General features: G+C 72.6%; 57 protein-coding genes and 3 pseudogenes (2 of these 60 running past the window's edge). 29 read left to right on the forward strand and 31 right to left on the reverse strand.

Annotated features, from left to right (window positions below; genetic code table 11):
- The 3 genes from AB0H12_RS34625 to AB0H12_RS34635 form a co-directional block, all read left to right on the forward strand.
- Nucleotides 1-154 carry the 3' end of an SLC13 family permease gene (locus tag AB0H12_RS34625; RefSeq protein ID WP_499628617.1) on the forward strand. The gene continues 1,451 nt to the left of window position 1, outside the view, so the window shows 154 of its 1,605 coding nt (coding positions 1,452-1,605); its start codon lies off the left edge, out of view; it ends in the stop codon at nt 152-154.
- A 219-nt stretch (nt 155-373) separates the two neighbouring features.
- Nucleotides 374-901, forward strand: coding sequence for a GNAT family N-acetyltransferase (locus AB0H12_RS34630; RefSeq protein ID WP_499628618.1), 528 nt, complete (start codon nt 374-376; stop codon nt 899-901).
- A 112-nt stretch (nt 902-1,013) separates the two neighbouring features.
- Nucleotides 1,014-3,344, forward strand: a complete 2,331-nt coding sequence (locus tag AB0H12_RS34635) for an Orn/Lys/Arg family decarboxylase (RefSeq protein WP_499628619.1) — start codon at nt 1,014-1,016, stop codon at nt 3,342-3,344.
- A gap of 121 nt (nt 3,345-3,465) precedes the next feature.
- Here the strand turns inward: AB0H12_RS34635 and AB0H12_RS34640 are convergent, their stop codons facing one another.
- From AB0H12_RS34640 to AB0H12_RS34665, 6 genes are all read right to left on the reverse strand, one after another.
- Nucleotides 3,466-3,930: a GreA/GreB family elongation factor gene (locus AB0H12_RS34640; RefSeq protein WP_499628620.1), complete on the reverse strand. Its 465-nt coding sequence runs from the start codon at nt 3,928-3,930 to the stop codon at nt 3,466-3,468.
- Nucleotides 3,931-4,061: 131 nt separating this feature from the next.
- Entirely contained in the window at nt 4,062-4,226 is a 165-nt protein-coding gene (locus tag AB0H12_RS34645; RefSeq protein WP_499628621.1) for a hypothetical protein, read from the reverse strand.
- Between the two features lie 8 nt (nt 4,227-4,234).
- Entirely contained in the window at nt 4,235-5,494 is a 1,260-nt protein-coding gene (locus tag AB0H12_RS34650; RefSeq protein WP_499628622.1) for an NAD(P)/FAD-dependent oxidoreductase, read from the reverse strand.
- A gap of 115 nt (nt 5,495-5,609) precedes the next feature.
- Nucleotides 5,610-7,133 (reverse strand): PucR family transcriptional regulator, encoded by a 1,524-nt coding sequence (locus AB0H12_RS34655; RefSeq protein ID WP_499628623.1) that lies wholly within the window; start codon nt 7,131-7,133, stop codon nt 5,610-5,612.
- Nucleotides 7,134-7,182: 49 nt separating this feature from the next.
- A complete protein-coding gene (locus AB0H12_RS34660) occupies nt 7,183-7,614 on the reverse strand; it encodes a group III truncated hemoglobin (protein ID WP_499628624.1) in 432 nt (143 codons plus the stop codon).
- Nucleotides 7,611-8,054, reverse strand: a complete 444-nt coding sequence (locus AB0H12_RS34665; RefSeq protein ID WP_499628625.1) for an RrF2 family transcriptional regulator — start codon at nt 8,052-8,054, stop codon at nt 7,611-7,613. The genes AB0H12_RS34660 and AB0H12_RS34665 overlap by 4 nt, the downstream gene beginning before the upstream one ends.
- A 70-nt stretch (nt 8,055-8,124) precedes the next feature.
- Here AB0H12_RS34665 and AB0H12_RS34670 point away from each other — a divergent pair, with 70 nt between their 5' ends.
- The 3 genes from AB0H12_RS34670 to AB0H12_RS34680 all read left to right on the forward strand — a co-directional run bounded on the left by AB0H12_RS34670 (nt 8,125) and on the right by AB0H12_RS34680 (nt 10,519).
- A complete protein-coding gene (locus tag AB0H12_RS34670; protein WP_499628626.1) occupies nt 8,125-8,283 on the forward strand; it encodes a hypothetical protein in 159 nt (52 codons plus the stop codon).
- Between the two features lie 330 nt (nt 8,284-8,613).
- Nucleotides 8,614-9,963: a pectate lyase gene (locus tag AB0H12_RS34675; protein WP_499628627.1), complete on the forward strand. Its 1,350-nt coding sequence runs from the start codon at nt 8,614-8,616 to the stop codon at nt 9,961-9,963.
- 163 nt (nt 9,964-10,126) lie between these two features.
- Nucleotides 10,127-10,519 (forward strand): hypothetical protein, encoded by a 393-nt coding sequence (locus AB0H12_RS34680; RefSeq protein ID WP_499628628.1) that lies wholly within the window; start codon nt 10,127-10,129, stop codon nt 10,517-10,519.
- A gap of 13 nt (nt 10,520-10,532) precedes the next feature.
- Here the strand turns inward: AB0H12_RS34680 and AB0H12_RS34685 are convergent, their stop codons facing one another.
- A complete protein-coding gene (locus AB0H12_RS34685; protein WP_499628629.1) occupies nt 10,533-11,072 on the reverse strand; it encodes a nuclear transport factor 2 family protein in 540 nt (179 codons plus the stop codon).
- A 156-nt stretch (nt 11,073-11,228) separates the two neighbouring features.
- On the opposite strand from AB0H12_RS34685, the gene AB0H12_RS34690 reads away from it, so the two are divergent.
- Nucleotides 11,229-11,474, forward strand: coding sequence for a three-helix bundle dimerization domain-containing protein (locus tag AB0H12_RS34690; protein ID WP_499628630.1), 246 nt, complete (start codon nt 11,229-11,231; stop codon nt 11,472-11,474).
- A 2-nt stretch (nt 11,475-11,476) separates the two neighbouring features.
- On the opposite strand, the gene AB0H12_RS34695 is transcribed toward AB0H12_RS34690, so the two are convergent.
- The gene (locus tag AB0H12_RS34695) at nt 11,477-11,881 is read right to left on the reverse strand and encodes an ATP-binding protein (protein WP_499628631.1); all 405 of its coding nucleotides are present in this window, start codon (nt 11,879-11,881) and stop codon (nt 11,477-11,479) included.
- A 154-nt stretch (nt 11,882-12,035) separates the two neighbouring features.
- Here AB0H12_RS34695 and AB0H12_RS34700 point away from each other — a divergent pair, with 154 nt between their 5' ends.
- Entirely contained in the window at nt 12,036-12,380 is a 345-nt protein-coding gene (locus tag AB0H12_RS34700) for a hypothetical protein (RefSeq protein WP_499628632.1), read from the forward strand.
- Here AB0H12_RS34700 and AB0H12_RS34705 read toward each other — a convergent pair whose 3' ends face one another.
- The 4 genes from AB0H12_RS34705 to AB0H12_RS34720 form a co-directional block, all read right to left on the reverse strand.
- On the reverse strand, nt 12,381-13,523 hold the full coding sequence (locus AB0H12_RS34705) for a carboxylate-amine ligase (protein WP_499628633.1): 1,143 nt from the start codon (nt 13,521-13,523) through the stop codon (nt 12,381-12,383).
- A gap of 238 nt (nt 13,524-13,761) precedes the next feature.
- Nucleotides 13,762-14,184, reverse strand: coding sequence for a hypothetical protein (locus AB0H12_RS34710; protein ID WP_499628634.1), 423 nt, complete (start codon nt 14,182-14,184; stop codon nt 13,762-13,764).
- 276 nt (nt 14,185-14,460) lie between these two features.
- Nucleotides 14,461-15,144 (reverse strand): hypothetical protein, encoded by a 684-nt coding sequence (locus tag AB0H12_RS34715; RefSeq protein ID WP_499628635.1) that lies wholly within the window; start codon nt 15,142-15,144, stop codon nt 14,461-14,463.
- 62 nt (nt 15,145-15,206) lie between these two features.
- Nucleotides 15,207-16,049 (reverse strand): class I SAM-dependent methyltransferase, encoded by an 843-nt coding sequence (locus AB0H12_RS34720; RefSeq protein WP_499628636.1) that lies wholly within the window; start codon nt 16,047-16,049, stop codon nt 15,207-15,209.
- 143 nt (nt 16,050-16,192) lie between these two features.
- Here AB0H12_RS34720 and AB0H12_RS34725 point away from each other — a divergent pair.
- Nucleotides 16,193-16,420, forward strand: a pseudogene (locus AB0H12_RS34725) (IS982 family transposase); the annotation flags it as partial.
- A 19-nt stretch (nt 16,421-16,439) separates the two neighbouring features.
- Here the strand turns inward: AB0H12_RS34725 and AB0H12_RS34730 are convergent.
- The 4 genes from AB0H12_RS34730 to AB0H12_RS34745 all read right to left on the reverse strand — a co-directional run bounded on the left by AB0H12_RS34730 (nt 16,440) and on the right by AB0H12_RS34745 (nt 20,125).
- On the reverse strand, nt 16,440-17,273 hold the full coding sequence (locus AB0H12_RS34730; protein ID WP_499628637.1) for an esterase-like activity of phytase family protein: 834 nt from the start codon (nt 17,271-17,273) through the stop codon (nt 16,440-16,442).
- Nucleotides 17,274-17,276: 3 nt separating this feature from the next.
- The gene (locus AB0H12_RS34735; RefSeq protein WP_499628673.1) at nt 17,277-18,590 is read right to left on the reverse strand and encodes a choice-of-anchor I domain-containing protein; all 1,314 of its coding nucleotides are present in this window, start codon (nt 18,588-18,590) and stop codon (nt 17,277-17,279) included.
- 157 nt (nt 18,591-18,747) lie between these two features.
- Nucleotides 18,748-19,011 (reverse strand): hypothetical protein, encoded by a 264-nt coding sequence (locus AB0H12_RS34740; protein ID WP_499628638.1) that lies wholly within the window; start codon nt 19,009-19,011, stop codon nt 18,748-18,750.
- Between the two features lie 61 nt (nt 19,012-19,072).
- On the reverse strand, nt 19,073-20,125 hold the full coding sequence (locus tag AB0H12_RS34745; RefSeq protein ID WP_499628674.1) for a magnesium and cobalt transport protein CorA: 1,053 nt from the start codon (nt 20,123-20,125) through the stop codon (nt 19,073-19,075).
- A gap of 123 nt (nt 20,126-20,248) precedes the next feature.
- On the opposite strand from AB0H12_RS34745, the gene AB0H12_RS34750 reads away from it, so the two are divergent.
- From AB0H12_RS34750 to AB0H12_RS34785, 8 genes are all read left to right on the forward strand, one after another.
- Nucleotides 20,249-20,401 carry a hypothetical protein gene (locus tag AB0H12_RS34750; RefSeq protein WP_499628639.1) on the forward strand — a complete coding sequence of 51 codons (153 nt, stop codon included), beginning with the start codon at nt 20,249-20,251 and terminating at the stop codon, nt 20,399-20,401.
- Complete coding sequence (gene kdpF, locus AB0H12_RS34755; RefSeq protein WP_499628640.1) at nt 20,398-20,499, forward strand: K(+)-transporting ATPase subunit F; 102 nt, start codon at nt 20,398-20,400, stop codon at nt 20,497-20,499. The genes AB0H12_RS34750 and kdpF overlap by 4 nt, the downstream gene beginning before the upstream one ends.
- The gene (gene kdpA / locus AB0H12_RS34760; protein ID WP_499628641.1) at nt 20,499-22,121 is read left to right on the forward strand and encodes a potassium-transporting ATPase subunit KdpA; all 1,623 of its coding nucleotides are present in this window, start codon (nt 20,499-20,501) and stop codon (nt 22,119-22,121) included. Before kdpF ends, kdpA begins: the two co-directional genes overlap by 1 nt.
- Nucleotides 22,118-24,106, forward strand: coding sequence for a potassium-transporting ATPase subunit KdpB (gene kdpB / locus AB0H12_RS34765; protein WP_499628642.1), 1,989 nt, complete (start codon nt 22,118-22,120; stop codon nt 24,104-24,106). Before kdpA ends, kdpB begins: the two co-directional genes overlap by 4 nt.
- 7 nt (nt 24,107-24,113) lie before the next feature.
- Entirely contained in the window at nt 24,114-24,641 is a 528-nt protein-coding gene (locus tag AB0H12_RS34770) for a potassium-transporting ATPase subunit C (protein WP_499628675.1), read from the forward strand.
- Between the two features lie 148 nt (nt 24,642-24,789).
- Nucleotides 24,790-25,485: an MFS transporter gene (locus AB0H12_RS34775; protein WP_499628643.1), complete on the forward strand. Its 696-nt coding sequence runs from the start codon at nt 24,790-24,792 to the stop codon at nt 25,483-25,485.
- Nucleotides 25,486-25,502: 17 nt separating this feature from the next.
- A complete protein-coding gene (locus tag AB0H12_RS34780) occupies nt 25,503-25,991 on the forward strand; it encodes a hypothetical protein (protein ID WP_499628676.1) in 489 nt (162 codons plus the stop codon).
- A 51-nt stretch (nt 25,992-26,042) separates the two neighbouring features.
- Nucleotides 26,043-26,864, forward strand: a complete 822-nt coding sequence (locus AB0H12_RS34785) for a hypothetical protein (protein ID WP_499628644.1) — start codon at nt 26,043-26,045, stop codon at nt 26,862-26,864.
- 2 nt (nt 26,865-26,866) lie between these two features.
- Here AB0H12_RS34785 and AB0H12_RS34790 read toward each other — a convergent pair whose 3' ends face one another.
- From AB0H12_RS34790 to AB0H12_RS34800, 3 genes are all read right to left on the reverse strand, one after another.
- Complete coding sequence (locus AB0H12_RS34790) at nt 26,867-27,754, reverse strand: DUF2268 domain-containing putative Zn-dependent protease (protein ID WP_499628645.1); 888 nt, start codon at nt 27,752-27,754, stop codon at nt 26,867-26,869.
- A 286-nt stretch (nt 27,755-28,040) separates the two neighbouring features.
- Complete coding sequence (locus AB0H12_RS34795; protein ID WP_499628646.1) at nt 28,041-29,861, reverse strand: ABC transporter ATP-binding protein; 1,821 nt, start codon at nt 29,859-29,861, stop codon at nt 28,041-28,043.
- A 214-nt stretch (nt 29,862-30,075) separates the two neighbouring features.
- Nucleotides 30,076-31,671, reverse strand: coding sequence for a tannase/feruloyl esterase family alpha/beta hydrolase (locus tag AB0H12_RS34800; protein ID WP_499628647.1), 1,596 nt, complete (start codon nt 31,669-31,671; stop codon nt 30,076-30,078).
- A gap of 197 nt (nt 31,672-31,868) precedes the next feature.
- Between AB0H12_RS34800 and AB0H12_RS34805 the strand changes: the two genes are divergently transcribed.
- The 3 genes from AB0H12_RS34805 (at nt 31,869) to AB0H12_RS34815 (ending at nt 36,329) form a co-directional block, all read left to right on the forward strand.
- The gene (locus AB0H12_RS34805) at nt 31,869-32,444 is read left to right on the forward strand and encodes a CGNR zinc finger domain-containing protein (RefSeq protein ID WP_499628648.1); all 576 of its coding nucleotides are present in this window, start codon (nt 31,869-31,871) and stop codon (nt 32,442-32,444) included.
- Complete coding sequence (locus tag AB0H12_RS34810) at nt 32,444-35,227, forward strand: ATP-binding protein (protein WP_499628649.1); 2,784 nt, start codon at nt 32,444-32,446, stop codon at nt 35,225-35,227. The genes AB0H12_RS34805 and AB0H12_RS34810 overlap by 1 nt, the downstream gene beginning before the upstream one ends.
- Before the next feature lie 94 nt (nt 35,228-35,321).
- Complete coding sequence (locus AB0H12_RS34815) at nt 35,322-36,329, forward strand: alpha/beta fold hydrolase (RefSeq protein ID WP_499628650.1); 1,008 nt, start codon at nt 35,322-35,324, stop codon at nt 36,327-36,329.
- A 49-nt stretch (nt 36,330-36,378) separates the two neighbouring features.
- Here AB0H12_RS34815 and AB0H12_RS34820 read toward each other — a convergent pair whose 3' ends face one another.
- Complete coding sequence (locus tag AB0H12_RS34820) at nt 36,379-36,810, reverse strand: organic hydroperoxide resistance protein (RefSeq protein ID WP_499628651.1); 432 nt, start codon at nt 36,808-36,810, stop codon at nt 36,379-36,381.
- A 183-nt stretch (nt 36,811-36,993) separates the two neighbouring features.
- Between AB0H12_RS34820 and AB0H12_RS34825 the strand changes: the two genes are divergently transcribed.
- The gene (locus tag AB0H12_RS34825) at nt 36,994-38,085 is read left to right on the forward strand and encodes an aldo/keto reductase (RefSeq protein ID WP_499628652.1); all 1,092 of its coding nucleotides are present in this window, start codon (nt 36,994-36,996) and stop codon (nt 38,083-38,085) included.
- Here the strand turns inward: AB0H12_RS34825 and AB0H12_RS34830 are convergent.
- Together AB0H12_RS34830 and AB0H12_RS34835 are read right to left on the reverse strand one after the other, a co-directional pair.
- Nucleotides 38,076-38,663: a TetR/AcrR family transcriptional regulator gene (locus AB0H12_RS34830; protein ID WP_499628653.1), complete on the reverse strand. Its 588-nt coding sequence runs from the start codon at nt 38,661-38,663 to the stop codon at nt 38,076-38,078. The genes AB0H12_RS34825 and AB0H12_RS34830 overlap by 10 nt on opposite strands.
- A 47-nt stretch (nt 38,664-38,710) precedes the next feature.
- Nucleotides 38,711-39,655 (reverse strand): LysR family transcriptional regulator, encoded by a 945-nt coding sequence (locus AB0H12_RS34835; protein WP_499628654.1) that lies wholly within the window; start codon nt 39,653-39,655, stop codon nt 38,711-38,713.
- Here AB0H12_RS34835 and AB0H12_RS34840 point away from each other — a divergent pair.
- The gene (locus tag AB0H12_RS34840) at nt 39,654-40,250 is read left to right on the forward strand and encodes a short chain dehydrogenase (protein ID WP_230571019.1); all 597 of its coding nucleotides are present in this window, start codon (nt 39,654-39,656) and stop codon (nt 40,248-40,250) included. The genes AB0H12_RS34835 and AB0H12_RS34840 overlap by 2 nt on opposite strands.
- A 39-nt stretch (nt 40,251-40,289) precedes the next feature.
- Nucleotides 40,290-40,637 carry an ArsR/SmtB family transcription factor gene (locus AB0H12_RS34845; RefSeq protein ID WP_230571018.1) on the forward strand — a complete coding sequence of 116 codons (348 nt, stop codon included), beginning with the start codon at nt 40,290-40,292 and terminating at the stop codon, nt 40,635-40,637.
- Between the two features lie 152 nt (nt 40,638-40,789).
- Here the strand turns inward: AB0H12_RS34845 and AB0H12_RS34850 are convergent.
- Nucleotides 40,790-41,339: pseudogene (locus AB0H12_RS34850) on the reverse strand (MmyB family transcriptional regulator).
- Here AB0H12_RS34850 and AB0H12_RS34855 point away from each other — a divergent pair.
- Nucleotides 41,242-41,631, forward strand: a complete 390-nt coding sequence (locus tag AB0H12_RS34855) for a hypothetical protein (RefSeq protein ID WP_499628678.1) — start codon at nt 41,242-41,244, stop codon at nt 41,629-41,631. The pseudogene AB0H12_RS34850 and the gene AB0H12_RS34855 overlap by 98 nt on opposite strands.
- 88 nt (nt 41,632-41,719) lie before the next feature.
- A pseudogene (locus AB0H12_RS34860) lies at nt 41,720-42,334 on the forward strand (alcohol dehydrogenase catalytic domain-containing protein); the annotation flags it as partial.
- Between the two features lie 33 nt (nt 42,335-42,367).
- On the opposite strand, the gene AB0H12_RS34865 reads toward AB0H12_RS34860, so the two are convergent.
- From AB0H12_RS34865 to AB0H12_RS34890, 6 genes are all read right to left on the reverse strand, one after another.
- Nucleotides 42,368-43,720 (reverse strand): mannitol dehydrogenase family protein, encoded by a 1,353-nt coding sequence (locus AB0H12_RS34865; RefSeq protein WP_499628655.1) that lies wholly within the window; start codon nt 43,718-43,720, stop codon nt 42,368-42,370.
- Entirely contained in the window at nt 43,717-45,072 is a 1,356-nt protein-coding gene (locus AB0H12_RS34870) for an MFS transporter (RefSeq protein ID WP_499628656.1), read from the reverse strand. The genes AB0H12_RS34865 and AB0H12_RS34870 overlap by 4 nt, the downstream gene beginning before the upstream one ends.
- On the reverse strand, nt 45,069-46,088 hold the full coding sequence (locus AB0H12_RS34875; protein ID WP_499628657.1) for an Ldh family oxidoreductase: 1,020 nt from the start codon (nt 46,086-46,088) through the stop codon (nt 45,069-45,071). The genes AB0H12_RS34870 and AB0H12_RS34875 overlap by 4 nt, the downstream gene beginning before the upstream one ends.
- A 92-nt stretch (nt 46,089-46,180) precedes the next feature.
- Nucleotides 46,181-46,927, reverse strand: coding sequence for an IclR family transcriptional regulator (locus tag AB0H12_RS34880; protein ID WP_499628658.1), 747 nt, complete (start codon nt 46,925-46,927; stop codon nt 46,181-46,183).
- Between the two features lie 47 nt (nt 46,928-46,974).
- Nucleotides 46,975-47,859 (reverse strand): GntR family transcriptional regulator, encoded by an 885-nt coding sequence (locus AB0H12_RS34885; protein WP_499628659.1) that lies wholly within the window; start codon nt 47,857-47,859, stop codon nt 46,975-46,977.
- 19 nt (nt 47,860-47,878) lie between these two features.
- Nucleotides 47,879-49,138 (reverse strand): carotenoid oxygenase family protein, encoded by a 1,260-nt coding sequence (locus AB0H12_RS34890; RefSeq protein WP_499628660.1) that lies wholly within the window; start codon nt 49,136-49,138, stop codon nt 47,879-47,881.
- A gap of 499 nt (nt 49,139-49,637) precedes the next feature.
- Between AB0H12_RS34890 and AB0H12_RS34895 the strand changes: the two genes are divergently transcribed.
- Both AB0H12_RS34895 and AB0H12_RS34900 read left to right on the forward strand, forming a co-directional pair.
- On the forward strand, nt 49,638-50,729 hold the full coding sequence (locus AB0H12_RS34895) for a cytochrome P450 (protein ID WP_499628661.1): 1,092 nt from the start codon (nt 49,638-49,640) through the stop codon (nt 50,727-50,729).
- A 92-nt stretch (nt 50,730-50,821) separates the two neighbouring features.
- The gene (locus AB0H12_RS34900; protein WP_499628662.1) at nt 50,822-51,802 is read left to right on the forward strand and encodes a helix-turn-helix domain-containing protein; all 981 of its coding nucleotides are present in this window, start codon (nt 50,822-50,824) and stop codon (nt 51,800-51,802) included.
- Nucleotides 51,803-51,841: 39 nt separating this feature from the next.
- Here AB0H12_RS34900 and AB0H12_RS34905 read toward each other — a convergent pair whose 3' ends face one another.
- Nucleotides 51,842-52,429 (reverse strand): LURP-one-related family protein, encoded by a 588-nt coding sequence (locus AB0H12_RS34905; RefSeq protein WP_499628663.1) that lies wholly within the window; start codon nt 52,427-52,429, stop codon nt 51,842-51,844.
- 111 nt (nt 52,430-52,540) lie between these two features.
- On the reverse strand, nt 52,541-53,434 hold the full coding sequence (locus AB0H12_RS34910; RefSeq protein WP_499628664.1) for a trypsin-like serine peptidase: 894 nt from the start codon (nt 53,432-53,434) through the stop codon (nt 52,541-52,543).
- A 168-nt stretch (nt 53,435-53,602) separates the two neighbouring features.
- On the opposite strand from AB0H12_RS34910, the gene AB0H12_RS34915 reads away from it, so the two are divergent.
- Nucleotides 53,603-54,049 carry a DUF5946 family protein gene (locus AB0H12_RS34915; protein WP_499628665.1) on the forward strand — a complete coding sequence of 149 codons (447 nt, stop codon included), beginning with the start codon at nt 53,603-53,605 and terminating at the stop codon, nt 54,047-54,049.
- 79 nt (nt 54,050-54,128) lie between these two features.
- Nucleotides 54,129-55,155: the 5' portion of a serine/threonine-protein kinase gene (locus AB0H12_RS34920; protein ID WP_499628666.1), read on the forward strand. 113 nt of this gene lie beyond the right edge of the window; the window shows 1,027 of its 1,140 coding nt (coding positions 1-1,027); its start codon is at nt 54,129-54,131; its stop codon lies off the right edge, out of view.

Below are 55,155 nucleotides of genomic sequence, written 5' to 3' on the forward strand. Positions count from 1 at the left end.
GGTGTCGACACCGCAGAACGCGGTCGTCTACGGCTCCGGCGTGGTGCCGATCACCAAGATGATCAGGTCCGGCATCTCGTTCGACGTGCTCGGCGCCGTGCTGATCCTGCTCGGCCTGCCGGTCATGGTGGCGTTGCTCGGGATCGGCGGCTGATGACCGCGATGCACCGGATCGCGGTCATCAAGGGCGACGTCATCGGCCCGGAGCTGATCGGGGCCGCCGGGAGGTGCTCGACGCCGCGGCCGGCTCACCTCCGCCACCAAGTCCGACGGCATCGTGCACCGCTGCTCGCGCACCTGACCTGAACCCCGGCCGTCGACGGGTGGGATGATCGTCCCCGACGGTGGGAGGGAACGCGTGGGGGATTCGCCTGTGCAGCGCGCTGCGGTGCGGTCGGACGTGCCGGGGATCGCCGCGCTCATGCGCCGGTCGGTGCTGGAGCTGTTCCCGCACTTCCACGACGAGCGCGAGACCGCCAGTGCGGCCCGCTACCTCACCGAACCCGACGTGGTGCTGATCGACGACGGCACCTACTACGTGCACGAGGTGGCGGGGGAGGTCGTGGCCTGCGGCGGGTGGAGCAAGCGGGACAAGCTCTACACCGGGTCGGGCGACCGGCCCGACGACGGCCGCCTGCTCGACCCGGCCACCGAGCCCGCCCGCGTGCGGGCGATGTTCGTCCGCGCCGACTGGACCCGCCGGGGTCTGGGCCGCGCGACCCTCGCCGCGTGCGCGCGGGACGCCCGTGCCGCGGGCTTCCGGTCGCTGGTGCTGATGGCCACGCTGCCCGGCGTGCCGCTGTACCGGTCGTTCGGGTTCCGAGAGGTGAAGCACACTCGGGTTCCGCTCCCCGACGGTGTGACGTTGGCCGGGGTCGAGATGGACTACCCGCTCGACTGAGCGAAGCGCTTCTCCCACGGTCGGGTGAGGCTGGACCACGTTCCGGTGATGCGGCCGCCGCCTCGCCCCGCCGCTTCTACGCTCGGCACATCCACCCGCGCGTAGAGAGCTGATGATCCTCATGACCGGGTCCACCATCCTCATCGCCACGGAACGGGCGGTAGAGGACAACACCGTGCCGGCGGCGAAGGTCGAGCAGGTCTGCGCGCACCTGCGCGAGTGCGGGCACGACGTGATGGTCGTGCACTCCGCGACCGACGCCGCCTCGGCGATCACCGCGCAGGCCGACCTCGCCGCCGCCGTCGTGAGCTGGGAGCTGGCCGGCGGCGCGATCCGGACACCCGACGCGGGCCAGGCCGTCGAGGGCGGCGTGCTGCGCATGCTGCTGGACCGGTTCTCCTCCCGGCTGCCCGTGTTCCTGCTGACCACCGGCGACTACAGCGACGAGACGCCGCTGTGGGTCTCCGAGGTGATCAACGGCTGGATCTGGCTGCTGGAGGACACCCCGGACTTCATCGCGGGCCGGATCGACTTCGCCGCGCGCACCTACCTCGACCACATCCTGCCGCCGTTCTTCCGCGAGCTGTGCCGGTTCGACGACACGCACCCGTACTCGTGGCACACGCCGGCGCACGCGGGCGGCATCGCGTTCCTCAAGTCGCCGATCGGGCGGGCGTTCTTCGACTACTTCGGCGAACGGCTGTTCCGCACCGACATCTCGGTGTCCGTCGGCGAACTGGGCTCGCTGTTCGAGCACACCGGCCCGGTCGGCGACGCCGAGCGCAACGCCGCCCGCATCTTCGGCGCCGACGAGACCTACTTCGTGCTGCACGGCACGTCCACGTCGAACCGGATGATCATCCACAGCGCGGTGGCCAACGACGAGATCACCCTGCTGGACCGCAACTGCCACAAGGCGATCAACCACGGCGTCACGCTCACCGGCGCGCGCCCGGTCTACCTCGTGCCCACGCGCAACGGCTACGGGATCACCGGACCGATCCCGCCGGAGCGGCTGACGGCCGAGGCGGTGCGCGCGCAGATCGAGCGCACGCCGATCGCCGAGGGCGCGGTGAGCCGGGACGCGGCGTACGCGGTCGTCACGAACTCCACCTACGACGGGCTCTGCTACGACACCGTGCGGGTGAACGAGCTGCTCGGCGCGTCGACCCGGACGCTGCACTTCGACGAGGCGTGGTTCGCCTACGGCCGGTTCAACCCGCTCTACGCGCGCCGGTACGGGATGGCGGTCGACGGCGACGGGCTGCCGGACGCGCAGCGACCCACCGTGTTCGCCACGCACTCCTCGCACAAGCTGCTGGCCGCGCTGTCCCAGTCGGCGATGATCCACGTGAAGTCCGGCGACAAGGCGCCGTTCGACCGGTCCCGGTTCAACGAGACGTACATGATGCACGGCACCACGTCGCCGCTGTACCCGATGATCGCGTCCTGCGACGTCGCGGCGGGCATGATGGACGGTCCGGCCGGGAACTGGCTGACCAACGAGGCGATCACCGAGGCGGTCCGGTTCCGGCAGGCCATGATCCGGCTCGGCAGGCGGCTGGCCGACGCGGGCGACCGGCCGCCGTGGTTCTTCGGCGTCTGGCAGCCGGCCGAGGTCGCCGACCCGGCCACCGGCGAGCGGGTGCCGTTCGAGCAGGCGCCGCTCGACCTGCTGCGCACCGAACCGGGCTGCTGGACGTTGGAGCCCGACGCCGCGTGGCACGGCTTCCGCGACCTCGAGCCCGGCTTCTGCCTGCTCGACCCGGTCAAGGTGACGATCACCTGCCCCGGCGTGGACGCGCTGGGCGACGTGTCGGCGTTCGGCATCCCGGCCCGGGTCGTCACGGCGTACCTGGAGACGCGCCGGATCGTGGTGGAGAAGACCGACGTCTACACGTTCCTCGTGCTGTTCTCCATGGGCATCACCAAGGGCAAGTGGGGCACGTTGCTCGACGCGCTCACCGACTTCAAGCAGCTGCACGACGAGCACGCGCCGCTGGGCGAGGTGCTGCCGGACCTGGTGAAGGCGCACCCCGAGCGGTACGGGCGGCTGACGTTGCCGCAGCTGTGCGACGAGATGCACCACAGCCTCGCCGACACCAAGGTCGTGCAGCTGCTGAACGAGGCGTTCACCAGTCCCACGCCGCCCACGGCGGTGATGACGCCGGCCGAGGCCTACCAGCGCTTCATCCGCGGCGAGACCGAGCTCGTCGGCCTGGACGACCTGGCCGACCGCGTGGTGGCCACCCAGGTCACCACCACGCCGCCCGGGATCCCGGTGCTGGCGCCCGGCGAGCGCGTCGGCTCGCCCGACGGCCCGCTGCCCCGGTACCTGCGCCTGCTGGAGGCGTTCGACCAGCGGTTCCCGGGTTTCGCCAGCGAGACGCACGGCGTGCACCACGAGGGCGGCAAGTACTGGATCTCGTGCGTCACCGAGTAACGGCGCCGGTCCGACGTGAGCCGGGGGCGTCACCTGGACGGTCGATTCGGGCCGATGCGCACGTGAAGTGCCGCGCCGGCGGTAACCGGGGGTGGGGGTGGCGGCACGAGGTCGTCGATCGCTAGTCGGTCCTCGCGGTGCCGAGGTGGTGTCCGTACGGCACGGCGTCGAGCAGGGTGACGCCGATCGTGCTGCCGTCCGGGACGCGGTAGGTGCGCCGTTCGCCGCGACGTGCGCCGGTAAGCGCCGTGCCCAGGGGCGAGTCGGGGGAGTAGACCTCGACGTCGCCGTGCTCGGCCGCACGTGCGCCCAGCAGGAACGTCTCGGGCTCGTCGGCGTCGTCGTACCGGACGGTGAGCACCATGCCGGGTTCGGCGATGCCGTCGTCGGGCGGGTCCTCGCCGACGACCGCGGCGGCGAGCAGGTGCTGGATCTCGCGGATGCGGTCGTGCCGCAGTCGGCGGATCGTGGCGCGGTCGTCCTGGTCGGTCGACTCGTCGTCCGCCCGGCGGCTCAGCTCGGCCAGTTCGGTCCGGAGTCGCTCGTGGGCGTGCGGTGTCAGCCAGATGGGTCGGGCGTTGGTCATGGTGGCCTTCGTGAGGTGGGTGCCGTCAGGGCGGCCGGCGGGAGGGTGGGCCGCCCTGACGGCGGGGTGTCCGCGGTGCCGGGTGGTGCAGCGGCGCCGGCTCCCCGGACGGGGTGGTTGGCTCGTGGCGATCAGCGGTGCGCGCGCAGGCGGAGGATCGCGTCGACGTCGTGGGCGTAGCCGGTGGCGATGTGCGTCAGGATGTCGAGTTGCACGCGCAGCAAGGTGTTCTCGGCGCGCAGCCAGTGCAGCTCGGCGCGTTCGTCGCGGGCGAGGGGGTCGCGGGTGCCGTCCACGCGGGCTCTCAGCGCAGCGGGTCGAACGGGCGCAGGGCTTCCGGCTGCTTGCCGGTGGTGATCTGGTCGGCGAGCAGCCTGCCGGTGATCGGGCCGTGCGCCAGTCCCCACATGCCGTGGCCGCCGGCGACGTACACACCGCGGGCCGGCACCTCGCCGATCAGCGGACGACCGTCGGGTGTGATCGGGCGCGGGCCGACCCACACGTCACGGCGCTCCGCCCAGCGCACGCCGTCGAGCAGCGGGCGGACCGAGGCGGTGATCGCCTCCAGCCGTGCCACGACACCGGGCGCGTCCGGGTCGCGGAACTCCATCGTGCCCGCGACCCGGAGCGCTCCCTGGTAGGGCGTGCACGCCACCCGTGCGGCGGGCAGGTAGACGGGGCCGGGCACCGGGCGGTCGACGGGCACGGTGAACGAGTAGCCGCGGCCCGCGCGCACCGGGACGCGCACACCCCACTTGGCCACGAGCCGGGACAGCCACGCGCCGGTGGCGACTACCGCGACGTCGGCGGTCAGCGCCTCGCCGCCACGGGTGCGCACGGTGACCCCCATGCCGGTGGAGTGGACGTCGACGGTCTCCAGCACCCGGAACGTGGCGCCGCGCGCCTCGACCGACCGCGCGAGCGCGTGCACGAAACCACCGGGGTCGAGGTGTCGCTGGCCGTCGATCCGCACGCCCGTGGTCAGGGCTCCCGACGCCAGCGGCACGAGTTCGCGCAGCTGGTCCCGGTCGAGGGCGGTGTGCTCGACCGGCTGGCCCGCGTCGGCCATCCGCCGCAGCTCGTGCAGCAGCCGTTCGGCCTGCCGGGCGTCCTCGAACCCGGCGGTGATGGGCGCGTCGACCGTCGGCGCCTCGACGCCGTTGGCGGTCAGCACGTCGAACGCCTCGACGCACTCCGCGTTGAGCGCCCGGTTCGCGCGCACCGCCCGCGTCCAGGACGACCACCGGCAGTTCGCCGCGAACCGCGCCAGGAACGACCACAGACCCGGGTCGACGGACAGCGGGATGTGCAGCGGCGCGGTCGGGTTCAGCAGCGACCGCAGGCCGTAGCGGAGCACGGACGGCTCGTTGAGCGGGATCGTCAGGCCCGGCGAGAGCCACCCGGCGTTGCCCCACGACGCGCCCGCGGCCACCCCGGTGCGGTCCACCACCGTCACCTCGACGCCGCGCTCCTGCAGGAACCACGCGGTCGACAGGCCGACGATGCCCGCGCCGACCACGACCGCCGACCTCGGCCCGCCGTCACTGCGCCCGACGTCGACCATGACCACCTCCACACCCGAGCGGAACTGCTGTCGAAATCAGCATCGCCCGGACGTCCCGTCAGGCCGTTGTCCGCTGCCGACAATCCGGGCACGCGATCTTGTCGGGAACCGACAGCTACTCGGTCGCGGCCAAGTCGATGATCATGGCCAGCCGCTTGCGGGGGTCGTCCAGGTCGAGTGGCGTCACCTCGACCATCTTGCGCAGCCGGTAGCGGATGGTGTTGGGGTGCACACCGAGCCGTTCGCCCGCCCGCGCGAGGTCGCCCTGCGCCTCCAGCCACGCGCGCAGGGTCGGCACGTAGTGGGTGGCGTGGTCGTCGTCGTGGCGGCGCAGCTCGGCGACCGGTCCCCGCGCCGGGGTGCGGCCCGCCCGGGCGGCGGCGCGCAGGCGTTGCAGCAGGATGTCGTCCCACGACTCGTCGTACGCGGGCGGCACGGCGTCCGGCGTGCGCGCCTCGTGCAGCGCCAGGCACTCATCGGCTTCCTGCCTGCTCGCGGGCAGGTCGGCCGCCGGGGCGGTCGCGCCGATACCGGCGGTCACCGTCACCCGGTCCGGCAGCGCGGCCCGCAGCAGGGCCACCCACTCGCGGGCCGCGCTCACCCGCTCGCCCGGCAGGACGGTGTAGAGCGTGTTGCCCGACAGCGTGCTGCGACCGGGCCGCGACCAGCCGAAACCGGTGGTGGCGCGTTCGAAGGCCAACAGCAGCGCGGCGTGCCGCTCGTCGGCGATGTGCGCGCGGACCGCGATCACCCGCAACGGGCCCTGCGGCAACCCGAGCCTGCTGACCACCGTCGCCGCGTCCGCCGTGCCCTCCAGCAGCCGGATCACCAGGTCGGACTCCACCTGGCGCTCCAGGTCGGCGCTGGCCCGGGAGCGCAGCAGGTGCAACGCCACGGTGCGGGCGCCGTCGGCCAACGCCGTGCAGCGGACCCCGGTCAACGGCACACCGCACGTCACCCACACCGACCCCAGCACCTCGCGGCCCGCACGCACCGCCACGACCATCCGCCCGGTCAGGCCGTGCTCCGGGTCCGCCTCGACGAACAGCGGCTCGTCGTAGGCCGCGAGGTAGGCGAACACGCCGCGCCGCTCGAACGCCTCCCGCAGTCGCGGCGGCGCCTGGCGGCCCAGGATCGTCTCCAGCCGGGCCGGGTCGGCGCCCTGCTGCGAGCTGGAGTACGCCAGCACGTGGGACAGCCGGTCCTCGATGGTCACCGAGCCGCCGACCGCGCCCGCGAGGCTGTCGGCCAGCGCGAACAGGTCCGTCGGCCCGCGACCCGACTCCGTCTCCCGGCCCTCCAGCACGAGCCCGTAGACCACACCGGCCAGCTGGCTCCACGACACGGCCGGGTCGACCAGCATCACCGCGACGCCGTCCGCCGCGCCGATCGTGGCCGCCTCACGCTCGTCGTCACCGTGCAGCAGCACGACGGCCGCCTTCGCCGCGACCGCCCACCCCACGGCCTGGACCACCGAGTCGGCGCCGACGGCCAGGAACACGTCACCGCCGACCGCCCGCGCGTCACTGGCCTCGCGCATCACCACGCTGCGCAACTCCGTCGAGCGGGGCACGGGGCAGCACGCCAACCGCACGCCGTAGCCACCCAGCACGTTCACCAGGCGGTCCAACCTGATCATGGGCAAACCTCTGTTCGGAGCCGACAGCACACGGTAACCGCCGGCCGCGTCAGCGCTCCTCGACCTCGTCCCGCCGCCGGATGGTGACCAGCTCGCTCGCGTCCTCGCGGCGCAGCCTGCGGATCATGGACCAGGCGATCCGCTCCGCCTGCGACTTCGCCAGGTCCGCCTTCTCACCCGTGAACAGGTCGTCGACGGTCGCGGCCCACAACGCCAGCCACCGGGTGAAGTGCGCGGTCGTCAAGGGGAAGCGCTCGTGCAGGTCGAGGTGCACGCGCAGCAGGTTCCGGCGGTACGTGCCGGCGCGGAACAGCACCGTGTCCCAGAAGTCGGCGATCACGGGCAGGTGCTCGGCGAGGTCGAGCCTGGCCACGTCGCGGAAGACCGGGCCGAGCAACCCGTCGTCGAACGCCCGCCGGTAGAACTCGGTGACCACCGCCAGCGCGTCGTCCCGGCCGGTCAGGTCCCTGGTCGCGGTCACGGGGTCCGGCCCGGACGGTGCGGCGCCAGGTCGAGCAGCAGGGGGCCGGCCGGTTCGGCCACCAGGGTCCGCACGGTCACGTCGTCCAGCACGGCGAGGAACGCGAGTTGGGCCGCACGCAGCGCGCTGCGCAGGTGGCAGCCGCCGCGCAACGGGCACGGAGGTCCGTCGCAGTCCACCACCTCGCCGTCACCCTCCAACGCGCGCACCACGGCGCCGACCGAGGCGTCCAGCGTCGCGACCGGCACCCCGACCCCTCCGGTCCGGCCACGCGCGGTGGCCACGAAGCCGTGCCGCTGCAGGCGCTGCACGACCTTGGCCATGTGGTGGCGCGGCACGTCGAGCGCGTCGGCGAGCTGGTCGACGGTGAGCCGACCGCCGTCGGTGGCGAGGAGCATCACCACGCGCAGCGCGATGTCCGTGGACCGGATGAGGTGCACGGTGGGGAACGGTAGCAAAATAGGTATTCTCAGTTCCTGTTCAGGGTCGGGACCAGGTCCGGGGGCGACGGTGGAATCGAACGGGAACGGCGTGCCGGAGCCGGCCGGGGACCCGGTGTGCTGGTTGTCGCTGGTGTGCCCGGAGTGCGGCTCGGTGGCCGAGGGGCCGGTGTCGGCGGTGTGCGCCCGGTGCGGCGCGGAGCTGCCCGAGCGCGAAGACGGACGATGAGTTCGTTATTGGTTCATTGCCTGTCCTTTTGTTCACGAGTGTGACCCGGGTCGGGCGATTCTGTTCACAAATATGATCCCCCGTATTTGCCGACCCAGTGTGGTTGATCAACCGCACCGGCTATCACCTCGGCGTTCGATCGCATTCGACACCTACCTGCCCGAGTCTTGGGAAAACCGTCGTTGACCTGTTGGTCAGGTGGCCTCTAACATCCCGCTGGAAAGCGGTTTCCGGAATTACCGCCGCGTCATCCACTGGTTCGGGAAACGCGCTTTCGAATGGGCTGGCCGCCGACCTCGGCGTCCCGTGAAGTGAGAAGTGGAGTAGTTCATGAGCACAGCGGATCACCGTCGATCCACGCGGCCCGCGCCACCGCGTGGCGCACGATGGCGTACGGGTCTGGTCGCCGCGGCGGCGGCCACGGCACTGGCCGCGACCTTCACGATGTGGTCGACCGCCACGACCGCGCAGGCGGCCGTCGGCGCGGGCACCTACACCATCAAGAACGCGGGCAGCGGGCAGTGCCTCGACGTGCCCAACGCCAGCGCGGCCAGTGGCGTGCAGCTCCAGCAGGCGTCGTGCGGCAGCGCCGGCAGCCAGCAGTGGACGTTGGCGGCGGTCAGCGGCGGCTTCCGGATCACGTCCGTCTCCAGCGGCCTGTGCGTGGGCGTCCAGGACGCGTCGACCAGTGCGGGCAAGGCGATCCAGCAGCAGTCCTGCACGGGCGCCGCGAGCCAGACCTGGTCGTTGACCGCGAGCGGCAGCAACTACCGCGTGGTCAACACCAACGGCGGCAAGTGCATGAACACCAAGGACAACTCCACCGCCGCCGGGGCGCCGGTGCAGCAGAACTCCTGCGACAGCGTGGCCACCAAGCAGTGGACGTTCACGCCGACGAGCGGGGGCCCGACGTCGACCTCCACGTCGACGTCGACGACCACCAGGACCACGACGACGACCACCACCACGACGACGACCACCACCACGGGCAACCCCGGTGGCGGTGACGGCAGCGGCCCGTGGCCGAGCGACACCGGCAGCGTGCACCAGACCACCACGCGCAACGTGGGCACGTACTTCAACGGCGGGATGAAGAAGTACTACGGCATCGGCGACGGTGGTCAGGGCGAGAGCCAGGACCCGATGTTCGTGGTGTCCAACGGCGGCACGATCGAGAACCTGTTCATCGACGCCCCGGCCGGCGACGGCATCCACTGCGAGGGCTCCTGCACCATCCGCAACGTGTGGTGGAACGACGTCGGCGAGGACGCGGCGACGTTCAAGGCCTCCAGCTCCTCGGCGACCTACCTGATCGACGGCGGCGGTGCGCGCAAGGCGTCGGACAAGGTGTTCCAGCACAACGGCGCGGGCACGTTGACCATCCGCAACTTCCAGGTCGACGGCGCGGGCAAGCTGTACCGGGCGTGCGGCAACTGCGCCACGTCCTACCAGCGGCACGTGGTGATGGACGGCGTGACGGCGCGGAACACCAGCGCGCTGGCCGGCATCAACACCAACTGGGGCGACACGGCCCGTTTCACCCGGATCACCGTGTACGGCGACACCACGATCTGCGAGAAGTACCAGGGCGTGCCGAAGGGCTCCGAGCCGAAGAAGATCGGTGAGGGCGCGGACGGCAAGAACTGCTTCTACTCGCCGTCGGACATCACCCAGCGTTGACGACGTCGGGACGACGCGGATCGAGGTCGCGGCCACCAGGTCGCGGCCTCGATCCCGCTCGGCCCGCGGCGGTCTCGCCGACTTCCCGGGCGTCGCGGACGAGTTCGGCTACCGTGTGGGACGACCGGGCGGCGTGGCGTGAGCAGGGCAAGGGGCAACTACGGTGACCAGCTGGATCGACGTGATCAACTACGTCCGGACGCGGTACGAGGTGTTGGAGGAGACCGACAGCTGGCTGCGCTTCCGGCTCGACCTCGGCGAGAGCCGGACCCAGCAGGTCTCCGTGCACCACGTGCCGGAGTCGGATGGCGTCGCGTGGGTGGAGATCTCCTCGCCGGTCGGCCGCGCCGACGCGATCGACCTGAAGCGGCTGCTGGTGCTCGCGGGCACCTCGGCCGTCGGCGGCGCCGCGGTGGTGGACGACGTCGCCCTGCTCAAGCACACCGTCCCGTTGGAGGACCTGAGCGTGCGGGAGGAGTTCGAACGCCCGCTGATGCTGCTGGTCGCCGCCGCCGACGCGTTCGAGCACGAGCTGACCGCGACCGACGACTTCTGACGGCGGCGGACCGTCACGCCGGCAGGCCGATGACGGTCCGGTCGCCGTGCTCCCAGAGGGGGGTCATGGTCACTGAGCCGATCCGCCAGCCGCGACCGGTGCGCACGAGCCGGTAGTCGTACCGGCCGCCCAGCGCGTAGAGCCGGCCGCCGGTCAGCGGACCGTCCCGGTGCGTGGCCTGGAAGTCCGCGGTGACGGTGGCCCGCGCGCCCTCGACGTGCGCGGTCTGGTTGCCCAGCAGGTGCTGGGTCGCCGACAGGTGGCCGAGGTTCGCGCGCCAGCCCGCCACCAGGTCGGCCGCGGCCACGGCGCCCGGTTCGCCGCCGACCAGGCCGGTGTAGTCGATCCACACCTGCGCGGCGAACACGTCCCGCAGCAGGTCCCACTGCTTCAGGTCGAACCGGACGGCCATCTGGGCCGTGACCGCGATCGGGTCCTGGTCGGCCGCCGGCGCGGCGGACGCCTGACCGCTCGCCAACGCCGAGCCGATCGAGGCGCTCGCGCCGACCAGCACCGTCCGACGGGTCAGCCGATCAGCTGTTCTCTCGCTCATGGTCGCGATCGTGGCGCGGCCGGCGCGGCGGCGTCCAAGACCCGGTGCCATGACCAGAACGCATGACTCGCGACGCGGATGGGGGTTTCGCGGCCAGGACCCCTCGCCGATTCCTGTTGTAGTGTGAATGCCACCGTGCCGCGACGGAGGAACGTCATGACGGCTGAACGGCTCGAAGGCCACCTCGTCCGTGATCCCCGCACCCTGCACACCGATGTCGAAGCGCAGCTGGACCACGCCGCGGAGGAGGTCAGCAGGCGGCTCGGCGGCAAGGTCGACTACCACGTCGTGCGCGCGGCGGTGTCCGACGCCTATCAGCGGCTCGCCGACAAGGCCAAGTTCCCCAACTTCCTGCCGATCCTGGCCGCGCGGTCCGCTCAGCGGAGCTTGCACGTGACCTGAGGTCACGACAGGGGCAGCTCCGCCCACACCGTCTTGCCCTCGGTTCCGAGGTGCGTGCCCCACTGGTGTCCGGACAGGTGGTCGACCATGATCAGTCCCCGGCCGCGGAACGCGCCGAGGCGCGACGTGCCCACCTGCGGAAGGCACTCGGGGCTGCCGTCGTCCACCTCGATCCGCAAGGCGTGCCGATCACGAGAGCGGTGCACGCGCAGCCGGCGTGGTGCGCACGCGTGGTCGTAGGCGTTGGACACCAGCTCGGTGCAGACCAACATCAAGTCCTGCAGCAAGTCCTCGGCGAGTTCGGACAGGACGGTGGCCAGCCACTGCCGGATCTGCGCCAGCGGCGCGACCGGCATGGTCAGGTCGACGCTGATTCTGGCGGCGAGCGCGTTCTCCGACGAGGTCATGTGAGCGTCCCCCCAGGGCACTCCGGCCGCTCTGCCTGTTTCAAAGCGGTCCCGGCCTGACGGGGTACCCCGATTCGCCGGCATGCACACATCGTGTTCGGCCGGTGCGTTGAGCACATGCCGCGCTACGGATCGTGATCTACCCTTGCTTTCCGTGACAGAGGATGAGGTTCCGGTGGACGATCCGGTGGCGGTGCTGCGCGTGGCGGTGGACTCGGCCGTGCAGGCCGTGCTGCGCCTGGATCCTCACCACGCCGACGCCCGGCAGGAGATCGACCGCGTGCTCGCCGGGTTCGCCGCCACCACCGCCCCGGTGCGGGACCGCTTGCAGGAACTGGCGACCCGGACGCCGAACGGCCCGGTGTCGGCCACGCTGGGCTTCCTGCGCGACGCCGGCGACCAGGCCGCCGGTGGTGACGTCCAGGCCGCACGCGTCTTCCTGCTCGCCGGCCGCACCGCGTTGTTCCGCCTCGCCCGGGCGGGGCCGACCGACGGCTGATCACGCGGTCAGCCGGAACGGCCCGCCGGTCCACGTCTCCGAGCCGGACAGGGTGTCGCGCGCCAGTTGCTCCAGCACGTCGGACATCCGTCCGGCACGGGCGAAGGCGCGCCGCTGCCGATCCGCGCCGCCGCCGTCGGCGTCCAGGGCGGACAGCAGGTGGCGGACCAGGTCGGCGTCGTCGAGCTGGTCCCCGACGCGGTGCAGCAGCCGGTCGAGCAGCAGGCGCGCGGGCACGAGACGTCCGGACAGCACGTCCAGGGACAGACCGGTGATGCCGTCGCGTGCGGCTCGCCAGGCGGCGGCGCGCAACACCTCCGTCGGCACGGGCGACGCACGCAGGCCGCGCCGGAGGTCGGCCAGCGCCGTGCGGACGAGTCCGTGCACCAGAGCGGCCAGCAGCACCGCTTCGTCCACGGTGGCCGCGACGTCGGCGACCCGGACCTCCACCGTCGGCAGGTGGGAGGACGGCCGGACGTCCCAGTAGATCATCCGCCGGTCCCGGGCCGTGCCGGCGGCGTGCAGCATGTCGCAAGTGGACTCGTAGTGCGCCGCCGACTCGAAGTACGGCGGCGGACCGGCGCTCGGCCAGCGCGACCAGACCATCGCGCGCCAGCTCGCGTAGCCGGTGTCGACGCCGTGGGCGAAGGGCGAGTTCGCGGTCACCGTCCCGAGCACCGGCAGCCACGGCCGCAGGTGGTTGCAGACCTGCACCGCCGTTTCCGGGTCCGGCACGGCGACGTGCACGTGGCAGCCGCAGATGTTCTGCTCGGCGGCGAGCAGGCGGTAGTCCTCGGTGAGGTCGCGGTAGCGGTCGCGATCGGTGGTCGAGCCGACCGGTCCGCCCACTGGCGGCACGCCCACGGCCAGCAGTCGGTAGCCCAGGGTGTGGGCGGTCTCGACGGCCACCATCCGGAGGCCGTGCAGCTGCCGGCGCACGTCTGCGACGTCGTGGCACACCGGGGTGCGGGTCTCCACCTGGGCCTCGGTGAGTTCGACGTCGAGTTCGACGCCGAACCGCCGCCTCGCCTCCTCGACCACCTCGGCGCCGTGCGGCGCGGGTTCGCCCGTCCGGGCGTCGACCAGCAGGAACTCCTCCTCGACCCCGAGCGTGGGTGCCGCACCGTCCGCCAGACTGCCCATCGCGGCCTCCGATGGCTGTTCGGCCAGGGGTGTCGGGATACCCCCGGTCGGACGAGCCAACCCGTTCCGGCGGACGTCCCGGGGATCGCCCCTGATAGTCCGATCGGGTGAAGTACCGCTGGACCGCTCAAGTCGACGGGCTGTGACGCCGAAGAGGGAAGTGAGCGCCGGAGTCCAGTACGCGGATCCGGCGCCTCGTCGTGTCGGTGGCCTTGTCGTGCCAGTGGCGGTCGGGGTGTCAGCCGCAGTCGGAGTCGATGGACCCCACGGTCTGACCGGTCAACTCCGTCACCGCCTCCTGGTCGAGCGGGTAGCCGTAGGCGGCCTCCTGGTAGTCGCCCTGGTAGTGCGGTACCTCGGAGAGCACGGCGATGCAGCTCAGCCCTTCGGGCAGACCGGGCAGGCGAGCCGACCGGGGCCGGATCAGCGGGTCGACCTCGTCCTCGTTCACCAGGTCTACGGTGCCTTCCTCCTCGTCGATGGTCACCGTGCGCTGGAACAGGATCTTCCCGGTCTGGTGCGGGCCCGCGTACAGGCAGAAGTCCCGTTCGCCGCAACTCGCCCGCTTCGCCCCGGCCGTCGCGCCGATCCCGGGAACCAGTGCGACCAGGGCGGCGGCCACCAGCACGGCCGCACGGTGACGTGCCTTCACTCCGGACATGCCTTCCTCCCATGCTCACGCAGTGTGTTCATGTGGGCACTGAAGGTAGCGAGACGGATGGGGCATCGCGACTTGAAGCGGTGCTTCGGCACCGGCCGCGTAGAGCATTGAACTTTGCTGGCGGGTGTCGAGGACGACGGCGCCGACTGCCCGGTCGGCCCATCCGGCTCGTTTCCCTCCCACCCGCGGTTGCCGGATCCGTGGCCACCTCGCCCGGGGAGGTGGCGCACAGCGAGAGCGGGCCGCGTCACGCAGGTCGGTGCTCGGTGGCCGTCCCTACCAGGTGTCCTCGGACAGGACACCGCCCGAGGCGTCCAGTGCCTGCACGACGTGTTCGTCGGCAGGTGGCTGATCGAACACGTTGACCACGAACGCGCCGGCAGCGACCGCGGCCGTTGCCACGACCGTGCCGTCGAGCGCCTTCACGTGCACCGATGCGACGGCGGACGACACCTGACCCCACCCCATGCACTCGGTGCCGTCCAGGCTGCACAACGGCGAGGGTCCGAAGGTCAATGGCGGGTCTTGCGCCGGGTTCACCCCGTTGCCGCCGCTGACCATGAACACGTTGGTGGGGTCCTTGGCTTGGCACAAGGTCGAAGACCGCTCTGAGACGACCACGATCGCGACCGTGCCGTCACTGCGTTCAAGGGACGGTCCCAGCGTCACACCACGCCGTTTCCAGGAGCACGCGTCGAAGAGCTCCTCGGGCGTCGGGGGGACCACGACGGGAACCGGGCGGGCGCGGCCCGTCACCTCCGGTGGGGACAGCGCGGCGACCGAGGAGACCACGGCCGTCAGGACGGCCAGTGCGGCAACGCCAACCTCTAATAGCCTCATCAGGGAAGTATGGGCATCCCCGCGGCGTGTCATGGGGACTTTCCGGACAGCGGTCCGGCTCGGGTGGTGGAAGGCCGACCTGTCACGTGCGGCCAGAAGGGTGTTCAGGCCGGTCGTCACGAACTGATCTTGAACACCCTCCGTCCGCCTTCGGCTACCGCCTCGACTGAGGCGTCGCTCGTCTAGGGCTGTTTGACGGCCTGCACGATCCACGCGGCGGACGCGTAACGCACGCCGTGCTCGTCCAGGTGCCGGGCGATGTCCTCCCGTGCGGCCCGGACGACCCGTGCGCGCGCGTCCTCGTCGAGTTCGGCCAGTTGGGAGGCCTGCCGGGCGGTGATGAACGCCAACGCGTCCTCCACGTCGTGGCCGAGCCAGACCGGTTCGCTGACGGCGTGCAGCTCGACGTCCGTCATGCCCGCGCCGGTCAGCAGCGCGCGCACCCGGTCGGGGTCGCTGAGCGAGAACGTGTGCGCCCCCGTGGGCGGCGGCTCGGGCAGGGGCTTGCCCGCGGCGAACAGCGTGCGGAACGTGGACGCGAACTCGTTGCGCGCCAACGGTTGCCACGTCAGCAGCGCCATCCGGCCGCCGGGTCGCAGGGCGGTCGCGATGTTGGCGAAGGCCTTGTCCGGGTCGCCGAAGAACATCACCCCGTGGCGGCTGATCACGAGGTCGAACGCGGCCTCGGGGAACGGGTGCACCTGGGCGTCGGCCTGCTCGAACGCGATGTTGGTGATCCCGTCGAGCTCGGCCCGCCGCCGTGCCTCTTCGATCATCTTGGACGACAGGTCCACGCCGAGGGCGTGGGTGGCGCGCCGGGCGGCGGCGCGCGTGGACTTGCCGGTGCCGCAGCCGATGTCCAGGACGCGGTCGGCGGGGTCCACCCGGGCCGCGTCGAGCAGCCGTTCGTGGTACCGGGCGGCACCTTCGTCGAAGCGGTCGGCGTGGTCGGCCCAGAAGGCGCCCTGGTCGCCGTCCCACGCGGTGAACTGGTCGGAGTTGGTCGGATCCACCCGCACGGTCATCCACCGGACGCTACCGCCGCCCCGGCGACCGCGTTCCCGCCGCCCCGCCGCGCCCTGCGGGTCTGCGCCGCGTCGGGTTCCCCCGGGATGTCGGGAAGTGGGTGTGATCCGCGCCGCGAGTTCGCTCCCGTCTGGACGTGTATCCGAAGATCGACGAGAGGCAGGTGCCCATGGCGATCCGCGACCACGAACCCCACCTGCTCACCGACACGCTGAAGGGCCAGGTGAACCTGGAACAACACGACGGGCGCACCATCGTCGGCGTCGGCGTCCGCACCGCCCAGCGCATCCCGGCCCTCACCGCCGCCGGTTGGCACGACCGCGCCACCGGCCAACCCGTCACCCGATCCCTGACCGCCTACGACTGCTGACCGCTTGCGCAGTGTCCGTCTAGCGGATCCAGCCGAGGCGGAGGAAGACGGACTCGCCCGGCGCGTCCTCGACGCCGTCGTTGTCGACCACGCCGACAAGGCGGCGCAGCGGGCCGTCGCCGACGACCGCCAAGCCCTCCGGCTTGTCGTGCGCGGCGCCGCCGCCGGCGGTGAGAGCCGGCAGCAGGTCGCGCGCCCCGGTCTTCGCGGCCGAGGGCTTGGGCTGACCGGCGGCGACGGTGGCCAGGCCTGAGATGTCCACCCGGTAGACCTTCTTGGTCACCGCCGCGTCACCTCGCTGGTTGTCGCGTTCCAGCACGAGCAGCGTGCGGTCGTCCAGCGCGGTCACCTCCGACAGGCCGACCCAGCCGGTCGACGTGGCGTCGAGCGGGTACGCCGCGAACGACCACTCGCCCGTCGCGGGGGTGAAGCGGGCCAGGGTCGCCTGGCCGCGCGGGTCGTTCTTCCACTCGCGCTGGACCGCCAGCCACACCTGCTCGTCGGCGCCACGCCCGGTGGTCGTGACGCCCTCGAAGCCGTTGCTCGTGGCCGTCGCCGCCACCTCGGCCGGCAGCGGCACCTCGCGCACGACCGCACCCGACCCCGACACCTCGACCAGCAGGTTCGGCCGCGCCTTCCCGTCGCCCTCGGCGGCCACCCAGTAGCCGCCGCCCCGCCGCGCGGCGATGCCCTCGCCGTCGTAGTCCACCGGCTGCCCGTCCTTGGTCACGGTCAGCTCGGCGCGCACGCGGGCCGGCGCGGCCAGGGTGTCGATCGTCAGCACGCGGGTGGGGCTGTAGGCCGAATCGGTGATGGCCACGACATCACGCCGGTCGCCCGGGATGCCGGACAACCCCTACAGCGCGCCGAACCCGATGCCGTCGGAGACGATCGACGGCGTGCCCTCGTTGCGCTCCAACGCCACGGCCAGTGGCGTGCGGGTCAGGCGGTAGGAGGTGAGCGAGGAGCGGACGCCGTCCTCGGCGGAGTCCTCCTCGGCCGACACGACCAGCGTGCCGGTCGCCGGGATCGGCAGCAGACCCTCCGGGCCGACACCGGTCGGCAACGCCTGCACGAAGCGCGGCCTGCGCGGGTCGTCCACGTCGTAGACGGCGACCAGGTTGGCGCGCTCCAGGCCGACGAACGCGTACCGGTGCCGGCCGAAGGACGCCACGGCCAGGCCCTCCGGCTCGACGCCCTTGTTGTCCGACCTGCCGTCGGGGTACTGGCCCTGGCGGATCGCCACCCGCTGGAGCTCGTCACCCGAGGAGAACACGACCCGGCCGGACGCCGCGTCGAACACCGTCCACGTGCGCGACCCGCCCCGGTAGTCGCCCTCGTCGGCGGTGCCGAGCGTGCGGTCGTCCAGCCAGGCCACCGCGTCGGGCTCGCGGGCCGCGGCGATCGTCGCGGTCGGGTCGATCCGGCCGTCGTCGGCGACGTCGACGCCCCCGACCGCCACCGTGCCCGCCGAGAAGTGGTTCACCACCGTCGCCGAACGCAGGTCGACCACCACGACGTGGTTGTTCTCCTGCAACGTCACGGCGGCCCGCCCCCGGCCGTTGACGCTGACGTACTCCGGTTCCGGGTCGTCCGGCGCGACCTCGGCGAGACCGGTGAGGGCGACCCGGCGCTGCGTCCACGCCTCAGGGCCGCCCGCGAGGTCGACGACGGCGAGGAAGCCGGCCGGCGCCTGCGGGACCACGCCGTCGGCGACGTCCTCGTCACGCTGGTTCTCGATGGTCACGGCGGCGTGCCGCCCGTCGGGGGAGACGTCGATCGAGTCCGGCTGCCCGCCCAGGTCGTGCGAGGCCACGACCGCCTTGGCGTCCAGGTCGACCACCACCAGCAGACCCGACGGCGCGGTGAACGACGCGGAGGTGTCGACCGCGACCAGCGCCAACCGGCCGAGGACGTCCACCGACGTGGGCTCGCCCGGCACGTCCAGCACGCCGGCGGGGGAGAGCGCGCCGTCCCGGCCGACGGCGGCGAACCCGATCCGCCCGGCGGGGGAGTCGGTGTAGACGACGGTCCGGCCGTCCGCCGTGGCCGCCGCGATCTCGGCGGCGGTGTGCTCACCGGCCGCGCCGTTGGCGAACACCGACAGGGTGTCGACCCGCTGGAACCGCTCGGGCGGTGTGGCCGCCGCGGCCGACGACAGGAGCGACATGGTCACCCCGCACACCACCAGACCTGCGACAACACGAACCGGACGGCTCACGGGGCCTCCAACCTCGACGACGGCGCGCGCTTTGTACCCCGTCGAGGCGTCCCGGGGGTGAACGCCGGGTGGCGAGCGATCGCACCGTCGCGTGGCGTTCACGGCACTAGTGGCCGCGGGCTTCCATGACCAGCAGCATCAGCGAGAGCAGGAGTTGCAGGACGGCGACGGACGTGCCCGTGACCGCGGTCCAGTCCAGGCGGTACTCGGTCTTGGTGGCCATCGACAGCACGCCGCAGGCCACCGCGCCGACCGCCAGGACCGTGCCGCCGGCCGGGATCGGCCAGCTGAGCAGCGCGAGGCACAGCGAGATCGGCCCGAGCCAGGCGTCCTTGCCCGGTCGGTCCTTGGCGGGGAGCTGCCGCATCATGCCGTCCATGGTGCCGTGGACCGGATCTCCCGGGCGCACCGCCACCGGCTTCCCGCGTTCGTCACAGCCACCGGTTGCGCTTGAACAGCTGGTACAGGACCAGGCACACGGCCAGCGTCACCGACAGCACGAACGGGTAGCCGTACTGCCAGCGCAGTTCCGGCATGTGGTCGAAGTTCATGCCGTACACGCCCACCACCATGGTCGGCACGGCGATGATCGCCACCCACGCGGAGATCCTGCGCATGTCGTTGTTCTGCTGCAACGACACCTTGGCCAGGGTCGCGTTGACCAGGGTGGTCAGCATCTCGTCGAACGCGACGACTCGTTCCGCGGCGGCGGTGAGGTGGTCGTCGACGTTGCGGAAGTAGGACCGCACCTCGTCCGGCACGAGCGGGCCGCACGCGCCCTCGCTGAGCTTGCGCAGCGGGGCCGCCAGCGGCATGACCGCCCGCCGCAGTTCCATGATCTCCCGCTTGACCAGGTACATCTGCTCGACGCCGATCTCGCTGCGCGGCGCGAACACCGCGGTCTCGACCAGGTCGATGTCGCCCTCGAACGCCTCGATCACCTCGCGGTAGCCGTCGACCACGCGGTCGGCGATCTCGTGCAGCACCATCGCGGGCCCCGCGGCCAGCAGGTGCGGCGCGGCCTCCAGCTGACGGCGCACGTCGCCCAGCCCCGAGTGGTGGCCGTGGCGGACCGTGACCACGTAGTCGCGGCCGAGGAACACCATGATCTCCCCGGACTCCACGATCTCGTTCGCCGTCGTCGGCGACTCGTGCTCCACGAACCGCAGGGTCTTGAGCACCATGAACAGGTTGTCGTCGTAGCGGTCGAGCTTGGGGCGCTGGTGGGCGTGCACGGCGTCCTCGACGGCGAGCTCGTGCAGCCCGAACGCCTCGGCGACCTCGCGGATGTGCTCCTCGTCCGGCTGGAACAGCCCGACCCAGACGAACCCGCCGCCGCGCGACCGGACCTCGGCGGCGGCGTCGGCGGGCGACAGGTCGCCGGGCAGCCGCACGCCGTCGACGTAGACCGCGCACGCCACCACGGCGTCCCGCTTCACGTCCGTGACCTCGCCGGGGACGCCGTCGGCGGCAGGGCTCACCATGCCGGTCATCCTGCCGCACCCCGTGCCCGGAGGGGTGAGGGAGGGGAATGCGCGTTCGAATCGCGTCAACGACGGGTTCGGGCGCGTCAAGAGGGCGTCAGTCCGACCGGTGCGCGCGATCCGGTGCCGCACGCTGTGCGCGTCATGGCCGCCGAGGGCGGCTCGAACTCGTGGTCGGAGAGGAGCACGCGGATGGCCGACTTGGCCTGGGCGGTGCTGCTGGTCGTGGTGTTCCTGGTGTTGGCGACGGCCGTGCGCGGACTGGAGAGGTTGTGAGCAGCTCCGGTCCGGTCGCCAACGCCGTCGCCGGCGTGCTCGCCCTGCTGCTGATCGGCTACCTGTTCGTCGCGCTCATCCGGCCGGAGAGGTTCTGATGTCCCCGACCACGGCCGGCCTGCTCCAGGTCGGCCTGCTGATCTGCGCCCTCGCGGTCGTGTACCGACCGTTGGGCGACTACCTGGCCCGCGTCTACACGAGCACCCGCCACCTCGGGGTCGAACGCGTCATCTACCGGCTGGGGCGGGTCGACCCCGACTCCGAGCAGAAGTGGAGCGGCTACGCCTTGGGGGTGCTCGGCTTCTCGTTCGTCGGCGTCGTGCTGCTCTACGTGCTGCAACGCGTCCAGCCGTGGCTGCCGTTCGACTTCGGTCGCGGCGCGGTCGAGCCGGGCATGGCGTTCAACACCGCGGTCAGCTTCGTGACCAACACCAACTGGCAGTCGTACGTGCCGGAGGCCGTGCTGGGCCACACCGTGCAGCTGGTCGGCTTGACCGTGCAGAACTTCGTGTCCGCGGCGGTCGGCCTGGCGGTCGCCATCGCCTTGGTGCGCGGTTTCGTGAGGCAGCGGACCGACCTGCTCGGCAACTTCTGGGTCGATCTGGTGCGCGGCGTGGTGCGCGTGCTGCTGCCGATCTCCGCCGTGTCCGCGGTCGTGCTGATCGCCCTCGGCGTGGTGATGAGCCTGAAGTCCGGCGTCACCGTGGACGGGCAGGAGGTGGCGATCGCCCCGGCCGCGAGCCAGGAGGCCATCAAGGAGCTGGGGACCAACGGGGGCGGCGTCTTCAACGCCAACTCGGCCCACCCGTTCGAGAACCCGAACCCGTGGTCGAACCTCGTGGAGATCTTCCTCCTGCTGGTCATCCCCGTGTCGCTGACCCGCACGTTCGGCACGCTCGTCGGCGACCGGAGGCAGGGGATCGTGCTGCTGAGCGTCATGGGCGCGTTGTGGGCGGGCATGCTGGCCGTCGTCTGGTGGGCCGAGACGAACGGGCTGCGACCTTTGGAGGGCAAGGAACTCCGGTTCGGCGTGCCCGCGTCGGCCCTGTTCGCGAACTCGACCACCGGCACGTCCACGGGCGCGGTGAACTCGCTGCACGACAGCTTCACCGGCCTGGGCGGCGGTGCGCTGATGCTGAACATGCTGTTCGGCGAGATGACACCGGGAGGCGTCGGCACCGGCCTCTACAGCATCCTGGTGATGGCGGTCATCGCGATGTTCCTGGCCGGGCTGATGGTCGGCCGCACGCCGGAGTACCTGGGCAAGAAGCTCGGCCGGCGGGAGGTGACCGCGGCGGCGTTGTCGATCCTGGCGATGCCGGCCGTGCTGCTGATCGGCGCGGGCGTCGCGGCCGTGCTGCCGTCCACTCCGGACGCGTTGAACAACACCGGCCCGCACGGCTTGTCCGAGGTCCTCTACGCCTACGCGTCGGCGTCGAACAACAACGGCAGCGCGTTCGCCGGCATCACGGTCACCGGCGACTGGTTCCAGGCGTCCCTCGCGGTGTGCATGCTCGTCGGCCGGTTCGTGCCGATCGTGGCCGTGCTCGCCTTGGCCGGTTCCCTGGCCGCCGGGCGGACCGTGCCGCGGACGGCGGGCACCCTGCCCACGACCGGGCCGCTGTTCGCCACCCTGCTGGCGGGCAGCGTCGTTCTGGTCGCCGCACTCACCTTCGTGCCCGCCCTCGCCCTCGGTCCCATCGCGGAGGCCCTGCTGTGACCCACACCGACAGCCCACAGTGGATTGTACTGGCGGCCGTCCCCGACGCGCTGCGCAAGTTGCACCCTCGCGACCAGGTGCGCAACCCGGTCGTGTTCGTGGTGTGGATGGGATCGCTCCTGGTGACGATCTTCGCGGTCGGCGACCCGAGCGTGTTCACCATCGCGGTGGCCGGGTGGCTGTGGGTGACCGTGTTGTTCGCCAACCTCGCCGAAGCGGTCGCCGAGGGGCGCGGCAAGGCTCAGGCCGACTCGTTGCGGCGGGCCAGGAGCGACGCCGTCGCCCGCCGCCTCACCGGTGACGGCGCCGAGGAGCGCGTGCCCGGGTCCGAGCTCCGCCTCGGTGACCTGGTCGTGGTGGAGGCGGGCGAGGTCGTGCCCGGTGACGGCGACGTCGTCGAGGGCATCGCCACCGTGGACGAGTCCGCGATCACCGGGGAGTCCGCGCCCGTGGTCCGCGAGGCGGGCGGCGACCGGTCGGCGGTGACCGGCGGCACCACGGTGCTGTCGGACCGGATCGTCGTGCGCGTCACGACCAAGCCGGGGGAGACGTTCGTGGACCGGATGATCGCGCTGGTCGAGGGCGCGCAACGGCAGAAGACGCCGAACGAGATCGCGTTGACGATCCTGCTGTCGACGTTGACGATCATCTTCCTGCTCGCGGTGGTGGCGTTGCAGCCGTTCGCGGTCCACTCCGGCGGCGAGCAGTCGGTGGTCGTGCTGACCGCGTTGCTGGTGTGCCTGATCCCCACCACGATCGGCGCGCTGCTGTCGGCCATCGGCATCGCGGGCATGGACCGGCTGGTGCGGCGCAACGTGCTGGCCACGTCCGGCAAGGCGGTCGAGGCCGCGGGCGACGTCGACACCCTGCTGCTGGACAAGACCGGCACGATCACGTGGGGCAACCGGCGCGCGACCGCGTTGATCCCGGTCGGCGGCACGGCCCAACGCGCGCTCGCCGAGGTCGCCCGGCTGTCCAGCCTGGCCGACGGCACGCCCGAGGGCCGCAGCGTGGTCGAACTGTGCGTGGAGAGGTACGGCCTGCCGGCCGAGGCGAGCGGGTTCGAGAAGACCGGCGAGTTCGTGCCGTTCAGCGCGCACACCCGGATGAGCGGCATCGACCTGGGCGGTCGGCGCATCCGCAAGGGCGCGGCGAGCGGCTTCGCCCTCGGTGAGGACACGCGCCGGATCGTCGACGGGATCAGCGGCGACGGCGGCACACCGCTCGTCGTGGCGGAGGACGACGTGGTGCTGGGCGTGATCCGGCTGTCCGACGTGGTCAAGCCGGGCATCCCGGCCCGGTTCGCCGAACTGCGCGCCATGGGCATCCGCACGGTGATGGTGACCGGCGACAACCCGTTGACCGCGAAGGCGATCGCGGTGGAGGCGGGCGTCGACGACTACCTCGCCGAGGCCAGGCCCGAGGACAAGATCGCGCTGATCCGCCGCGAGCAGGACGGCGGCCGGCTCGTCGCGATGACCGGCGACGGCACCAACGACGCGCCGGCGCTGGCACAGGCCGACGTCGGCGTGGCGATGAACTCCGGCACGGCCGCGGCGAAGGAGGCCGGGAACATGGTCGACCTCGACTCGGACCCGACCAAGTTGATCGAGATCGTGGAGATCGGCAAGCAGTTGTTGGTCACGCGGGGCGCCCTGACCACGTTCTCGGTGGCCAACGACCTGGCGAAGTACTTCGCGATCCTGCCCGCGATGTTCGCCGCCATCCACCCGCAGCTCGACCGGCTGAACGTCATGCGCCTGGCCACGCCGCAGTCGGCGATCCTGTCGGCGGTGATCTTCAACGCGCTGATCATCGTGGTGCTGATCCCGTTGGCGCTGCGCGGCGTGCGGTACCGGCCTGCGGGCGCGTCGGCGTTGCTGCGGCGCAACCTGGTGGTCTACGGGCTGGGCGGCGTCGTGATGCCGTTCGCCGGCATTTGGGTGATCGACCTGCTCGTCCGCCTCATTCCCGGAATCGGGTGACATCGTGCTGACCAAGTTCTCGAGGCAGGCGCTCGCGGGACTGCGGGTCCTGCTCGTGCTCACCGTGCTCACCGGCGTGCTCTACCCGGCCGCGGTGTGGTGCGTGTCGCGCCTGCCCGGCCTGCACGCCAACGCCGAGGCCGTCGACACGACGCTGATCGGCATCGACCGCTCGGATGACGAGTGGTTCCACCCCAGGCCGTCCGCCGCGACGCCGCCCGCGTCCGGCGGCTCGAACAAGGGGGAGTTGGACGTGGGCTACGGCGCCGTGATCGCCGAACGGCGGGCCGTGGTCGCGCGCCGCGAGGGCGTGCCCGAGGCCGCCGTGCCGCCGGACGCCGTCACCGCGTCGGCGTCCGGCCTGGACCCGCACATCAGCCCCGCCTACGCCGACCTCCAGGTGCCGCGCGTGGCCCGGGCGACCGGCCTCGCCGAGCGCGACGTGCGGCGACTCGTCGTGGCGAGCACCGACGGCGGCTTCACCGAGACGGTCAACGTCGCCGAGCTCAACCGGGCACTGGAGCACGCGCGGTGATCTCCGGTGCACGTCCCGCCGCGGCGGGACGTGCACCGGTTCGTCGCCGGGGTGAACGGCCATGCGGTTGCGCTGTTAGGGAACGTTCCCTAACGTCTGCGCCGGCGTCGCACGCCGAATCCGTGAACAGGACCCCGGGGGAGATCCCATGAGTGCAGACACGCGAACCGGCCTGAGCCGGTCGCGGACCAACCTGGCGCTGACCGCGTTGTTCTTCGGCACGTTCGTGATGGGCACCGCCGAGCTGATCGTGGTCGGCGTCCTGAACCTCATCGCCGAGGACCTGGGCGTCTCGATCGGGACCGCCGGCAGCCTCGTCACCAGCTACGCGCTGGGCATCTCCGTCGGCGGACCGGTGCTGACCGCCCTGACGATCAGGTTCGCCCGCAAGCGGCTGCTCCAGGTGTCGTTGGCCGCGTACGTCCTCGTCAACGCCATGGCCGTGATGGCAACGGGCTTCGGCCTGCTGCTGGTCGCACGCGTGCTCACGGGCTCGCTGCACGGCTTGTTCATCGGGGTGGCCTTCGCGGTCGGCGCGGGCATGGTGCCGCCGGAGAAGATGGGCAAGGCGATCTCGTTCGTCTTCGGCGGCACCGCCGTCTCCACCGCGCTCGGTGTCCCGATCGGCACCTTGATCGGCCAGAGTCGCGGCTGGGAGGCCTCGTTCGCCGCGATCGTCATCGCCGGGGTGCTCACGTCGGCGCTGGCCGTGGCGGTCATCCCGTCCGTGCCCAACTCGGGTATCGGCGGCTTCGGGGCGCAGGCCAGGCACGCGTTCGCGCCGAAGGTCCTGGCCCTGCTCGGCCTCGGTTTCCTGATCATGGCGGCCAGTTCGCCGGCCTGACGTTCATCCAGCCGTTCCTGGCCGAGGTCACGGGCGTCTCCGGCGGCACGACCGCGCTCTTCCTGCTGGTGTACGGCATCGCCAACGCCGTCGGCACGTTCGCGGGCGGCGCGGCGGCGGACCGGAACGCGAGCGTCACGATCGTCGTCTGCGGCGTCGTCCTGGTGCTCGCGCTCGCCGCGTTGTACTTCCTCGGGTCGAACCCGGTGGTCGCCGCGATCGCGCTGTTCGTGTGGGGGATCGTCGGCTTCGGCATGGTCCCGTCGATCCAGCACCGGGTGGTCGGCCTCGCCGGTCCGGGTCGTGACCTGGCGGCCACCCTGCCCGCGTCCGCGGTCACCTTGGGCATCGCGATCGGCGCCGCGGTCGGCGGCTCGGCGGTCGGCGGCGGCTCGGACGGCCCGATGCTCGTCTCGCTGGTCGTCTGCGCGGCTGGCGCCATCGCGGCCTGGGTGACCGGCTACCTCAAGCCCACCCCCGAAGTGGTGACGACCCCGGCGACCTGAACGGGTGGTTTCCGGACACCGTGACGGGGCGGGGACGTTAAGTTGCCCGGTGTGAAGAGATCCGTTTGGGTAGTCGTGCTCGCGCTGGTGGCAGGTTTGGTCACGCCGGTGCCGGCGATGGCGGTGGTGCGGTCGCCGGCGGAGTGCGCGGCGTCGTTGGACTGCACGGCCGCCGAGATCGACCGGATGACGATGGCGGACCGGGTGGAGTTCCTCCGGTTGGTGCAGAGCGGTCCCGCCGCGGGGCTGGGCGCGGCGGACCGCTGGCGCAACATCGAGGGCGTGCTGTCGTTCTTCCACGATCACGGGCTGGGCGCGCCGGGCACGTGGGTCTCGCACGTCGACGCGGGGATCCTGGAGGGCATCGAACGCGGCGTCGCGCTCGCGCTCGGTCGGTCGACCGACGGCTTCGGCAACCCCGGTTCGGCGCGGTGGGCCGACTACCTGACCCGGCTGCACCGGGGCGAGCTGACCGTCCGCAACGTCCACGACCGGGCGTGGAGCGAAGCCGAGCAGGCCTCGACCGACCACGGCGCCGCGGTCGCCGAGCGGGTGCACGGGGTCGCGCCGACGGCGGTGGAGCGCCGGTTCTTCCTGTTCTCGGAGTTCTACCGGTGGGCCCTGCGCAACCGCCCGGTGGTGCTGGACCTGCTGCTGGTCTACGCCGCGCTGCTCAACCCCGTGCTGGTCGTGCGGCGCGTGCCGTTCCTGGACTGGTTGACCGACGTGCGCGAGTCGGCGCCGTCGCGCAAGGGGTCCGAGATCGCCTACGCGTACGCGCAGCTCGACCCGGTCAACGGCGCGTTCGGCACCGTCGACCTCCTGCTCGCCTACATCCCGGAGCTGTACGAGGAGTTCGAGGCGACCAGGTAGGACTACGGGACGCGGCTGAGCGCCGTGTCTACGACCTCCCGGCTGTCCACCAGCAACGCCTCCGCCGCGGTGCGGCCCGTCGTCGCCAGGTAGGCGTCCACGAGCCGGTTGCCGACGGCGTAGCCGGCGCCGGTGGGCAGCCCGACCGGGGTCGCGCCGTAGCGGGCGGCGGCTTCGTCACCGTGCACCCAGGCGGTGAAGTTGTGCATCCCGGTCACGCCGAGGCCGGAGACGACCTTGGCGAACACCGCGTCGTCGTGCAGGTGCGGCACGCCGATGCGGGCGTGCCCGAGCTCGTCGCCGTACAACTGGCGGGCGAACGCGTCGGCGAGACCCTCGGACACCACGTGCTCACCCACGGTGACCGTCGCCGGGTCCCACACGACGGCGCCGGGACCGTAGCGGAGGTTGTGGTTGAGCTCGTGGACCGCCGTCGCCTCCAACCGCGCCAGGTTCTCCGGGTACGGCCAGAAGTTCAGGAACACGTAGCCGGACACGCTGCCGTTCGCCGTCATGCCCAGGTTCGGGCCCATGAAGTGCGCGTCACCGGGATCGCCGAGGACGATGAGCACGGTGATGTCCGGCACCGTGAGGCCAGGGGTCGCGGCGAGCTGCACGGCGAGGGCGTCGTGGAGGGCGTGCTCGATCCGGTTCCACGCGTCGGCGTCGTGCAACGCCTCCAAGGCCTCCCGGCACCGTTCCTCGTCGCGGTCGATCGGGAACCCGGAGCCCATCCCGTGCATCGCGACGAGGTCGACCTCGCCGGGGAAGTGCCGGTACATGCCCGCGGCCGGTTCGAGCATGGCCTTGAGCAGCTCGGGCCGGTCGGTTCGCGGCGACCGCAGGATCTCGCGCATGGCGGGGTAGGTGTCCAGGACCGTGATCTTCATGTCGGGGAACGCTAAGCGTTCCAGCGACTGGAAGCTCAAGCCCGCTCGGCCCAACCGGGCCGTCGCCGATTCAGCATCGCGTCGAATGCGCAGGTCCTCGGCCGCCACGATCCCAGCTGGATCGACGGGCCTCGAGGGCTACGACCCGGACCGGTTCGGCCACGTCGCGAAAGCCGCCGAACGGGTGCTGATCACCCGGTGAGGAGTTGCTCGTCCTCGACCTGATCCTCTACGCCCTGCGGGGAAGGCCGGGGACCGTCACTGCGGTGATGTGCGGCGGTCCGGCTCAGGACGGCTCGGCCCCCACCGGGTCCGGAACGCCCACGCCCACCTCGTCCGGCGCGGCCTCGTCCAGGAACCCGCCGGACTGGTGGCGCCACAGCTTCGCGTACGAGCCGTCGGCGTTCAGCAGTTCGGCGTGCGTGCCCTGTTCCACGATCCCGCCCCGGTCGAGCACGACCAGCCGGTCCATCCGCACGACGGTGCTCAGACGGTGCGCGACGACGAGCGCGGTGCGTCCCTCCATGAGCCGCCACAGCGCTTCCTGGACCAGCACCTCGCTCTCCGAGTCCAACGCGCTGGTCGCCTCGTCCAGCAGCAGGATCGGCGCGTCGCGCAGGATCGCGCGGGCCAGCGCGACCCGCTGCCGCTGCCCGCCGGACAGCTTGACCCCGCGTTCGCCGACGATCGTGTCGAACCCGTCGGGCAGCGCCTCCGCGAACTCCGTCACGTGGGCGGCGCGGGCGGCGCGCAGGATCTCGGCGTCGGTCGCCCCGGGTCGGGCGAAGGCGATGTTCTCCCCGAGCGTCCGGTGGAACATGGCGGGGTCCTGGGGCACGTACGCGACCAGGCTGCGCAGGTCCGCCTGACGCAGGCGCGCGATGTCCTGGCCGCCGATGAGGATCCGGCCCTCGTCGACGTCCATCAGCCGCAGCAGCAACCGGGTGAGCGTGGTCTTGCCGCCGCCGGAGCGGCCGACCAACCCGATCCGCGTGCCCGCCGGCACGTCCAGGTCCAGGCCGGTGAACAGCGGCTTGTTGCCGGCGTGCGCGAACACCACGTGGTCGAACCGGACCCGGGAGTCCTCGACGCGCAACGGCTCCGGTTCCTCCGGGTCGAGCACGGTCGGGTCGTCGAGCAGCAGTTCGGTGAACTGCGCGGCCTCGGTGAGCGCGCTCTCGACCCGCCGATAGATCTGGTTGAACTCGAACATGATCCGCGTCGCGTTGGTGAAGTACGCGAACGTCACCACGATCGCCTCCACGCCGAGCCCGCCGCTGACGCCGACGGCGACCGCGAGGCCGAGCGCGTTGGTCAGCACGGACAGCGGCGCGACCAGGGTGTCGATGCGCAGGTTGCCGTAGTCCCACGACCGCAGTGCCAGCACACGGGTCTCGGCGGCCCGGTTCCGGTGCTCCGCGCTCTCGCGCTCCTCGGCGGCGAACGCCCGCACCGTCTCCATGTTCGTCAACGTGTCGGCGACGTGGCCGGACAGCCGCGCGTACGCGGCCTCACGCTCGGCGACCAGGCGTTGGCGACGGCGGATGAGCGGCGCGACCACGAATCCGGTGACGACGATCAGGCCGAGCAGCACCACGACGAGCAAGGGGTGGTAGCTCCACAGCACCACGCAGGCGAAGCCCAGCGGGACGAGGTTGGCGACGATCTTGAACGCCACCGTGTCGACGAACTCCTCGAAGCGCGACGCGAAGCTCAGCACGCGCTTGGTGAGGGAGCCCGCGAAGTTGTCGTGGAAGAACGCGGCGTCCTTGGCGAGCAGCGCGTCCATGCCGAAGATGGACAGGTGCTCGATCCCGCGTCCGTCGGTGCGGTTGAGGCAGTGGACGCCGATGCGCCACAGCAACTCGGCGAAGAGCATCAGGCCGGCGAAGACCAGCAGGTACGGCAGCACGGTGGTGAAACCGGTGTCGCCGCGCTGCGCGAGGCGACCCGCGAGCGCGCCGACCGCCAGCGGCGTCAGGTAGAGCAGGCAGGTGTTGCCCAACGCGGGCAGCACGAGCGCGCCCACGGCGAGCATCCGGTGCCTGCGCAACTCCCGCCCGTACAGGCGCAGGGCGAGCAGCACCGCGGTTTTTCGTTTGTTCACGGGTTTTTCGGAACCTGGAGCGACCATCCGACTCCTTTCGAAGGCACCTCGGAGTCGTCGATGTTGCCCCACTGGACCGGGTGACGGCGATCGATTAACGGCCACCTGCCCCGCCCGGTAGCCCGGAATTCCCGCTGTGCCAACGGTTTCGAGGGCGACATGAGATCCCGGAGGCCACCGCCCGCGCCGGGTGCCGGCACGGGCGGTGGTGGGATCAGCGGCGCGTGCAGCGGTAGCTGGACGCGACCGCCGGATCACCGTGCCCGCGGTACCGCGAGACCTGCGGGTACGCGCAGAGGTCGCGGGTCCGGCTGCCGTCGGCCGTCGCCGCGGGCAGGGTCGACGGTGCGCGGCCGTGCTCGACCCAGTCCACCAGCGCGCCGAGCGGGTTCGTCGGCGCCGGGCCCGTGCCGCCGCCGCAGTGCTCCACGCCGGGTGCGAGGAACAGGCGGTAGAAGTCGTTCACGCGGTCGGCGCCGCCCAGCCGCCGTTCCACCCGGTCGCGGTAGGCGAGCGTGCCGCCGGGCGGGATCAGCTGGTCCGCCGTGCCGACGAAGGTGAGGAGCTTCCCGCCCGCCCGCCGGAACCCGCCGAGGTCCGGGTCCGACGTGCCGATGACCTCGTCGTACTCGCGCACCGACTGGTGGAACAGCTCGGTGAACCGCTCGTAGGTGATGGTGGAGGTGTCGAACCCGGGCTGCTTCGCCAGGAAGGTCCGCACCCACGCCACGGCGACCGGGAACCCCGGTGACGACGGGACGCCGTTCTCGTCGACCACCGTCCTGGCCAGCCAGGCGAAGTCCGCGCCCTTGGGCAGCCCCGACCACAGGTTCCGGCCGCGCGTGTCGGTCGGGCCGGCCCAGATCTTGCGCACGACCTCCGCGTCCTCGGCCGTCACGGCGACCTCCTCGCCGGCGCAGAGCACGGTGGAGCCAACCAGCGCGCGGGGGTCGTAGCCGCACTCCTCCGGACGGTCGACGACGCCGTCGGTGACACCGTCGTGCGGGTCGCAGGCCGCGATCGCGGCCCGGCGGAACGCGGAGAGGACGCAGTCGCTCGGGAAGTGGCGGTCGTTGTGCATCACGGTCTGCGGCCACAGGGTCGCGACCGCGAACCGCGTCCAGTCGACCGCCGGCGCGTTCGCCAGGATGCCGTCGAAGTCGCGCGGGTGGTCCTGCGCTTCCGCGTAGCCCTGCCGACCGCCGGTCGAGCAGCCGTTCCAGTACGAGTACGACACGGGACGGCCGTAGAACGCCCGGGCCACCGCCTTGCCGATCACCGCGGACTCGTGCGCGGAGCGGGTCGCGAAGTTCGTCAGCAGCGTCGTGTCGACCTCGCCTCCGGCGGTCAGGGCCCAGCCGGTGTCCAAGGGGTCCGACGACACGCCGGCGTCGGTGGTCACGCCCGCGTAGCCGTCCTTGACCGCCTGGACCAGTGGCGCGCCGAAGTCACCCGCGGCGTAGGCGTTCCCGCCGACCGCCTGCAGGCGACCGGTCCAGCCGGCGCCCGGCAGGGCCACCGCGACCGTGACGTGGTCGTCCCCGTCGTGGGTGAGGGTGACGGTGACCTGGCAGTACGGCGGCACGTCCGTGATGGGCGCGGGCGCGGAGAACGGCGTCTGCGGGAACGTGACGGTGCCGCCGGGTCGGGGCTCCGCCCGCACCGCCTCGATCCGCGCGCCCGCCGGGGCGGAGAGGGGGACCGGGGCGCACGTGGTCGTGCCCGTCGTGCCCGCGGGCTCGGCGGAGGCCGGCGCCACGAGCAACGCCGGCGCCAGAGCGGCGAAGACGAGTTTCGTCCAGAGTCTCATCGACTTCCTCAGTGGATTCGTGACCCGAGAAGGGGTCAGGAGCGCGCTCGCACGACACGTGCGAGCGGTGAGGGAGTCGCCGAGCCCGTGAGCGGGCCCGTCCGAGTGACGACCGGGTCACTGTGGCACGGCCGTCCGCAACCTGTCAAACCGGTTATGGATTGGCACGGGCATTCATCACCTGTCAGACTGGTTACGTGGAGCACGCCTTCCCCTGCGGGGACCCCGCACTGGATCTCGCGGGCACACTCCGCGCGCGGCGCAGCCCTGCGCCGCGCGAGATGCTGAGCACGCCGCGCGCCCTCGACGCGTGGTTCGTCGAGTCCGGGGTGGCCGACACGGCGCCAGGTGCTGCCGTGGCCGACCTCGCCGCGGCCGTTGCCCTCCGCGAGTCGATCTACGTCCTGGTGCGGGGCCGGATCGTCGGGGAGCGCGACGAGCCCGCGTCGGTCGACCTGCTCAACCGGGTGGCGGCCCTCCCCCCGGTGGTGCCCAGCCTCGAGCCGGCCGGGCGGGTGCTCACGGCGACGGTGGAGCAGGCGCTGTCCTCCGTGGCCCGGCACGCGATCGGGATCCTCGGCGGTCCGGCGGCCGACCTGTTGAAGGAGTGCGGCCGTCCGGAGTGCACGCAGGTGTACGTCGACTCGTCGCGCGGCTTCCGCCGGGAGTGGTGCGCCATGGCCACCTGCGGCAACAAGATGAAGGCACTGGCGCACCGCGCGCGGCTGCGCGGCAACCCGCCGCTTCGCCCCTCACGGCTGGCGGCCGGGTGATGCCGCTGCTGGGAAGGGACGCCGAGCTGAAGGCCCTGGCCGAGCTGGTGGACGGTCCGGTGGGGCGTGGTGGCGTCCTCCTGCGCGGTGAAGCGGGTACCGGCAAGTCCGCGCTCGTGGCGGAAGCCGTCGCCGCGGCGACGATCGCCGGGCTGCGCGTGCTCGGGACGACCGGGGCGGAGGCCGAGCGGAACCTCCCGTACGCCGGGCTGCACCAACTGCTCTACCCGGTGCGGGCGGGCGTGGCCGGGCTGCCCGGTCCGCAGCGGGACGCGCTCCGGACCGCCCTCGGGCTCGCCGACGGCCCGGCGCCGGGCGCCTACCTCGTCGGTCTCGCCGCGTTGACCCTGCTGGCCGAGGAGTCCGCGAACCGGCCGCTGCTGGTCGTCGCCGAGGACGTGCACTGGCTCGACCGCGCGACGCTCGACGTGCTCGCCTTCGTGGCGCGCCGGATCGAGTCCGAGCCGGTCGTGCTGCTCGCGACGCTGCGGGACGGTGAGCCCACGCCGTTGCTGGACGCGGGGTTGTCGCTGATGACCGTCGGTCGGCTGTCGGACGAGGTCGCGGCCGGTGTGCTGGACTCGGTCGCGCCAGGCCTGACGCCGGTGGCGCGGGAGCGGGTGCTGGCTCAGGCGGCCGGAAACCCGCTCGCGCTGGTCGAGTTGCCCACCGTGGCGGAACCGCTCGGGCCGGACCCGGTGCTGCCGCTGACCGACCGGCTGGAACGCGCGTTCACCGCGCGGGTCGCCGCGCTGCCCGCGCCCACCCGCACCGCGCTGCTGGTGGCGGCGCTGAACCAGAGCGACCTGGTGCTCGAGACGCTGGAGGCCGCGGGCCTGATCTTGGGTTCGGCCGGGCCGGCGGTGCTCGCACCGGAGGTCGGAACGCCGGCGGCTCCGGTCCTGGGCGCGGCAGGTGAGCCGGGGACCCTCACGTCGGACATCCTCGCGCCGGCCGTCGAGGCCCGGTTGATCGAGCTCGCCGGCCCGGTGTCGACCTTCCGACATCCCCTGATCCGCTCGGCCGTGCCCGCGGCGGCGACGTTCGACGAACGCCGGCAGGCGCACCTGGCGCTCGCCGAGACCCTCGTCGCCCGGCCGGACCGCCGGGCCTGGCACCGGGCCGCCGCGACCTCCGGAACGGACGAGGACGTGGCGATCGAGCTGGAGCAGGCCGCCGAACGCGCCCGGCGTCGGGGCGGGCTCGCCGCCGCCGTGGCCGCCCTGGAGCAGGCAGCCCGGCTGAGCGGGTCGCGGTCCCAGCGGGCGGCACGACTGCTGCGCGCCGCCGAACTGGCGGTCGAGGTGGGCCGACGCGACACGGCCGAACGGCTGGTGCGCGACGCACAGGCCCTGGACCTCACGCCGCACCAGCGCGCCACCGCCGGCTGGGTGCTCAGCGGCTTCGAGGACGGCGTCCGGGAAGACGTCTCCCGCGTCGCGGAACTGGGCGGGCTGGCCGCGTCGGTCGCCGACGACGGGCAGGTCGACGCCGCCGCCCGGATCCTGTGGGGCGCCGCCATGCGGTGCTTCTGGGCCGAACCGGGGCCGGACGCGCGCCGTTCGCTGCTGGAGGTGGCGGACCGGCTGCCGGTCGGCGCGCACGAGCCCGCCGTGGTCGCCATCACCGCGTACGTCGCGCCCTTCGAACGGGGCGACGCCGTGCTGACCGAGCTGCGCGCCCTGGTCGGCGCCACCGGCACGGACCCGGAGGTCGACCGGTACCTGGGCAGCGCAGCCCTGCAGGTGGGCGCGTTCGACCTGGCGGCACGCTCGTCCTCGGCGGCGGCGCCGGGGCTGCGTGCCCAGGGCCGCCTCGGGCTGCTGGCCAGGGCGCTGGCCGTGGAGGCGTGGTGCCGGACCCGGCTCGGCGACCTGACCGCGGCCGTGCCGGTCGCGGCCGAGGCGGCGACCCTGGCCCGGGAAACCCGGCAGCCGTTCATGCACGGGCTGGCCACGGCCGTCCAGGCGGAGATCGCCGCGCTGCGCGGTGACCACGGGCGGGCCGCGGCGCTGGCCGGCGAGGCGGAACGGGTCGGACTCGCCGCGGGCGCACGCCCGGTGCTGGCCACCGTGCGGCTCGCGACCGGGATCTCGGCGTCGGGCGAGGGCCGCTTCGAGGACGCGTTCGCGGACCTGAGCCGGCTGCACGACCCCGCCGACCCGTCGTACCACCTGGCCCTGCGCGCCTACTGCCTCCCCGAGTTGACCGAGGCCGCCGTGCGGGCCGGCCGGACCGACGCCGTGCGGGACATCGTGCGCGACCTGGAGCTGCCGGCCGCGTCGACACCCTCGCCGGCGCTGCACATCGGGCTGCGCTACGCGCGTGCCGTGCTGGCGCCCAACGACGAGGCGAAGCCGCTGTTCACGGCCGCGTTGCGAGCCGACCTGACCGGGTGGCCCGCCGAACGGGGCCGCCTGCACCTGGCGTTCGGCGAGTGGCTGCGCCGGCAACGGCGGGTGGTGGAGTCCCGGACGCACCTGCGCGCCGCCAGGGACACCTTCGACGCGCTCGGCATGGCGGCGTGGGGCGAACGCGCCCGGCGTGAGTTGCGCGGCGCGGGGGAGTCGAGCCCGAACCGCGACCCGGACGCGCGGGAGAAGCTGACACCGCACGAGTTGGGCATCGCGCGGTTGGCCGCCGAGGGCCTGACCAACCGGGAGATCGGGCAACGGCTGTTCCTGTCGCACCGGACGGTCGGCACCCACCTGCACCGGATCTTCCCGAAGCTGGGCGTGACCTCCCGCGCCGACCTGGGCAAGGCGCTCGACGCGCTGCGGTGACGTACACCGGCAGCGTCACCCGACGGTCGCGGCGGCCCGCACGGCGCACCTAGCGTCGCCGTCGTCCACGGTGAGACGGCACAGGGAGCCGGAGATGATCAGCAGGAGAACGTTCGGCCGGGCGGTCGCGGCGGGCGCCGTGGCGACGTCGTTGCCCGCCGCCACCACGTCGACCGCCGCCGCGCTGGGCGGGCGGACCGGCGGAAACACCTCGCTCGGCCGGGTGAAGCACGTGCGGGCCGGTGTGCTCGACATCGCCTACGCCGAGTTCGGCCCGCGCACCGGCCAGGCCGTGGTGCTGCTGCACGGCTGGCCGTACGACGCGCACAGCTACGTCGACGTCGCACCGCTGCTGGCCGGCGAGGGCTACCACGTGCTCGTGCCGTTCCTCCGCGGCTACGGCGCGACCACGTTCCTGTCGCCGCACACGGTCCGCAACGGCCAGCAGTCCGCGGTGGCGCTCGACGTCATCGCCTTCCTGGACGCGCTGCGGATCGACAAGGCGGTGCTCGGCGGGTTCGACTGGGGCGCGCGGACGGTCGGTGCGGTCGCCGCGCTCTGGCCGCAGCGCTGCAAGGCGATCGTCGCGGTGAGCGGGTACCTCGTCACGAACCTGAAGAAGAACTTGGAGCCACTGCCACCGGCGGCCGAGCAGAACTGGTGGTACCAGTACTACTTCGCCACCGAACGCGGAGTCCTCGGCTACCGCCGGGACCGGTACGAGTTCAACAAGCTGATCTGGCGGGACGCGTCGCCGCTGTGGGACTTCGACGACGCGACGTACGACCGCAGCGCGGCGGCGTTCGACAACCCCGACCACGTCGACATCGTGATCCACAACTACCGCTGGCGTCTGAGCCTGGCGCCCGGCGAGGCCCGGTACGACCGCTACGAGCGGGAACTCGCCACCGCGCCGGCCATCGCCGTGCCCGCGATCACGATCGGCAGCGACTTCGACGGCGCGGCGGCGGACGGAGCGTCCTACCGCGACAAGTTCACCGGCCGGTACGACCACCGAATCTTCGAGGGCATCGGCCACAACGTCCCGCAGGAAGCGCCGCAGCCGTTCGCCAGGGCGGTCATCGACGCGGACCGCCTCTGAAACGCGACGCACGCGCCCGACCCCGGCCGGGCGCGTGCGTCCACAGTGATCAGACGGCGGTGGCGTGGAGGGCGACCTCGATGTTGCCGCGGGTCGCCTTCGAGTACGGGCACACCTGGTGCGCGCCGTCGACGAGCTGCTCGGCGGTCGCCTGGTCGATGCCCGACGCCGTCAGGCGGAGCACCGCGCTGAGCTTGAACTCGCTCCCGACGGTGTCGTGGTGCAGCGTGATCTCCGCGACCACGGCGAGGTCCGTCGGGCGGACCTTCTTCTCCGCCGCCACCCGGCGCACCGCGCCGACGAAGCAGGACGCCCAGCCGGCGGCGAACAGCTGCTCCGGGTTCGTCGCGCCGCCCGCGCCGCCGAGCTCCTTCGGCACGGCGAGGGCGACGTCGAGCGCGCCGTCGTCGGAGGACGCACGGCCACCGTTGCGCCCTTCCGCGGTGGACGTGGCGACTGCGGTGTACGTGACTTCGGACATCGGTTTCCTCTGCGTTCTCGGGAGATTCGTGCGTCGGGACCGCGGTGCTCGGACTTCACCGCAGTGCCCGGACCGACACTAGGAACGCGGTGCGGTCCCCGGCGACCGTCGGACGACGTCATGGGTGTACGTCATCGATTTCTGTACTTGCGGGTACATTTTCGGCTCTGCATCGTGGGTTCCATGGCATTGGACGACTACTTCTTGTTGGGCCGTTCCGGACTGCGCGTCAGCCGGCTGGCGCTGGGCACGATGAACTTCGGCACCGGCGGTTTCCACGCCGCGTACGGCAAGACCGAGGACGAGGCCCGGCCGATCTTCCGGCGCTACCTGGAGGCGGGCGGCAACTTCGTCGACACCGCGGACTTCTACACCGCGGGCGAGAGCGAGACGATCGTCGGCCGCCTCGTCGCCGAGGCGGGCGTGCGCGACCGGGTGGTGCTCACCACCAAGTTCACCAACAGCGTCGACCCCGGCGACCCGAACGCGGGCGGCAACGGCCGCAAGCACATGACCCGGGCGGTCGAGGCGTCGTTGCGGCGTCTGGGCACCGACTACGTCGACCTGTTCCTGCTGCACACGTGGGACCGGATGACACCGGTCGAAGAGGTGCTGCGCACGTTCGACGACCTGGCGCGGGCGGGCAAGATCCGGCACGCGGGGCTGTCCGACGTGCCCGCCTGGTACGCCGCACGGGCGCAGACCCTCGCCGAGGCGCACGCGCTCACCCCGATGATCAGCCTCCAGCTGCCGTACTCCCTCATCGACCGGACCATCGAGGCGGAACACGTCACGGTGGGGCAGGAGCTGGGTCTCGGCGTCACGGCGTGGAGCCCGCTCGGCGGCGGCTTCCTCACCGGCAAGTACCGCCACTCCGACGCCGGCCTGACCGGCGAGGGCAGGCTCGCCGGCGGCGGGTCGTCGTGGACCGACCGGCAGTGGGAGCTGCTCGACGCGGTGGAGGCCGTGGCCGCCGAGTCGGGGGTGACGACGGCCCAGGTCGCGCTGAACTGGGTCGCGACCCAGCCCGGGATCGGCGCGGCCATCGTCGGCGCGAGCAGCGCGGAGCAACTCGGCGCGTCGGTGGCGGCGCTGGACTTCGAGCTGCCCGCCGAGCTGCGCGCCCGGCTCGACCAGGCCAGTGCCGAGCCGCCGGCGTCGGTCTACCGGATGTTCACGCCGGACTACCAGGAGTGGCTGGTCAGCCCCGGCGTGAAGCTCGGCGACAAGCCGGCCGGCTACCGCCCGGTCGTGCGCAACTGGGTTCAGCGGTAGTCGCGCAGGTGGTCGAGGCAGAGGTCCAGGGCGGATTCCAGGTGGTCGGCGGAGCCCGTCGACAGCAGGATCGTCACCCCTCCCTGGATCGCCGCGATCACGGCGCCGGCCGTGCGGTGCGGGTCGACGCGACGGCTGATCCGGCCGCTGTCCTGCATCTGCTCGATGCCGACCCGGACCTGGTGCTGCCACTGGGCGAGCAACTGCCGGGTGACCGCCTGCGCCGCCGGGGTGTGCCTGCCGACCTCGGTGATCAGCACGCCGAGCGGGCAGTGCACCCCCTGCCTGCGGTAGCGGTCGACCACCACGTCCCGCCACCGCCGCCACGCCGCCCACGACGTGAGCTGCCCGAGGTGCGGCTGCTGGTCCTCGATCACCCGGTCGGCCTCCCACTGGGCCACCGCCAGCAGGAGCTGTTCCTTGCCGTCGGGGAAGTAGTGGAACAGCTGGCTCTTGCCGGTGGCGCTGCGCCGCCCGACGTCCTCCAGGGTGACCGCGTTGATGCCGCGCTCGCGGATCTCCGAGGCCATCGCCTCGACGATCCGCTGCCGGGTCGCGGCGCCCTTCTTCGTGAGCACTGGCCCTCCCTGGACTGTGCCGACCGGTCCAGCATGGCCGGTGCGCGTCAGCTCTCGGGTCGGGACGCGTCCCGCAGCAGCACGCGCGCGTGCTCGCGGAAAGCGTCGGTGGCGGGGTGGGTGGCGCTCCGGGGCCAGACCACCCGCACCGCCACGGGGTCGGCGTCGGTGATCGGCACGTAGCGGACGCCGGGGTGCGGGTGGGTGTGCGCGGTCGCGTCGGTGGTGACGCCGACGGCGTCGCCGGTGGTGATCGCGGTGAGCCATTCGTCGGCGTTGGCGACGTCGAGCGCGGCGGGGCGGTCCTCGGCCGGCCACAGGTCGGTGCTGGTGCTGGTGGCGGTGGCGCAGATCGCGACGGGCCGGTCGGCGAGGTCGCCCAGCCGAACCGCGGGGGCCTGCGCGAACGGGTGATCTTCGGACACGGCGGCCACGCGTGGTTCGAGGTAGAGGTCGGCGGACGCGAGGTCGCGATCGGGCGTCGCCGGCGAGCGCACGAACGCCACGTCGAGCTCGCCGCGCCGCAACGCGCCCTCGGGGTCGTCCGGCCGGAACACCCGCAGTTCCGCGTTGGGGCGCGCGTCGCGCCAACCGCGCAGCAACGGCACCGTGTGCCTGCCGAGCGCGGCCCAGGCGAAGCCGACGCGCAGCGCCCTCGGCCCGGCCTTCACCTCGGCCAGCGCGTCATCCACCTGGGTGAGGATGCGGTTGGCGTGCGCCAGCAGTCGCGCACCGGCGTCGGTCAGCGCCAGACTGCGGGTCGTGCGCTCGACCAGCCGGGTGCCGAGCCTGCTCTCCAGCTGCTCCAACGTGCGGGACAGCGCGGGCTGGCTGACGTGCAGCACGGCCGCGGCGCCGGTGATCGTGCGCTCGTTGCCGATTGCCGCGAACGCCCGCAGGTGCCGCAACTCCACGTTCATAACCGTGGAGCATAAGTGCTGCGCGATCGGCATTTCACGGACGGCGCGGATCGGCTCTAGCGTGATCGCCATGAAGATTGTCCTCATCGGTGCCGGCGGCACGCTCGGCACGGCCGTCCACACGACACTCACCGAACGCGGCCACGAGGTCGTCACCGTCGGGCGCTCCGGCGGCGACCTGCGCCACGACGTCACCGACCCGGCGCAGGTCGCCGAGCTGTACGAGCGGGTCGGTCGGGTCGACGCGGTCGTGAGCGCGGCGGGCGACGTGCCGTGGAAGCCGGTCACCGAGATGACCGCGCAGGACTACCTGGACGCGTTCCGGGGGAAGGTGCTGAGCCAGGTCGAACTCGTCCGGCAGGGCGTCGGCCGGATCGCGGAACGGGGTTCGTTCACGCTCATCACCGGCGTGCTGGCGCGCGAGCCCGTGCCGACCGGCAGCGCCGCGTCGATGGCGAACGGCGCGGTGGAGGCGTTCGTGCGGGCGGCGGCGATCGAGATCGCGCCGCAGCGCGTCAACGCCGTCAGCCCGACCGTGTTCACCGAGAGCCTCGACGACTACGGCGACTTCTTCCCCGGCATGGAGCCGGTCGACCTGGCCAAGGTCGCCCGGGCCTACGTCCGGTCGGTCGAAGGCGCGCAGACGGGTCAGGTCTACGAGCTGTAGGCGTGTCCGGGGGCACCCGCGTGCGATCATAGGCGTGGGATGAACGACCGCAATGCCGCCGACGAGGTCGACAGCGTGCTCACCGCGCTGGTCGATCCGACGCGCCGTCAGCTGCTCGACCTGCTCGCGGCGCAGGGGGAGACCACGGCGACGAAGCTGGCCGAACAGCTCCCCGTGTCACGGCAGGCGGTGGTGAAGCACCTCGCCGTCCTGGACGCCGCCGGGCTCGTCTCGGGCGGCCGGGTGGGGCGTGAGGTGCGCTACTCGGTGCGGCCCGCGGCACTCGACGCGACGGCGCGGTGGATGGCCTCGCTCGCCGCCGAGTGGGACCGGCGGCTGGCGGCCATCAAGCGCATCGCCGAGGCGGCGGAACGGGACGCGCCGTAGCGCCAGAAGCGGTGCGGTGGCGCAGGATGCGCCGAGTTGTGCGGTGCTCGACGCGGGTAGCTGTGCGGTAGCGCTCCACGGGTGTGGCTGTGCGGTGGGGCTGGGCCGGTCCGGTCAGGCGCCACCGCACGGCGTCTGTGGCCGGGACGTGGTCACGGCGTGACGCCGGGCGGGTCAGGGCCGGTCCGTTGGCGATCGCGGCGTTCCCGCCGTTCCTGCGTGGCGGCCCAGCTGGCCAGCACCTTGAGCGCGTCGGCGGTGGGTGTGCCCGAGGCGGCGGTGCAGACGTTGAGGACCAGGCCCGGCTCGGCCGGCAGCTCCATCGACTCGAAGTCCAGGTCGAGGCGGCCGATGACCGGGTGTCGCAGCCGCTTCCGGCCGCTGCGGTGGAACTTCACGTCGTGCGAGGTCCAGCGCCGGCGGAAGAGCTCGCTGCGCGCGGACAGCTCGCCGACCAGCTCGAACAAGGCCCGGTCGTGCGGATTGCGCCCCGCCTGGAAGCGGAGCATCGCGGCGGCGTCGTTGGCGACCCGGTCCCAGTCGACGAAGAACTCCCGGGCGGCCGGGTCCAGGTAGGCGAACCTGGGGGGCGTAGAGGGCGCGGATGAGGCGGTTCGTGGCCACCATGTCGTGCCTGCTGTTGCTCACCCACGCCGGCGCGTCGGTCGTGGCGTCGAGCACTTGCTGGACGGTCGGCCGCACGCCGGCCGGTGGCCTCCGGCGGGGACGGCGGGCGCCGGTGTCGGCGGCGCGGGCCAAGGGGAACAGGTGCTCGCGCTCGGCCTCGTCCAGCCGCAGCGCGGGCCGGCCCGTCGAGCACGCCTCGGAGGCGCCGGCGAGCAGCGCGACTTCCTCGCGGCGCAGTCCCTTCACCCGGCGGTTGCCGCCGTACACCGGCAAGCCGGCCTGGTCGGGGGTGATGCGCGCCCGCCACGAGCTGAGGAACTCGCGGACCTCGGCGCGGTGGTCGGGCCGGCCCACCTCCCCGGGGTAGAGGGGGCGTCGCGGCCGAAGGAGTCACTGCCATCACCCGGAACGAGGGACACTCCCGGGCCCGGCGCCGGGGTCGTCGACTTGGCGCCATGAGAGCCACTTACCTGTTCGGCGCCGGTGACGTGCGGGTCGTGGACGTGCCCGACCCGGTCATCCGCCGCCCGACGGACGCCCTGGTCCGCGTGGTCCGGGCCTGCGTGTGCGGCACCGACCTGCACCCGTTCCACGCCACGCCCACCGTGCCCGAGGGCATCCCGATGGGTCACGAGTTCGTCGGCGTGGGCGAGGAGGTCGGCGGCGAGGTGTCCGCGGTGATGCCCGGCGACCTCGTGACCGCGCCGTTCGCCCGGTCGGACGGCACGTGCGAGTTCTGCCGCGAAGGGCTGCACACGTCGTGCACGCACGGCGGGTTCTGGGCGGCGGGCGGCATCGGCGGCGGCCAGGCCGAGGCGGTCCGGGTGCCCTTCGCCGACGCCACGCTGGTCAAGGCGCCGGTCGGGGAGCACTCGGCCCTGCTGGCCTCGCTGCTCACCCTGTCCGACGTCTACGGCACCGGCTACCCCGCCGCGATGAAGGGCGGCGTGATGGACGGCCGCACGGTCACCGTCATCGGTGACGGCGCGGTCGGCCTGCTAGCCGTGCTGTCGGCCAGGCAACTCGGGGCCAAGCGGGTCATCCTGATGGGTCACCACCGGGTCCGCACCGGTCACCACGGCAACGGTGTCGTGCAGGTCCATTCAGCTCCTCCCGATCCCGCGCAGGGTGGCCACCACCCCGTCCTGGTCGATCCGGCGCACCGCGTCGGCCAGGAGCGCGCGGAACACGCGCGACTCGCGCAGCGGCGGCGGCAAGGTCAGTACGGGGAAGTCCTGCTGGTGCAGGAAACCGGCGACGGCCAGGCAGATCAGGCGCGGCTCGATGCCCATGACCAGCAGGTCGACCGCCGGGTCGAGCAGGCGTTGGGGCAGCTTGCGCAGCGCGTCGCCGGCGATCTGGTCCAGCCGGTGGGTGATCCGCGGGTTGGCCAGCCGGGTCAGCAACGCCTCGACCTCCCGCTCGTCCGGGCACCGGCCGAACCGGCGCAGCGACGGTCCGGTCTCGGCGCGCAGCAGGCGTTCGGCGAAGTGCGCGAACTCGGGGCGGCCCAAGGCGTCGGTGGTGCTCGTGCAGCCGGCCTGCAGGCCGAGGTGGGCGAGCGCCGAGTGCGTGCCGTTGACCAGCCGCAGCTTCGCGGCCTGGTGCGGCGCGATGTCGGCCACCAGTTCCGCGCCGACCTGGTCCCAGGCCGGACGCCCGGCGGCGAAGTCGTCCTCCACGACCCACCTGCGGTGCGGTTCGCCGACCACCGCGGCGCGGTCCTCCAAGCCGAGGACCTCGGCGACGCGGGCGACGTCGGCGTCCGTGGTGGCGGGCACGATCTGGTCCACCACGCTGGACGGGAACCGCACGTGCTCGTCGACCCAGTCGGCGAGGTCGCCCTCCCCGCGCCGGGCGCAGAACTCGCGCACCAGGCGCGCGACCAGGCGGCCGTTGTCGGGCAGGTTGTCGCACGAGAGGACGGTGAGCCCGGGGTGCCCGCGATCCCGGCGACGCCGCAGGCCGGCGACCACCTGCCCGACGGGGGTGCGCGGCGGTCCGCCCGCGAGATCGGCCGCCACGTCCGGGTCGTCGGCGCGCAGCCGCCCGGTGACCGGGTCGTGCCGGTAGCCGGCCTCGGTGACGGTCAGCGTGACCACGCGGGTGTCCGGTTCGGACAGCACGTCCGCCAGCCGATCCGGCTGCTGCGCGGCCAGCAGCGCCTCGCGCACGCTCCCGACCACGCGCAGCCGGTCGTCCGCGGCCCCGCGCTCGGTCACGGTGAACAGGTGGTCCTGCTCGACCAGCGCGTCGACCAGCCGCCCGTTGCGCTGGGCCACGGCGCAGATGCCCCACGGCCCGGGCTCGACCCGCATGGCCTCCTGCGTCAGCACCGCCTGGTGGGCCCGGTGGAACGCGCCGAGTCCGATGTGGACGATCCCGACCGGCGCGCTCGGCAGGTCGGCCGCCAGCCACCCGGGCAGCCGGGCCGTCGACAGGCGGGGATGGGTCACCGCGGCGCCCCCGAGGTGTCGACGGCGGCGATGTCGACGTCCTTGCCCTCCGCCGACAACAAGAACGCCACGAGCGACACGACGGCGGTGCCGGTCATCCACAGCGCGACCGGCCAGCCCCGCCCGCCCGCCTGCGCGACCAGGGCGGCGGCCACCAGCGGCGAGAACCCGGCCAGCGCCGCGCCGATCTCGCGGGACGCGGCGAACCCGGTGTAGCGGACGCGCGCGCCGAACAGCTCGGCGTAGAACGCGGGCTGCACCGCGATCATCGGCGCCAGGCCGAACGCCGTCGCCACCACCAGCGCCACCCAGATCAGCACCGGTTCGCGGGTGTCGAGCAGCAGGAAGAACGGGAACGCGAACGCCGCCGTGAACACCACGCTGAACAGGTTGAGCGGTCGCCGCCCGATCCGGTCGGACAACGCGCCGTACACGGGTTGCAGCACGATCACGACCACCCCGAACATCACCACGCCGGTCAGCCCGACCCAGCGGGGCAGGGCCAGCGACTTGGTGATGTAGGCGAGGCTGTAAGTGGCGTAGATGTAGACGATCGCGGTGTCGCAGATGTGCGCGCCGATGCCGATCAGGAAGTTGCGCGGGTAGCGGCGCAGCGCGTCGAACACGGGCAGCTTCACCGTGGTCCGCTGCCGGGCCATGCGCTGGAACACCGGCGACTCGTCGACCCGCAGCCGCACGTACAGCGCGACCGCGATCAGCGCGAAGCTGAACCAGAACGGGATGCGCCACGCCCAGTCCAGCACGGTCTGCCGGGGCAGCGTCTCGACCAGCAGGAACACCAGCGTGCCCGACAGCAGGCCGAGCTGGACCCCGGTCTGCGCGAACGACGTGAAGAATCCGCGCCTGCGCGCCGGGGCGTGCTCGGCCAGCAGCGTGGACGCGCCGCCGAACTCCGCGCCCGCGCCGAGGCCCTGGCACATCCGCAGCACGGTCAGCAGGATCGGCGCGGCGATGCCGATGGAGTCGTAGGTCGGCAGCAGGCCGATCAACCCGGTCGACACGCCCATGACCAGCGTCGTGATCACCAAGGTCGACCGGCGGCCGATCCGGTCGCCGAGGTGGCCGAACACGAAGCCGCCCAGCGGCCGGACCGCGAAGCCGACGCCGAAGGTCGCGAACCCCACGATCACGCCCGTCGCCGGGTCCTCGGTGACGAAGAACAGCTCGTTGAACACCAGAGTCACGGCGAAGCCGTAGATGAAGAAGTCGTACCACTCCAACGCGGTGCCGACCACGGACGCGCCGACGACGCGGCGCAGTTGCCCACCGCCGGAAGGGTCTTCGCGCACCGCGTCGTGCTCGGCCGCGGTGCGGTCGGCGGCTCCGGTCATGTCGTGCCCTCCTTTGCCGTGAGCAGGCCGTGCAACTCGCGCCAGGTCTCCTCGGTCATCGGGATGCCGTCGCGCAACCGGGCGCGACGGGTGCGGGCCTCCGGTTCACCCGGCACCAGCACCTCGCGGCTGCCCTGGGCGGGCGGGGTGCCGTGCAGCTCGCGGCAGAACAGCTCCGCCTGCTCGCGGAACCGCTCGACCGGGGTGAGCGAGCCGATGTCGACGGCCACCAGCACGGTGCCGAACCCGCCGCGGTAGCCGGGGAGGCTGCCGATGCCCATGCCGGTGAGCAGGCCGCCGACCACCTCGATCAGCACGCTCAGGCCGTAGCCCTTGTGCCCGCCGAACGGCAGCAGCGCACCGCCCGCGTAGAAGTCGCCGGGATCGGTGGTGGGTCGGCCGCCCGGGTCGAGCACCAGGCCCTCGGGCACGCGCTCACCGCGGTCGCGGGCCACCGCCAGCTTGCCCTCGGCCACGCCGGACGTGGCCCAGTCGACCACGATCGGCGGCCGGTCCGCCGCGCGCGGCGCGGCCCAGGCGAGCGGGTTGGTGCCCAGCCGCCGTTCCCGGCCGCCGTGGGGCGCGACGGTGGCGTCGGCGTTGCCGAACGCGAGCGCGACCAGGTCGTGCTCGGCCAGGAAGCCGACGTACTCGCCCAGCCTGCCGACGTGGTTGCAGTCCTGGATCACCGCGACGCCGCTGCCGTGCGTGCGGGTCAGGGCGCGCAGCTCGCGGGTGGCGACACCGGCCGCGATCCGGCCGAGCGCGCGGTTGCCGCGGACCACGACCGTGCCGGGACGCGGGTGGTCGACGCCGGGACGGGCGCGCGGGTCGATCCGGCCGTCGCGGATGCGGGCCACGTAGTCGACCAGCCGGCGCACGCCGTGCGAGTCGTGGCCGGTCAGGTTCGACTCCACCAGTGAGCCCGCGACCGCCTTGGCGTCGACGAGGTTCGTGCCGGCGTCGAGCAGGACGCGGACCGCGAGCTTGGTGAGTTCGCTCGACGTGACCTTCATGCGTTCCGCCTGACGGAATGCAGTTCCATCGACATGGCACCACCATGGCACGGCTCGACCGCCTTGTGAAGCCAGTCACAGGGTGATTCGGTTCAGTCGGCGCCCAACGCGCGCGAGACCTCGGCGGCGGCGCGCACGACCAGCTGCGGCAGGTCGCGGGGCGCGTCGGCGAGGTCGACCAGCGACGCCGCCGACAGCCCGCCGACCACCTCGCCGGTGTGGTTGAGCACGGCCGCGCCGACCGCCCGCACGCCGGCCTCGTTCTCCTCGTGGTCCTCGGCGTAACCGCGTTCGCGGACCGCGGCCAGCTCGGCGAGCAGGGCCCGTTCGTCGGTGATGGTGCGCTCGGTGCGGGCGGGCAGGCCGGTGCGGCGGGCCAGGGCCCGGACCTCGTCGTCGGGCAGGGCGGCCAGGATCGCCTTGCCGATGGACGTGCAGTGCAGGCGCAGGCTCATGCCGACGCGGGAGGCCAGGTGGTAGGGCCGGGCGCCCTCCACCTTGGCCACGTACACCGCCTCGTCGCCGGACAGCAGCGCGAAGTGGACCGTCCACCCGGTCCGCTCCTGGAGGTCGCGCAGCGTCGGCCGGACGTGCTCGGCGACGTCGAGGCGCTGGAGGAACCGGCCGGCGAGGCTGAGGATGCGCGGGCCGCCGACGTAGCCGCCCCGACCGTCGGCCCGCGCGAAACCGCGCCGCACGAGGGTTTGCAGGATCCGGTGCACGGTGGGCTTCGGCAGGCCGGAGGCGTCGGCGATGTCCGCGATGCGCGAGTGGTCGGCAAGCGCTTCCAGGACGCTCAGCGTCTTCTCGGCCGCAGACAGCGGTGCGTCGCCACTCATGGCCTCAATGTAGGCCAGGTTCGATCACCGCGACCGGCGCACGCGGGTCAGCGGTGGATCTTGCGCGGCGTGACGACCGTGGTCAGGCCGTCGAGGAGGCGTTCGAGGCCGAAGTCGAACAGCGACTCGAGGTCGACGTCCGCGCCCGGCTCGGCGACCCGCGCGATGTGCGCGACCAGCGGTCCGTCCACGGCGAGCCGGGCCGTCATCCACTGCTTGCTGGTCATCCCGGTGTCCAGCTCCGCGCCGGCCTCGCTCTCGATGTTCACCGCCGTGCCGCGCACGTGGTTGACCACCGCGGCGTAGACGTGCAGGCGGGTGCGCTGGTCCAGCCCGAGGCCGTCGAGCGCCCGCAACGTCCACTCCGCGTACGCGAGCAGGCCCGGCAGCGTGGCCGGCCGGACGATCGACACCAGTCGCGGCAGCCAGGGGTGGCGTCGGTAGGCCGCCCACTGGAGCCGGGCGGCGGCCCGCAGGTGGGAACGCCACCCCGGCGGCGGCTGCGGGTACTCGATCTCCGCGAACGCGGCGTCGGCGATGAGCTGGGGGAGGTCGGCGTCGAGGTGCTCGCGCAGGGTCACGGTCGCGACGCCGAGCTTGGCCGCGACCGCCCGGGGGGACAGCGCGGCCAAACCGTCGGCGTCGGCGATGCCCATGGCCACCCGGACCACGCGGTCGCGGTCGAGACCGCCTGCCGACCGGGACGGCAGCCTGCGCCGGGCCACCACCGCGCCGACGCGGGACGTCGACTCGATGGCGCCCGCCTGCTTGAGCGCGGCCAACGCCTTGGTCGCGGTGGCCATGGCGACGCCCCACTCGCGCATGATCGCCCTGGTGGTGGGTACCGGGTCGCCGGGTCGCAGTTCGCCGTCGGCGATGCGGCGTTCGACGTCGGCGACGATCCGGAGGTACGGCGGCTGCGGGTCGGTCACGGCGTGATCGTGCCAGGCCTCAGCGCTCGGGCAGCCAGTTGCCGTGCAGGCCGAGCGGCACCCTGGCCGGGAGGTGCACGCGGGCGACGGGTTCGCCGGTGAAGTCCTGGGCCGCGAGGATCACGAGGTCGCTCGCGTCCCGCTCGGGGTTGTGGACGTAGGTGAGCAGGTAGCCGTCGTCCTCGCCCTGACCCGTGGCGGCGAACACGGCCTCGCCGACCGCCTCGTGCCGGCCGAACCCGTGCACCTCGGACGTGCCGCGGTCCAGGTCGTGCTTGACCAGGGCGTTGGTGAAGGCGTCGTCGGACGGCGCGCCCTCGGGCGTGAACGGGATGCCGTACAGGGCGGTCGCGGCGGAGTAGCCGTACCGGTGCGGGCGGGTGGCGCGTGCCTCGTTGAGGCGCGGGAAGTCCTGCGGCCGGTCGTCGACGTGGCGTTGGCCGACCTCGTCGCGGGTGATCGTCCAGCGGTCCAGCGCGGGCCGGATCGCACCGGGGTCGGCCGGGTCGAACGGACCTTCGGCCGTGACGACGTCGACCACGACCGCGTCGCCGTCGTCGTAGGCGTTGAGCGTGTGGCTGACGTGGACCGGGTCGAGGTCGAGCCAGCGCACGTCGCCGCCGGTCCGCGGCATGACGCCGACCCGGGTCGGGTGCTCCGGGAGCCATCGGCACTCGAACCCGTCGAAGCCGATCGGTGTGTCCCAAAGCACGACGTGGTTCTCGGTGAGCGCGAAGTCGTGCATGAACGGCGTCCGCGTCAGGGGGACGGTGGTGGTCCGGACGACGTTCCCGCCCGCGTCGATCACGATGTGCTGGACGAACTCGCGGCCCGGCAGGTACGACAGCGAGTGCAGTTCGCCGGTGAGCGGGTCGTGCTTCGAGTGCGCGCCCGCCGTGAAGCCCTCCGCGGTCGCGCCGAGGGCGCACGCGCCGACGGTGTTCAGCTCCGCGTCCAGCTCCGCGGGCGGCAGGCCGCCCTCGGCGAGGGCGAACGTCCGCCGGGCGTGCTCGAACACGTGCACCATGGGCGCGAAGCCCGGTGTGCGGACGAAGCGGTTGCGGTACCACTCGGCCCGGCCGTCGCGCAGCCGCACGCCGTGCACCATCCCCTGCCCCATGCCCCACAGGTGCACGGCGGGGTCCTCGACGCCCAACGGGTTGGGTCCGTTGCGCAGGTAGCGGCCGTCGAGCTCGGCCGGGATGCGCCCCGTGACGGCGAGGTCGTGCGCGGTGATCTCTTCGGTGACCGGTGCGAAAGGCCCTTCCAGGTACTTCATGCGAAAACCGTATGCGGGAGATCGACCGGACTTCGCGCGGTGACGGCAAATGACCCGCCGTGCACTAGTGCAACCGCACGAGCGGGTCGGGCGGTGGTGCGGACCATCACTCCCGGTACGAGATGTGCGGCGAACTTCGTGTTTCGGGCAGCTCGCTGGACAACAAGAAGCCGGTGCGGACGTACCACTGCAACGGTGGCGCGTGACGTCATCGGGCGGGCGCGCGGCTGCTGGGGGATCCTTGTCCCCGCACAGGCTTGTTCGAACGTGTTCGGAACAGGGCTCGACGCGTTCCGAACAGTTCGGCGGCCCGCGGGTCGTTGACGGGCCACGACGCCACCTGTTGCCTGGGAACGGGCAGCCGATCGGTTCGATCGGCGGTCGGACGGGGAGGAACCGCGTGAAGCGCTTGATGAGGCCGTTGATGCGCCGGTTGGGGATGGAACGGGGGGTGCGGCGCCTGGCGTGGGCGCCGGTGGGCTACACCTACTACTGACGGATGTCGTTCGGTCCGATCCGCCGGCTGGGGTGGCGGGGGATGTGGAAGCTGCACCGGCGGTGCGTGCGGAAGCCCGTCTTCCGCACGCTCGCCGGCAGCGTGGTGGTCTGCGAGCCCGGGTTGGCCAGGTGGGTGCTGGTCGACGCCGACGGGCGGTTGGAGCACGTGCCCGCGTTCTGGCGTCCCGGCGGTGTTCCGCTGCTACCGCCGGTGCGCGCCGCGCTGAACCGGTGGGTGCACGCGAGCCTGGCGGCCGAGGATCCCGACGCCGTGGCCGCGGTCGCCGTGGACGCGGTGGCGGCGTCGCGCGGCGACCTGCACCGCGCCTGCCTGCACGCAGTGACCGAGGCGAACCGGCGGCCGTTGGGGCTCGACCGGGACGGCGACCTGCGCGGGACCGTGACCCGGTTCCTGGACGACGTGTTCCACGCGATGATGACCGGTTCGCGCCGGTTCCCGGACAAGGAGACGTTCCTGCGCCTCGCCGCGCGGGCCGGTGCGGCGTTGGCGGACGGCGCGGCGCCCGGCTTCCCGGAGGTGGAGGCCGACGTGCGCGGCGAGGTGTACCTGCGTGCGGTGACCGCGTTCGTCGGTGCCCCCGCGGCGGCGCTCACCTGGCTGATCTGCGCGCGGCAGTCGGCCGACCTGGTCGCCGCCCGCCGGCGTGCCGGAGCGGTGGAGGAGGCGTCACCGGACCACGTCGCGCTCGAAACGCTCCGGCTGTGGCCGCCCGCGTGGCAGCACCGCCGTCCGGTGCTGCACGACCACCGGATCGGGCCGCTGGAGGCGCTGCGCGGCGACGAGGTCGTCGTCCCGGTGTACGCGTTGCAGCGGCATCCCCGGCACTGGACGGATCCCGACGTGTTCGACCCGGGTCGGTGGGCCCGTTCGCCGAGCCGCCCCCAGGCCTTCGTGCCGTTCTCGACCGGTCCCGGCGCGTGCGTGGGCGCGAGCTTCGAGGTGCGCTGGTTGGCGGCCGTGGCGAAGCACCTCGCCGCCGGCCCGCCGCTCGCCCTGACCCGGCGGAGCAGCGATCCCTGCGTCACCGCCGTGTTCTCCGCGCCTGAGCACGCACTGGGTGCGAGGGCGTGACGGCGGTGTCCGGAACAGCGCTCGTGCTGTGCGGACGAGATCCGAACAGCGTACGAGCGGTCCCTACTTCGGCGGTCCCATGATCACCGCCCGTGGCCCATGATGAGGTGATGGGCCAGGACGGGGGCGACTCGACGGCGGCGGCGCCACAACCGGCGAGAGCCGGCACGTCCGCGGAGTTCGTCGCCGCACTGCGGACGTTGCGGACGTGGTCCGGCCTGACCTACCGGCAGCTCGAGGGCAAAGCGGCGGCGAACAAGGACGTGCTGCCCGCCAGCACGATCGCGACCACGCTGGGCCGCACCGGTCTGCCCAGAGAACGGTTCGTCGACGCCTTCGCCCGCGCGTGCGGCCTCGGTGAGGACGACGTCCGCCGGTGGCTCGAGGTCCGGCGGCGGCTCGCGCTGAACCAGCCCACGCCTGCGGCCGACCAGGACCCGGCCGGTGACGAGCAGGACTCGGCGCGCCCGTCCCGTTGGCGGCGGGTGGCGAGCCTGGTGGTCGCGGCGGTGTGCGGCGCGGCCACCGCCTCGGGCGTGACGGCCCTGATCGACGCCGCGGAGCCCGCGCCGTCAGCGCTCCCGGTGACCGGCCTGTCCGTGCGGCCGATCGGCAGCTGGGCCCGCGTCCACCCCGCCCGTACGCCGGACCTGTGCGTGACCGAGGGCGTCGACCGCACCGGCCGGTACGGGACCGCCGTCGCCGCCCAACGTCCCTGCGCCGGCGCGACCCTGCCGCGCGTGTACCTCGAACCGGTGGGCAAGGACGTCGTGCAGATCCAGTGGCACCACCCGGAGCACGGCGTCGGCTGCCTGACCGTGCTCGTCGAGGGACCCGGCCGTGACCTGGTCGAACCGCGCGAGGACTGCGCCGAGGACGACCCGGCCCAGCAGTTCCGGATCGAGCCGTTCGGCCCACCGGTCGCCGAGCGCTTCCGCATCCGCCCGGTCGTCACGGACCACTGCCTGAGCCTGCGCGACCAGGACACGGACGACGGCGCGGAAGTGGTCCAGGGCCGCTGCTCCACGGCGGCCGACCAGGAGTTCCTGATCGAGCTGATCCCGCCGCCCTGAGCCGGGTCGACGTGCTCGGAGGTGTGCGGGCGGCGTCGCCTACCGGGACTGCAGGGCGTCCACGGCGACGGCCTGCGCGATCACCGCGCGGCGGTCGATGTAGGGGTCGGCGATCTGGATCAGGTAGTGGTCGCGGACCCACGTCTTCTTGTCCACGCTGAACACCGGCTGACCGTTGCGGGCGAAGTCGAAGTGGTAGCGGAACGGGAACGGGATGTTGTTCACCAACGGCAGGATGCCCCAGAGGCGGCGCAGGATGGCGAGGCCGTGGTTGCGCTCACGACCCGTGGCGGTCGGCGCGTTCGGCTGGTCGAGGTGCCAGGTCGAGTTGATCAGGGACTTGCCGAAGTCCTTGCGGAACAGGGCGATGGACTGCCCGGCGCCGTCGACCACGTCGTAGCCGCTGCCGAGGTCGATCACCTTGCGCGCGCGGAAACCCGCGAGCACCTGGCTCTTGCTCGAATCGGTGTAGATGGTCACCTGCTCCTTGAAGGCCATCCGCTTCTGCTCGACGAACGCCACGAGCGGGCCGGGCTCGCCGCCGTTGTCGGCGAAGACCTCGTAGCGGTTCACCATCAAGGTGACCTTCTGGTGCATGTGCAGCACGTTCGTGGCCTGCGTGAGCATCGGCGTTCCCCCTTGGACTTCGGTGAGCCCGAAGTTTGTCACCCGACCGGATGAAGATCACCACAGGGGCCGGTGACGGGCCGGGCGCGTGGCCCGGCCCGCCGACCGAGGTCAGGCGGCCTGCGCCTGGGTGTAGAGGTTCTGGGCGTCGGCGCCGAAGTACGGGCCGAACATCCAGTTCGGGAACAAGTTGATCTTGTAGCTGTTCACCGAGTTGACCGTGCTGGCGCCGGTCGCCTCGGAGAACGCGCGGAACCAGGGACCGCCGCTGGCGCCGCCGGTCATGTTGCACGTCATGCCGATGCCGTCGCTGAGGAAGGCGTTGAACGTCCGACCGCTGCAATAGGTGAGCTTCGTGCCGTCGTACGGCGCGGCGGCGGGGTAGCCGAAGGCGTAGGTGTTGTCGGCGCGCGGCAGGTTGAACGCGATGCCCTGGGCGCCGACGACGTCGGTGAGGGACTGGCCGTTCAGCTGACCGACGACGATGGCGCCGATGTCGTAGTTGATGTCCTCGCTCGCGTGCCACTGGGGGGTGGCGAAGGTGGCACGTGCGGTCCACGTGCCGTACGGGGCGTTCCCGTTGTCGTAGGCCGGGACGAACGCGACGTTGGTGTGGTAGGCGCCGTCGAGCTTCACGCAGTGCCCGGCCGTCATGACCGTGCTCTTGTTGGCGCTGGTGACGGCGTTGCCGCTGCACGAGGCGTTGCGGCCTTGGTAGGTGAAGAACACCCGGCCCGCGGTCCGCACGACCGCGCCGCCGACCGTCCACGCGCTGCCGCCGTTGGGGAAGGCCAGCGGTGCGATGGTGGTCGGCTCGCCGGTCGGGACGGTGGAGCGCAGTGCGGCGGAGGTCGTGGTGCGGAGGTCGAGCGGAACGGCGGCGCGCATCCGTTCCGGTGTCCAGTAGGAGCCGGGGGCGGGCGCGGACTGCGCCGCCGGGATGGTGATCACCGACAAGGCCAGCGCGCTCGCCAGGGTGACCAGTCGTTTCACGGCACGGTTCATGATCTTCCACCTTTCGTGGGTCGATCAACGGCAGGGGACCGTGTGGTGAAAGTTACTCAGCGCAACGCCCGGGCGTTTCCGGCGAACGGGTGAGAACCGGCGAGGTGCGCTTGCGGAGGGTGGGCGCGGCTTGACCTTCCAGCGGGTGGAGTCCGTACGGTTCGGTCCATGACCCGCTGCTCCGAGTGCGGTGCGCCCGACCGGCCGCACTCGTGCGAGGAGCTGTTCCACGTCGTGCTCGCGCTCGACCACTCACGCCGCGCGCCGTGGGGGCCGCTGCACGGCGTCACCGTGTCGTGCTTCCTGCTCCAGCACCCCGGCCGCCTGCCGGAACGGGACCGGCCCCGTCCGTGGGCCACCCTGCACGTCTACCTCGACGGCGGACTGACCGCGGTCACCCGGTTCGCCGAAGCGATGCGCCGCGCCAACTCCCGGCACGGCAGCGGGCTCGGGGACGTCGTGGCAGGCGTGCCGGTCGCACCGCTCGGTCCGACGCCGAGGGCCTTCGACGTGACCATCGCCGACGTCGCCGCGGACGGCACGTTCCCCGCCGCCGGCTTCCCGGAACGGGTCGAAGCCTGGTCCGCGGCCACCGTCGCGGCCTGGCGGCGCTGACCTCGAAGGCGTCGCGTTTGTCATCGGCGGGGAAGGGGCACTTGAGGGTGTCCTGTGTCCCCGCCGGAGGGTGGTAACGGTGTCGCTTCCTGGCCGTGGCGAACTCCTGGCCGGTCGGTACGAGTTGGCCGGGACGCTCGGCGTGGGTGGGATGGCCGAGGTGCGCCGGGCGTGGGACACGGTGCTGCGGCGGGACGTCGCGGTCAAGTTGTTCGACTCCACCGCGGACGCGGACGCGGGTCGGCGGTTCGACAACGAGGCCCGCACGCTGGCCATGTTGTCCCACCCCGGGCTGGTCTCCGTGCACGACGCCGGCCACGCCGGCGGCACGGCGTTCGTCGTGCTGCGGCTGGTCGAGGGCCGCACCCTGCGTGATCGGATCGCCGACGGACCGTTGTCGGTGGCCGAGGTGCGAGACCTGGGCGCACGGCTGGCCGACGCGTTGGCCTACGTGCACGAGCAGGGTGTAGTGCACCGGGACGTCAAGCCGTCCAACATCCTGCTCGACCACGACGGCACGCCCTACCTGGCCGACTTCGGGCTGGCGCACCTGGCCGACACCACCCGCTTCACGCGCACCGACCAGATGGTCGGCACGGCCGCCTACCTGGCGCCGGAACAGGTGCGCGGCAGCGGGGTCGGACCGGCCGCCGACGTGTACTCGTTCGGGTTGGTGCTGCTGGAGTGCCTGACCGGTCGCCGCGAGTACCCGGGCGGTGACGTCGAGTCGGCCGTGGCCCGGCTGCACCGCCCACCGGCCGTGCCGGACGACCTGCCCGCCGACCTGGTGCGCCTGCTGTCGTTGACGACCGCCCTGTCGGCACGCCGCCGGCCGTCCGCCCACGACTGCGCCCGCGTGCTGCGGAACCGCCCCGGCGACGAGCCGACCGTCGCCACCGCCGCGCCCGGCTCACGCCGGAGGCCGACGGCGCTCGTCGCCTCGGCGGCCGGGCTGGTCGGCGCGCTCGGCATCGCGTGGGCGGTGTCGCCCGGACCGGTCACCTCCGCGCCGGTGGAGTCCCCGCCGCAAGCCGTCGTCCAGGACACGACCACGCCGCCGAGCCTGCCGGCGACCGGCACGGGGACGAGCACGACGACGTCGGTCG

The sequence above is a fragment of the Actinosynnema sp. NPDC023794 genome, from assembly GCF_040639675.1.
Classification (GTDB): domain Bacteria; phylum Actinomycetota; class Actinomycetes; order Mycobacteriales; family Pseudonocardiaceae; genus Actinosynnema; species Actinosynnema luteola.

What these genes read in the sequence shown, in the direction of transcription:
- AB0H12_RS34675 (WP_499628627.1), top strand. Translation starts at nt 8,614, where the DNA reads ATGAGCACAGCGGATCACCGTCGATCCACGCGGCCCGCGCCACCGCGT.
- AB0H12_RS34820 (WP_499628651.1), bottom strand. Translation starts at nt 36,810, where the DNA reads ATGTCCGAAGTCACGTACACCGCAGTCGCCACGTCCACCGCGGAAGGG.
- AB0H12_RS34735 (WP_499628673.1), bottom strand. Translation starts at nt 18,590, where the DNA reads ATGTCGCTCCTGTCGTCGGCCGCGGCGGCCACACCGCCCGAGCGGTTC.
- AB0H12_RS34790 (WP_499628645.1), bottom strand. Translation starts at nt 27,754, where the DNA reads ATGAAGATCACGGTCCTGGACACCTACCCCGCCATGCGCGAGATCCTG.
- kdpA (WP_499628641.1), top strand. Translation starts at nt 20,499, where the DNA reads ATGTCCCCGACCACGGCCGGCCTGCTCCAGGTCGGCCTGCTGATCTGC.
- AB0H12_RS34855 (WP_499628678.1), top strand. Translation starts at nt 41,242, where the DNA reads ATGAGGCGGTTCGTGGCCACCATGTCGTGCCTGCTGTTGCTCACCCAC.
- AB0H12_RS34710 (WP_499628634.1), bottom strand. Translation starts at nt 14,184, where the DNA reads ATGTCCGGAGTGAAGGCACGTCACCGTGCGGCCGTGCTGGTGGCCGCC.
- AB0H12_RS34640 (WP_499628620.1), bottom strand. Translation starts at nt 3,930, where the DNA reads ATGACCAACGCCCGACCCATCTGGCTGACACCGCACGCCCACGAGCGA.
- AB0H12_RS34685 (WP_499628629.1), bottom strand. Translation starts at nt 11,072, where the DNA reads ATGAGCGAGAGAACAGCTGATCGGCTGACCCGTCGGACGGTGCTGGTC.
- AB0H12_RS34910 (WP_499628664.1), bottom strand. Translation starts at nt 53,434, where the DNA reads ATGAACCGTGCCGTGAAACGACTGGTCACCCTGGCGAGCGCGCTGGCC.
- AB0H12_RS34800 (WP_499628647.1), bottom strand. Translation starts at nt 31,671, where the DNA reads ATGAGACTCTGGACGAAACTCGTCTTCGCCGCTCTGGCGCCGGCGTTG.
- AB0H12_RS34875 (WP_499628657.1), bottom strand. Translation starts at nt 46,088, where the DNA reads ATGAAGGTCACGTCGAGCGAACTCACCAAGCTCGCGGTCCGCGTCCTG.
- AB0H12_RS34740 (WP_499628638.1), bottom strand. Translation starts at nt 19,011, where the DNA reads ATGATGCGGCAGCTCCCCGCCAAGGACCGACCGGGCAAGGACGCCTGG.
- AB0H12_RS34905 (WP_499628663.1), bottom strand. Translation starts at nt 52,429, where the DNA reads ATGCTCACGCAGGCCACGAACGTGCTGCACATGCACCAGAAGGTCACC.
- AB0H12_RS34870 (WP_499628656.1), bottom strand. Translation starts at nt 45,072, where the DNA reads ATGACCGGAGCCGCCGACCGCACCGCGGCCGAGCACGACGCGGTGCGC.
- AB0H12_RS34895 (WP_499628661.1), top strand. Translation starts at nt 49,638, where the DNA reads ATGTCGTTCGGTCCGATCCGCCGGCTGGGGTGGCGGGGGATGTGGAAG.
- AB0H12_RS34845 (WP_230571018.1), top strand. Translation starts at nt 40,290, where the DNA reads ATGAACGACCGCAATGCCGCCGACGAGGTCGACAGCGTGCTCACCGCG.
- AB0H12_RS34840 (WP_230571019.1), top strand. Translation starts at nt 39,654, where the DNA reads ATGAAGATTGTCCTCATCGGTGCCGGCGGCACGCTCGGCACGGCCGTC.
- AB0H12_RS34650 (WP_499628622.1), bottom strand. Translation starts at nt 5,494, where the DNA reads ATGGTCGACGTCGGGCGCAGTGACGGCGGGCCGAGGTCGGCGGTCGTG.
- AB0H12_RS34890 (WP_499628660.1), bottom strand. Translation starts at nt 49,138, where the DNA reads ATGAAGTACCTGGAAGGGCCTTTCGCACCGGTCACCGAAGAGATCACC.
- AB0H12_RS34745 (WP_499628674.1), bottom strand. Translation starts at nt 20,125, where the DNA reads ATGGTGAGCCCTGCCGCCGACGGCGTCCCCGGCGAGGTCACGGACGTG.
- AB0H12_RS34690 (WP_499628630.1), top strand. Translation starts at nt 11,229, where the DNA reads ATGACGGCTGAACGGCTCGAAGGCCACCTCGTCCGTGATCCCCGCACC.
- AB0H12_RS34915 (WP_499628665.1), top strand. Translation starts at nt 53,603, where the DNA reads ATGACCCGCTGCTCCGAGTGCGGTGCGCCCGACCGGCCGCACTCGTGC.
- AB0H12_RS34810 (WP_499628649.1), top strand. Translation starts at nt 32,444, where the DNA reads ATGCCGCTGCTGGGAAGGGACGCCGAGCTGAAGGCCCTGGCCGAGCTG.
- AB0H12_RS34720 (WP_499628636.1), bottom strand. Translation starts at nt 16,049, where the DNA reads ATGACCGTGCGGGTGGATCCGACCAACTCCGACCAGTTCACCGCGTGG.
- AB0H12_RS34635 (WP_499628619.1), top strand. Translation starts at nt 1,014, where the DNA reads ATGATCCTCATGACCGGGTCCACCATCCTCATCGCCACGGAACGGGCG.
- AB0H12_RS34815 (WP_499628650.1), top strand. Translation starts at nt 35,322, where the DNA reads ATGATCAGCAGGAGAACGTTCGGCCGGGCGGTCGCGGCGGGCGCCGTG.
- AB0H12_RS34825 (WP_499628652.1), top strand. Translation starts at nt 36,994, where the DNA reads ATGGCATTGGACGACTACTTCTTGTTGGGCCGTTCCGGACTGCGCGTC.
- AB0H12_RS34655 (WP_499628623.1), bottom strand. Translation starts at nt 7,133, where the DNA reads ATGATCAGGTTGGACCGCCTGGTGAACGTGCTGGGTGGCTACGGCGTG.
- AB0H12_RS34775 (WP_499628643.1), top strand. Translation starts at nt 24,790, where the DNA reads ATGAGTGCAGACACGCGAACCGGCCTGAGCCGGTCGCGGACCAACCTG.
- AB0H12_RS34695 (WP_499628631.1), bottom strand. Translation starts at nt 11,881, where the DNA reads ATGACCTCGTCGGAGAACGCGCTCGCCGCCAGAATCAGCGTCGACCTG.
- AB0H12_RS34705 (WP_499628633.1), bottom strand. Translation starts at nt 13,523, where the DNA reads ATGGGCAGTCTGGCGGACGGTGCGGCACCCACGCTCGGGGTCGAGGAG.
- AB0H12_RS34880 (WP_499628658.1), bottom strand. Translation starts at nt 46,927, where the DNA reads ATGAGTGGCGACGCACCGCTGTCTGCGGCCGAGAAGACGCTGAGCGTC.
- AB0H12_RS34835 (WP_499628654.1), bottom strand. Translation starts at nt 39,655, where the DNA reads ATGGCGATCACGCTAGAGCCGATCCGCGCCGTCCGTGAAATGCCGATC.